General features: G+C 57.2%; 47 protein-coding genes and 1 other RNA gene. 14 read left to right on the forward strand and 34 right to left on the reverse strand.

Going from position 1 to position 57,671, the window contains the following annotated elements; genetic code table 11:
* Positions 1 to 91: 91 nt before the first annotated feature.
* On the reverse strand, positions 92 to 2,449 hold the full coding sequence (xdhB, locus tag KQP88_RS07730) for a xanthine dehydrogenase molybdopterin binding subunit (protein WP_216705295.1): 2,358 nt from the start codon (positions 2,447 to 2,449) through the stop codon (positions 92 to 94).
* Positions 2,442 to 3,896, reverse strand: coding sequence for a xanthine dehydrogenase small subunit (gene xdhA / locus KQP88_RS07735; protein WP_216705296.1), 1,455 nt, complete (start codon positions 3,894 to 3,896; stop codon positions 2,442 to 2,444). The genes xdhB and xdhA overlap by 8 nt, the downstream gene beginning before the upstream one ends.
* A gap of 274 nt (positions 3,897 to 4,170) precedes the next feature.
* Here xdhA and KQP88_RS07740 point away from each other — a divergent pair, with 274 nt between their 5' ends.
* From KQP88_RS07740 to KQP88_RS07760, 5 genes are all read left to right on the forward strand, one after another.
* Entirely contained in the window at positions 4,171 to 4,830 is a 660-nt protein-coding gene (locus tag KQP88_RS07740) for a GntR family transcriptional regulator (RefSeq protein ID WP_216705297.1), read from the forward strand.
* Positions 4,831 to 4,834: 4 nt separating this feature from the next.
* The gene (gene smc / locus KQP88_RS07745; RefSeq protein ID WP_216705298.1) at positions 4,835 to 8,323 is read left to right on the forward strand and encodes a chromosome segregation protein SMC; all 3,489 of its coding nucleotides are present in this window, start codon (positions 4,835 to 4,837) and stop codon (positions 8,321 to 8,323) included.
* A 251-nt stretch (positions 8,324 to 8,574) separates the two neighbouring features.
* Complete coding sequence (zipA, locus tag KQP88_RS07750) at positions 8,575 to 9,417, forward strand: cell division protein ZipA (protein ID WP_200994147.1); 843 nt, start codon at positions 8,575 to 8,577, stop codon at positions 9,415 to 9,417.
* A gap of 144 nt (positions 9,418 to 9,561) precedes the next feature.
* The gene (gene ligA / locus KQP88_RS07755; RefSeq protein WP_216705299.1) at positions 9,562 to 11,925 is read left to right on the forward strand and encodes an NAD-dependent DNA ligase LigA; all 2,364 of its coding nucleotides are present in this window, start codon (positions 9,562 to 9,564) and stop codon (positions 11,923 to 11,925) included.
* Between the two features lie 204 nt (positions 11,926 to 12,129).
* Entirely contained in the window at positions 12,130 to 13,272 is a 1,143-nt protein-coding gene (locus KQP88_RS07760; protein ID WP_216705300.1) for a zinc-binding metallopeptidase family protein, read from the forward strand.
* 159 nt (positions 13,273 to 13,431) lie between these two features.
* Here the strand turns inward: KQP88_RS07760 and KQP88_RS07765 are convergent, their stop codons facing one another.
* On the reverse strand, positions 13,432 to 13,704 hold the full coding sequence (locus KQP88_RS07765; protein ID WP_216705301.1) for a hypothetical protein: 273 nt from the start codon (positions 13,702 to 13,704) through the stop codon (positions 13,432 to 13,434).
* Between the two features lie 457 nt (positions 13,705 to 14,161).
* Here KQP88_RS07765 and ffs point away from each other — a divergent pair.
* Both ffs and KQP88_RS07775 read left to right on the forward strand, forming a co-directional pair.
* Positions 14,162 to 14,258: signal recognition particle sRNA small type (ffs, locus tag KQP88_RS07770), an RNA gene on the forward strand.
* 326 nt (positions 14,259 to 14,584) lie between these two features.
* Complete coding sequence (locus KQP88_RS07775) at positions 14,585 to 17,464, forward strand: SEFIR domain-containing protein (RefSeq protein ID WP_216705302.1); 2,880 nt, start codon at positions 14,585 to 14,587, stop codon at positions 17,462 to 17,464.
* 269 nt (positions 17,465 to 17,733) lie between these two features.
* On the opposite strand, the gene KQP88_RS07780 is transcribed toward KQP88_RS07775, so the two are convergent.
* The 4 genes from KQP88_RS07780 to KQP88_RS07795 are packed head-to-tail and all read right to left on the reverse strand — an operon-like array spanning position 17,734 to position 20,325.
* Positions 17,734 to 18,570 carry a hypothetical protein gene (locus tag KQP88_RS07780; RefSeq protein WP_216705303.1) on the reverse strand — a complete coding sequence of 279 codons (837 nt, stop codon included), beginning with the start codon at positions 18,568 to 18,570 and terminating at the stop codon, positions 17,734 to 17,736.
* Positions 18,567 to 19,082, reverse strand: coding sequence for a hypothetical protein (locus KQP88_RS07785; protein ID WP_216705304.1), 516 nt, complete (start codon positions 19,080 to 19,082; stop codon positions 18,567 to 18,569). Before KQP88_RS07785 ends, KQP88_RS07780 begins: the two co-directional genes overlap by 4 nt.
* On the reverse strand, positions 19,079 to 19,825 hold the full coding sequence (locus KQP88_RS07790; protein WP_216705305.1) for an alpha/beta hydrolase: 747 nt from the start codon (positions 19,823 to 19,825) through the stop codon (positions 19,079 to 19,081). The genes KQP88_RS07785 and KQP88_RS07790 overlap by 4 nt, the downstream gene beginning before the upstream one ends.
* A gap of 2 nt (positions 19,826 to 19,827) precedes the next feature.
* Positions 19,828 to 20,325: a PAAR domain-containing protein gene (locus tag KQP88_RS07795; protein WP_216705306.1), complete on the reverse strand. Its 498-nt coding sequence runs from the start codon at positions 20,323 to 20,325 to the stop codon at positions 19,828 to 19,830.
* A gap of 233 nt (positions 20,326 to 20,558) precedes the next feature.
* Between KQP88_RS07795 and KQP88_RS07800 the strand changes: the two genes are divergently transcribed.
* Entirely contained in the window at positions 20,559 to 21,041 is a 483-nt protein-coding gene (locus tag KQP88_RS07800; RefSeq protein WP_253950565.1) for a hypothetical protein, read from the forward strand.
* A 70-nt stretch (positions 21,042 to 21,111) separates the two neighbouring features.
* Here the strand turns inward: KQP88_RS07800 and KQP88_RS07805 are convergent, their stop codons facing one another.
* The 5 genes from KQP88_RS07805 to KQP88_RS07825 form a co-directional block, all read right to left on the reverse strand.
* Positions 21,112 to 21,609, reverse strand: coding sequence for an N-acetylmuramoyl-L-alanine amidase (locus KQP88_RS07805; RefSeq protein WP_216705307.1), 498 nt, complete (start codon positions 21,607 to 21,609; stop codon positions 21,112 to 21,114).
* Positions 21,610 to 21,714: 105 nt separating this feature from the next.
* Positions 21,715 to 23,397 carry an acid phosphatase gene (locus tag KQP88_RS07810; protein ID WP_216705308.1) on the reverse strand — a complete coding sequence of 561 codons (1,683 nt, stop codon included), beginning with the start codon at positions 23,395 to 23,397 and terminating at the stop codon, positions 21,715 to 21,717.
* 110 nt (positions 23,398 to 23,507) lie between these two features.
* Positions 23,508 to 24,260 (reverse strand): substrate-binding periplasmic protein, encoded by a 753-nt coding sequence (locus KQP88_RS07815; protein ID WP_200994128.1) that lies wholly within the window; start codon positions 24,258 to 24,260, stop codon positions 23,508 to 23,510.
* Between the two features lie 201 nt (positions 24,261 to 24,461).
* Entirely contained in the window at positions 24,462 to 25,619 is a 1,158-nt protein-coding gene (locus KQP88_RS07820; protein ID WP_216705309.1) for an MFS transporter, read from the reverse strand.
* Positions 25,620 to 25,658: 39 nt separating this feature from the next.
* Entirely contained in the window at positions 25,659 to 28,574 is a 2,916-nt protein-coding gene (locus KQP88_RS07825) for an aldehyde dehydrogenase family protein (protein WP_216705310.1), read from the reverse strand.
* 716 nt (positions 28,575 to 29,290) lie between these two features.
* On the opposite strand from KQP88_RS07825, the gene dnaX reads away from it, so the two are divergent.
* The 3 genes from dnaX (at position 29,291) to recR (ending at position 32,669) form a co-directional block, all read left to right on the forward strand.
* Positions 29,291 to 31,405, forward strand: a complete 2,115-nt coding sequence (gene dnaX, locus KQP88_RS07830; protein ID WP_216705311.1) for a DNA polymerase III subunit gamma/tau — start codon at positions 29,291 to 29,293, stop codon at positions 31,403 to 31,405.
* 61 nt (positions 31,406 to 31,466) lie between these two features.
* Positions 31,467 to 31,793: a YbaB/EbfC family nucleoid-associated protein gene (locus tag KQP88_RS07835; protein WP_117165369.1), complete on the forward strand. Its 327-nt coding sequence runs from the start codon at positions 31,467 to 31,469 to the stop codon at positions 31,791 to 31,793.
* A gap of 273 nt (positions 31,794 to 32,066) precedes the next feature.
* Complete coding sequence (recR, locus tag KQP88_RS07840) at positions 32,067 to 32,669, forward strand: recombination mediator RecR (RefSeq protein WP_216705312.1); 603 nt, start codon at positions 32,067 to 32,069, stop codon at positions 32,667 to 32,669.
* 63 nt (positions 32,670 to 32,732) lie between these two features.
* Here recR and KQP88_RS07845 read toward each other — a convergent pair whose 3' ends face one another.
* Entirely contained in the window at positions 32,733 to 33,281 is a 549-nt protein-coding gene (locus KQP88_RS07845; RefSeq protein WP_200994123.1) for an adenine phosphoribosyltransferase, read from the reverse strand.
* A 62-nt stretch (positions 33,282 to 33,343) separates the two neighbouring features.
* Complete coding sequence (gene fnr, locus KQP88_RS07850) at positions 33,344 to 34,078, reverse strand: fumarate/nitrate reduction transcriptional regulator Fnr (RefSeq protein ID WP_198724791.1); 735 nt, start codon at positions 34,076 to 34,078, stop codon at positions 33,344 to 33,346.
* Between the two features lie 151 nt (positions 34,079 to 34,229).
* On the opposite strand from fnr, the gene KQP88_RS07855 reads away from it, so the two are divergent.
* Positions 34,230 to 34,694 carry a chemotaxis protein gene (locus tag KQP88_RS07855; protein ID WP_216705313.1) on the forward strand — a complete coding sequence of 155 codons (465 nt, stop codon included), beginning with the start codon at positions 34,230 to 34,232 and terminating at the stop codon, positions 34,692 to 34,694.
* Between the two features lie 4 nt (positions 34,695 to 34,698).
* Here the strand turns inward: KQP88_RS07855 and hemN are convergent, their stop codons facing one another.
* From hemN to ccoN (KQP88_RS07935), 16 genes are all read right to left on the reverse strand, one after another.
* A complete protein-coding gene (gene hemN, locus KQP88_RS07860; RefSeq protein WP_216705314.1) occupies positions 34,699 to 36,081 on the reverse strand; it encodes an oxygen-independent coproporphyrinogen III oxidase in 1,383 nt (460 codons plus the stop codon).
* 106 nt (positions 36,082 to 36,187) lie between these two features.
* Complete coding sequence (locus KQP88_RS07865) at positions 36,188 to 36,871, reverse strand: sulfite exporter TauE/SafE family protein (RefSeq protein ID WP_216705315.1); 684 nt, start codon at positions 36,869 to 36,871, stop codon at positions 36,188 to 36,190.
* A complete protein-coding gene (gene ccoS / locus KQP88_RS07870) occupies positions 36,864 to 37,085 on the reverse strand; it encodes a cbb3-type cytochrome oxidase assembly protein CcoS (protein ID WP_216705316.1) in 222 nt (73 codons plus the stop codon). The genes KQP88_RS07865 and ccoS overlap by 8 nt, the downstream gene beginning before the upstream one ends.
* Positions 37,064 to 39,529: a heavy metal translocating P-type ATPase gene (locus KQP88_RS07875; protein ID WP_216705317.1), complete on the reverse strand. Its 2,466-nt coding sequence runs from the start codon at positions 39,527 to 39,529 to the stop codon at positions 37,064 to 37,066. The genes ccoS and KQP88_RS07875 overlap by 22 nt, the downstream gene beginning before the upstream one ends.
* A gap of 51 nt (positions 39,530 to 39,580) precedes the next feature.
* On the reverse strand, positions 39,581 to 40,108 hold the full coding sequence (locus KQP88_RS07880) for a FixH family protein (RefSeq protein ID WP_095068399.1): 528 nt from the start codon (positions 40,106 to 40,108) through the stop codon (positions 39,581 to 39,583).
* A 12-nt stretch (positions 40,109 to 40,120) separates the two neighbouring features.
* Entirely contained in the window at positions 40,121 to 41,536 is a 1,416-nt protein-coding gene (gene ccoG / locus KQP88_RS07885; RefSeq protein WP_216705318.1) for a cytochrome c oxidase accessory protein CcoG, read from the reverse strand.
* Between the two features lie 190 nt (positions 41,537 to 41,726).
* Positions 41,727 to 42,179 carry a type II toxin-antitoxin system VapC family toxin gene (locus KQP88_RS07890; RefSeq protein WP_216705319.1) on the reverse strand — a complete coding sequence of 151 codons (453 nt, stop codon included), beginning with the start codon at positions 42,177 to 42,179 and terminating at the stop codon, positions 41,727 to 41,729.
* Positions 42,179 to 42,430 (reverse strand): type II toxin-antitoxin system Phd/YefM family antitoxin, encoded by a 252-nt coding sequence (locus KQP88_RS07895; protein WP_216705320.1) that lies wholly within the window; start codon positions 42,428 to 42,430, stop codon positions 42,179 to 42,181. Before KQP88_RS07895 ends, KQP88_RS07890 begins: the two co-directional genes overlap by 1 nt.
* Before the next feature lie 146 nt (positions 42,431 to 42,576).
* Positions 42,577 to 43,554: a cytochrome-c oxidase, cbb3-type subunit III gene (ccoP, locus tag KQP88_RS07900; RefSeq protein WP_198724776.1), complete on the reverse strand. Its 978-nt coding sequence runs from the start codon at positions 43,552 to 43,554 to the stop codon at positions 42,577 to 42,579.
* A complete protein-coding gene (locus KQP88_RS07905) occupies positions 43,551 to 43,745 on the reverse strand; it encodes a cbb3-type cytochrome oxidase subunit 3 (protein WP_200994113.1) in 195 nt (64 codons plus the stop codon). The genes ccoP (KQP88_RS07900) and KQP88_RS07905 overlap by 4 nt, the downstream gene beginning before the upstream one ends.
* Positions 43,746 to 43,750: 5 nt before the next feature.
* Positions 43,751 to 44,359: a cytochrome-c oxidase, cbb3-type subunit II gene (ccoO, locus tag KQP88_RS07910; protein ID WP_025259323.1), complete on the reverse strand. Its 609-nt coding sequence runs from the start codon at positions 44,357 to 44,359 to the stop codon at positions 43,751 to 43,753.
* Entirely contained in the window at positions 44,359 to 45,801 is a 1,443-nt protein-coding gene (gene ccoN / locus KQP88_RS07915) for a cytochrome-c oxidase, cbb3-type subunit I (protein WP_216705321.1), read from the reverse strand. The genes ccoO (KQP88_RS07910) and ccoN (KQP88_RS07915) overlap by 1 nt, the downstream gene beginning before the upstream one ends.
* 358 nt (positions 45,802 to 46,159) lie before the next feature.
* Positions 46,160 to 47,110: a cytochrome-c oxidase, cbb3-type subunit III gene (gene ccoP / locus KQP88_RS07920; protein ID WP_216705322.1), complete on the reverse strand. Its 951-nt coding sequence runs from the start codon at positions 47,108 to 47,110 to the stop codon at positions 46,160 to 46,162.
* Complete coding sequence (locus KQP88_RS07925; protein WP_216705323.1) at positions 47,107 to 47,310, reverse strand: cbb3-type cytochrome oxidase subunit 3; 204 nt, start codon at positions 47,308 to 47,310, stop codon at positions 47,107 to 47,109. Before KQP88_RS07925 ends, ccoP (KQP88_RS07920) begins: the two co-directional genes overlap by 4 nt.
* A 3-nt stretch (positions 47,311 to 47,313) precedes the next feature.
* A complete protein-coding gene (gene ccoO, locus KQP88_RS07930) occupies positions 47,314 to 47,922 on the reverse strand; it encodes a cytochrome-c oxidase, cbb3-type subunit II (RefSeq protein WP_216705324.1) in 609 nt (202 codons plus the stop codon).
* Positions 47,923 to 47,932: 10 nt separating this feature from the next.
* Positions 47,933 to 49,357 (reverse strand): cytochrome-c oxidase, cbb3-type subunit I, encoded by a 1,425-nt coding sequence (ccoN, locus tag KQP88_RS07935; protein WP_200985742.1) that lies wholly within the window; start codon positions 49,355 to 49,357, stop codon positions 47,933 to 47,935.
* A 90-nt stretch (positions 49,358 to 49,447) separates the two neighbouring features.
* Between ccoN (KQP88_RS07935) and KQP88_RS07940 the strand changes: the two genes are divergently transcribed.
* Positions 49,448 to 50,134: an alpha/beta family hydrolase gene (locus KQP88_RS07940; protein WP_216705325.1), complete on the forward strand. Its 687-nt coding sequence runs from the start codon at positions 49,448 to 49,450 to the stop codon at positions 50,132 to 50,134.
* On the opposite strand, the gene KQP88_RS07945 is transcribed toward KQP88_RS07940, so the two are convergent.
* The 3 genes from KQP88_RS07945 to KQP88_RS07955 form a co-directional block, all read right to left on the reverse strand.
* Entirely contained in the window at positions 50,135 to 50,593 is a 459-nt protein-coding gene (locus KQP88_RS07945) for a hypothetical protein (RefSeq protein WP_200985740.1), read from the reverse strand. It lies immediately after the preceding gene.
* Positions 50,594 to 50,680: 87 nt separating this feature from the next.
* Positions 50,681 to 52,582, reverse strand: a complete 1,902-nt coding sequence (locus tag KQP88_RS07950; protein ID WP_407681818.1) for a hypothetical protein — start codon at positions 52,580 to 52,582, stop codon at positions 50,681 to 50,683.
* Positions 52,583 to 52,618: 36 nt separating this feature from the next.
* The gene (locus KQP88_RS07955; RefSeq protein ID WP_216705326.1) at positions 52,619 to 54,505 is read right to left on the reverse strand and encodes a hypothetical protein; all 1,887 of its coding nucleotides are present in this window, start codon (positions 54,503 to 54,505) and stop codon (positions 52,619 to 52,621) included.
* 697 nt (positions 54,506 to 55,202) lie between these two features.
* Between KQP88_RS07955 and KQP88_RS07960 the strand changes: the two genes are divergently transcribed.
* Entirely contained in the window at positions 55,203 to 57,107 is a 1,905-nt protein-coding gene (locus KQP88_RS07960) for an autotransporter outer membrane beta-barrel domain-containing protein (protein WP_407681828.1), read from the forward strand.
* 49 nt (positions 57,108 to 57,156) lie between these two features.
* Here KQP88_RS07960 and KQP88_RS07965 read toward each other — a convergent pair whose 3' ends face one another.
* Positions 57,157 to 57,624 carry a hypothetical protein gene (locus tag KQP88_RS07965; RefSeq protein ID WP_236249922.1) on the reverse strand — a complete coding sequence of 156 codons (468 nt, stop codon included), beginning with the start codon at positions 57,622 to 57,624 and terminating at the stop codon, positions 57,157 to 57,159.
* Positions 57,625 to 57,671: the final 47 nt, after the last annotated feature.

Here is a 57,671-nt window from a genome sequence, read left to right on the forward strand (position 1 = left end):
AATTAAAGGGCTCTATGGGGGTGCCCTGTGGGAGCGAATTTATTCGCGAAAGCTCAATTCGCGAATGAATTCGCTCCCACGGATCGTCAGTTCATCTGTGCAAACGCCGCATCTGTTCGCATCCCCACAACACCCGCTCCGGCGTCGCCGGTGCATCGATGTCGGGCTGATGCCGATAATCTCCCAGGCTCGCCACGGCATCCTTGATCGCGCACCACGCGGCAATCCCCAGCATGAAGGGCGGTTCGCCCACGGCCTTGGAATGGAACACGGTGTCTTCCGGGTTCTTGCGGTTCTCCACCAGTGTGACCCGCAAATCCAGTGGCAGATCCGCCACCGCCGGGATCTTGTAGGACGCCGGGCCGCTGGTCATCAGTTTGCCCTTGTCGTTCCACACCAGTTCTTCGGTGGTCAGCCAGCCCGCGCCCTGCACATAACCGCCTTCGACCTGACCGATATCGATGGCCGGGTTCAGGGATGCGCCCACGTCATGCAGGATGTCGGTGCGCAGCATTTTGTATTCGCCGGTCAGGGTGTCGACGATCACCTCCGCGCAGGCGGCGCCAAAGGCGAAATAGTAAAAAGGCCGACCCCGGGCCTGAGTGCGGTCATAGAAAATCTTCGGCGTCTTGTAATAGCCCGTGCTGGACAGCGACACCTGGCCCATCCACGCCTGTTGCGCCAGTTCAGCGAAAGACAGCACCTGCTCGCCGATACGCACATGGCCATTGCCAAACTGCACCTCGGCCTCGCTCACCTGATACTTCTGCGCCGCAAATTCCACCAGCCGCTGCTTGAGGATTTCAGCAGCGTTCTGCGCGGCCTTGCCGTTCAGGTCCGTGCCGCTGGAGGCGGCTGTCGGTGAAGTGTTCGGCACCTTGTCGGTGTTGGTCGCGGTGATCTGGATGCGTTCGATATCCACCTGGAACACCTCGGCCACGACCTGAGCCACCTTGACGTTCAGGCCTTGCCCCATTTCCGTGCCGCCGTGGTTCAGGTGGATGCTGCCGTCGGTGTAGATGTGGATCAGCGCACCGGCCTGATTGAGAAAGCTGGCGGTAAAGGAAATTCCGAACTTGACCGGCGTCAGCGCCAGGCCTTTTTTCAGGATCGGGCTGCTGGCGTTGAAAGCCTTGATGGCTTCGCGACGCTCGGCGTACTGGCTGCTCTGCTCCAGGTCGGCCGTCATTTCCTGAAGCAGGTTATGCTCGACGGTCTGGTAGTAATGGGTGACGTTGCGCTCGGTCTTGCCGTAGTAATTGGCCTTGCGCACCGCCAGCGGGTCCAGGCCCAGATGGCGGGCGATGCGGTCCATCACTTCCTCGATGGCCACCATGCCTTGGGGGCCGCCAAAACCGCGATAGGCGGTGTTGGACGCGGTGTTGGTCTTGCAGCGATGGCCGTTGATGGTGGCATCGCCCAGGTAATAGGCATTGTCGGCATGGAACATGGCCCGATCGACAATCGAGGCCGACAGATCCGGCGAATAACCGCAGTTGCCCGCGAGTTCCAGTTCGATGCCCTGCAAGCGTCCGCTCTCGTCAAACCCCACGTCGTATTCGATATAGAAGGGGTGGCGCTTGCCGGTCATCAGCATGTCTTCGACCCGTGGCAGTCGCATCTTGGTCGGTTGCCCGGTGAGGTGGGCAATCACTGCGCACAGGCACGCCGGGCTGGCGGCCTGGGTTTCCTTGCCGCCAAAACCGCCGCCCATCCGCCGCATGTCGACCACGACGCGGTTCATCGAAACGCCCAGCACCTCGGCCACCAGTTTCTGGATTTCCGTGGGGTTCTGGGTCGAGCAATAAACGATCATGCCGCCATCTTCGGTGGGCATCACCGACGACACCTGAGTCTCCAGGTAGAAATGCTCCTGCCCACCGATATGCAGGCTGCCCTGCAAACGATGGGTGGCGCCTTTCAGGGCGCTGGCCGAATCGCCACGCTTGTGGGTATGGCTGTCCACCACGAAATGCTTCTGGCGCAAGGCCTGAACCACATCCAGCACCGGCTCCAGGTCTTCATATTCGATGACCGCCGCCATGGCGGCCTTGCGTGCGGTGTCCAGATCCCGTGCGGCTACGGCCAGGACCGGCTGGCCGACGAACTCGACCTTGTCGATGGCCAGCAACGGGTCGCCGGGCAACAGCGGGCCAATGTCCTTCAGGCCGGGAATGTCTTCGTGGGTGATGACAATCCGCACCCCGTCGAAAGCCAGGCAGGGCGCGGTGTCGACGCTGACGATCCGCGCATGGGCGCGGTCCGAGAGGCGTGCATACACATGCAGTTGATTGGGGAATTCCAGGCGGTCATCGATGTAGATCGCCTCGCCGCTGACATGCTTGTCGGCGCTGTCATGCTTGACGCTGCGGCCTACGCCGGTGGTCAGGCCCTGCTGGAACAGCGCGACCCGTTCGGCTTGGGTCATGAGCGGGGGAAGGTTAGACATAGTCAATCACCCGCGTCACAAGTGTGGGTGTCTGCAGCTCGATAAAGTATTTGCGCAGCAGGTTCTGCGCACTGAGCAGGCGATATTCCTTGCTGGCGCGAAAGTCCGACAGCGGTGTGAAGTCTTCGGCCAGCGCGGCGCAGGCCAGTTCGACAGAAGCCGATGTCCAGGGCTGACCGATCAAGGCGTGCTCGCAGGCCGTTGCGCGTTTGGGAATGGCTGCCATGCCACCGAATGCAATGCGCGCATCGACAACCCGGTCGTCTTCGATATGCAGGCAAAACGCCGCGCAGACGGCGGAGATATCGTCATCCAGCCGCTTGGACACCTTGTAGGCACGAAACACATGGCCCGCCCTGGCGGTCGGCACGATGATCTTCTCGATGAACTCGCTTTCCTGACGCGCCGTCACCCGGTAATCGATGAAGTAATCCTCCAGCGCCAGGGTGCGCCGGGTTTGGCCCTTGCGCAGCACGATCTGTGCGCCCAGTGCGATCAGCAGCGGCGGGGCGTCGCCAATGGGCGAGGCATTGCCGATATTGCCGCCCAGCGTGCCCTGATTGCGGATCTGCAACGAGGCGAAGCGTTGCAGCAGCTCGCCGAAGTCCGGGTACTCGGCCTTGAGGGCTGCATGGCAGTCGGTCAGCGAGGTGGCAGCACCGATTTCCAGTCGATCATCGAAACGCTCGATACGCTTCATCTCGGTGATATGGCCCACATGAATCATCACCGGCAACGGCTTGTGCATCTGAGTGACTTCCAGCGCCAGATCGGTCCCGCCAGCCAGCAATCTGGCCTGAGGATGAGCGCTGTAAAGATCGGCCAGATCGGCCACGGTCAGCGGCACCAGCGAGCGCTTGTTGCCATCGTTGAGTTCGCCGGTTGTCTTGGGGGCGATGCTGCGCAGGCGGGCGATGGTCTGGGCCTGACGCTGATCGAACTGGTCAGGCTGAGGCTGGCCGCACGCCTGCGCGGCAGCGTCCAGAATCGGGCGATAACCGGTGCAGCGGCAGAGGTTGCCTGCCAGCGCTTCGTGGGTCTGGTGGGCGTCGGCTTGCGTGCTGTTCTTCTGCAAGGCAAACAGCGACATCACAAAGCCCGGTGTACAGAAACCACATTGCGAGCCGTGGCAATCGACCATTGCCTTCTGCACGCTGTGCAGTTGGCCCTGATGCTTGAGGTCTTCGACGCTGATCAATTGCTTGCCATGCAGCGAGGCCACGAAAGTCAGGCAGGCGTTGAGGCTGCGATAACGCAATTGCTCAGTGCCATGGCTGTCGGTTTCCAGCTCGCTGAGCACAACGGTACAAGCACCGCAGTCACCGCTGGCGCAGCCTTCCTTGGTGCCTGTCCTGTGCAGGTGTCCGCGCAGGTAATCGAGCACGGTGAGGTTCGGGTCCAGGGAGTGCTCGGTTTTGAGCTCCTGGTTCAAAAGGAACTGGATCACGGCACTGCACCCTCGATTTCTTGTAATCGGATATGTCGATGAATTTATCAGCTTTGCTTATCGGGTCAATTTTTTTCTGACTATTGAGTCAGGAAATTGCTTTTTCACTGGCCCGGACCTGTGGAATGCAGGCCTTGTTGTATAAGCCTGTTGCTGGTTATTACGGTCGTCTGCTTAATTCGTGCCAGTTTCATGACTATGGCCCTGCGCCATGCCCAAATGTTGCGATACACTCCCTCTCTTAATAATCAGAACTGCTTCTGAAAGGAAAGACATGACGTTCAAGGCATCGGACAGCCTCGCCGAGCAAGTCGCTCAGCATCTTGCCGAGCGGATCATCCGTGGTGAGCTGAAACCTGGAGAACGAATCCAGGAGCAAAAGGTTACGCAAGCGTTGAGTGTCAGTCGCGGGACCGTTCGCGAAGCGCTATTGATTCTGGAACGCAGACACCTGGTAGTGATCCTGCCGCGTCGTGGTGCGCAAGTGACCGTGATGGACGCCCACAACGTCGTCGGCCTGTGCTCGATGATGGCCGAGCTCTACATCCTGCTGGCCACCGCCGTTGCCGAACGCTGGCAGCGCGAGTCGGACCTGACCCCCTTCGTACAGATCCAGCAACGCCTCAAGGCCAGTTGCGAGCGCGAGGATGTCACGGTCTTCGTCGAGGAAAGCTTCAACGTCATGCGCTCGGCCTATCCGTTTGCCGACAACCCGTATCTGCAGGAAACCGTCGAAAATCTGCAACCTTCCATGAGTCGCAGTTATTATCTGGCCCTCGAGCAGCGCCAGGCCGAACTGGGCGATTACCTGTTGCTGTTTTCGCAACTGCTCGAAGCCGTTGTAGCCCGTGATCTGCCAAGGATTCGCGAGGTCCTGACCCAATATTGCCAACGCAGCTGCAGGCTGGTGCTGGCCGCTCTGTCCACAGGCTGAAAACATGCGTCTGAAGTGCATCAAGCTGGCGGGGTTCAAATCCTTCGTCGACCCCACCACGGTGAACTTCCCCAGTAACATGGCGGCCGTTGTCGGGCCCAACGGTTGTGGCAAGTCCAACATCATCGACGCCGTGCGCTGGGTGATGGGCGAAAGCTCGGCCAAGAACCTGCGCGGCGAGTCGATGACCGACGTCATCTTCAACGGCTCCACCAGCCGCAAGCCTGTCAGCCAGGCGAGCATCGAGCTGGTGTTCGACAACTCCGACGGCACGCTGGTGGGCGAGTACGCCAGCTACGCGGAAATCTCCATTCGCCGCAAAGTCACCCGCGACAGCCAGAACACCTATTACCTCAACGGCGCCAAATGCCGTCGACGCGACATCACCGACATTTTTCTGGGCACCGGCCTCGGGCCGCGCAGCTACTCGATCATCGAACAGGGCATGATCTCCAAGCTGATCGAAGCCAAGCCCGAAGACCTGCGCAACTTCATCGAAGAAGCGGCCGGCATCTCCAAATACAAGGAGCGCCGCCGTGAGACTGAAAACCGTATCCGCCGCACCCACGAAAACCTCGCGCGCCTGACCGACTTGCGCGAAGAGCTTGAGCGCCAGCTCGAACGCCTGCACCGTCAGGCCCAGGCTGCCGAGAAGTATCAGGAATACAAGACCGAAGAGCGTCAGCTCAAGGCCCAACTGTCTGCCTTGCGCTGGCAGGCCCTGAACGAGCAGGTCGGCCAGCGCGAGGCGGTGATCGGCAATCAGGAAATCGGCTTTGAAGCATTGGTGGCCGACCAGCGCAGCGCCGATGCCAGCATTGAGCGCCTGCGTGACGGGCACCACGACCTGTCCGAGCGTTTCAATCTGGTGCAAGGGCGTTTCTATTCCGTGGGCGGCGACATCGCCCGGGTCGAGCAGAGCATCCAGCACGGCCAGCAACGCCTGCGCCAGTTGCAGGACGACCTGCGCGAAGCCGAGCGCGCCCGCCAGGAAACCGAATCGCACCTGGGCCACGACACCACCTTGCTGGCGACCCTGAACGAAGAGCTGGAAATGCTCGAACCGGAACAGGAAATGACCAGCGCCGCCGCCGAAGAGTCGGCCATCGCCCTGGAAGACGCCGAAGCCACCATGCAGGGCTGGCAGGAAAAGTGGGACGCCTTCAACCAGCAATCGGCCGAACCGCAGCGTCAGGCTCAGGTGCAGCAGTCGCGCATTCAGCAACTGGAACAAACCATCGAGCGGCTGGCAGAGCGTCAGCGTCGCCTCAACGAAGAGCGTCAGTTGCTGGCGGCTGACCCGGAAGACGCGGCCATTCTAGAGTTGAGCGAAGACCTGGCCACCCGGGAAATGACCCTCGACGACTTGCACCTGAACGAAGGGCAAGTAATCGAGCAACTGGAACAACTGCGCGATCAATTGCAACAGGCCAATCAGGCGCAACAGCAGGCCCAAGGCGAGCTGCAACGCTTGAACGGTCGCCTGGCTTCGCTTGAGGCTTTGCAACAGGCAGCGCTGGACCCGGACACCGGCACTGCCGAGTGGCTGCGCGACCAGCAACTGGCCGAGCGCCCACGACTGGCCGAAGGCCTGAATGTCGAAGCAGGTTGGGAGCTGGCGGTGGAAACCGTGCTGGGTGCCGACCTGCAAGCGGTGCTGGTGGATGATTTCGACGGGCTCGACCTGGCCGGTTTCCAGCAAGGCGACCTGCGCCTGCTGAGCCCGAGTGCCGACACGAATCGCCTGCCGGGCAGCTTGCTGGACAAGGTCGAGAGCCCGGTGGACCTGTCGGCCTGGCTGGGGCAGGTCATGCCGGTGCAAACCCTCGACGAAGCCCTGGCGCGACGTGGGCAGTTGAGCGCCGGGCAAAGTTTTATCAGCCGCGACGGTTACTGGGTTGGTCGGCATTTCTTGCGCGTGCGCCGTGCCAGCGAAGCCCAGAGCGGCGTTCTGGCCCGTGGCCAGGAATTGCAACGCCTGGGGCTGGAGCGTGACGAACTCGAAGCGGCGCTGGCAGCCCGTGAAGAACAATTGCTGTCCCTGCGCGAGCAACAGACGCAACAGGAAGAAAACCGCGAGCAACTGCGCCGTCGCCTGCAGGACGAAACCCGTCAGCAGGGCGAACTCAAGGCCCAGCTGTCGGCAGCCAAGGCCAAGGTCGAGCAGTTGACCCTGCGCCGTACCCGGCTGGACGAAGAACTGACCGAAGTGGGCGAACAGCGCGCCATGGAGCATGAACACCTGGGCGAGTCCCGGGTGCAATTGCAGGACGCCCTGGACGCCATGGCTCAGGACACCGAGCAGCGCGAGATCCTGCAAGCCCAGCGCGACAGCCTGCGCGAGCGCCTGGACCGGGTGCGTCAGGAAGCCCGCCAGCACAAGGACCGCAGCCATCAACTGGCGGTGCGCCTGGGGTCGATCAAGGCTCAGCACGACTCCACGCGCCAGGCCCTTGAACGCCTGAAAATGCAGTCCGAGCGCCTGTCCGAAAAAAGCGAACAACTGGGCCTCAACCTGGAAGAAGGGCAGGCGCCGCTGGAAGAGCTGCGCCTCAAGCTCGAAGAATTGCTGGAAAAACGCATGGTCGTCGACGACGAAATGCGTATCGCCAAAATCGCCCTGGAAGACGCCGACCGCGAACTGCGCGACGCCGAGAAGCGCCGCACCCAGGCCGAACAGCAGTCGCAACTGCTGCGCGGCCAACTGGAACAGCAGCGCCTGGAATGGCAATCCCTGACCGTGCGGCGCAAGACCTTGCAGGACCAACTGCACGAAGACGGCTATGACCTTCACGGCGTCCTGGCCACCTTGAGCCCCGAAGCCAGCGAAGCGAGTGCCGAGCAGCAACTTGAAGGCATTGCGGCGCGGATTCAGCGCCTGGGCGCCATCAACCTCGCGGCCATCGACGAATACCAGCAACAGTCCGAGCGCAAACGTTACCTCGACGCCCAGAACGCCGATCTGGTGGAAGCACTGGAGACGCTGGAAAACGTCATCCGCAAGATCGACAAGGAAACCCGCAATCGTTTCAAGGAGACCTTCGATCAGATAAACAGCGGAATTCAGGCGCTATTCCCGAAAGTTTTCGGTGGCGGCTCCGCTTATTTGGAACTGACGGGCGAAGATTTACTCGATACAGGGGTGACCATCATGGCGCGTCCCCCTGGCAAGAAGAACAGCACGATCCATTTGCTGTCCGGTGGGGAAAAAGCCCTGACGGCATTGGCACTGGTTTTTGCGATTTTCAAACTCAACCCGGCGCCGTTCTGCATGCTCGACGAGGTCGATGCGCCACTGGATGACGCCAACGTAGGACGTTACGCCCGCTTGGTGAAAGAAATGTCACAAACGGTGCAGTTCATCTACATCACCCACAACAAGATCGCCATGGAAATGGCTGATCAGTTGATGGGTGTAACCATGCACGAGCCCGGCTGTTCGCGGCTGGTAGCGGTGGATGTCGAGGAGGCGATGGCCTTGGTGGATGCGTAATCTGTACGGGTATTCAGCCGGTAAATGGCCTTTTAATGGCCCAAATATGTGAAACGGTAGCGATAGATACCACCTTCAGCGCCATACAGGTGCAACAGACGGTGTAAAGTTACCTTTGGTCGTGCTAGTTTAGTGACCACTTTTTTATTTCGGCGTGGGCAAAATGCCAGTTAGAACATAGACTTGGCACCACGTATTAAAGGGGTTTAGGCCCTTATTTTGAAAATTCTTCATTAGAGGCACTGGAATACATGGAAATCGGTCTGCGCGAGTGGCTGATCGTCATCGGCATAATTGTGATTGCCGGTATTCTCTTCGACGGCTGGCGCCGTATGCGCGGCGGCAAGGGGAAACTGAAATTCAGGCTCGACCGAAGCTTTTCCAATCTGCCGGACGACGATGAAACCACGTCCGCCGAATTGCTCGGTCCATCCCGTGTGCTCGATACTCACAAGGAACCTCAGCTGGACGAGCAGGACCTGCCGTCGTTGAGCGCGACCCCGCGTGAGAGCAAGCGCAGCGAAAAGAAACGCAAGGACGAACCGCAGCAGGGCGACCTGAACCTGGACATGGACGGCCCGAGCCTGTTCACCGACCGTAACGACGACTTCCCGGACGACAAGCCTGCCCAGCGCATCACCGAAGACAAGGACCTGCCGCCTGTCGAAGAAGTGCTGGTCATCAGCGTGATCTGCCGTGACGAAAGCGGCTTCAAAGGGCCTGCGCTGCTGCAGAACATCCTGGAAAGCGGCCTGCGTTTCGGCGAAATGGACATCTTCCATCGTCACGAAAGCATGGCCGGCAATGGCGAAGTCCTGTTCTCCATGGCCAACGCCGTGAAGCCGGGCGTGTTCGATCTGGACGACATCGACCATTTCAGCACCCGCGCCGTCAGCTTCTTCCTGGGCCTGCCCGGCCCGCGTCATCCCAAGCAGGCGTTTGACGTCATGGTCGCCGCAGCCCGCAAGCTGGCCCATGAACTCAACGGCGAACTCAAGGACGACCAGCGCAGCGTCATGACCGCTCAAACCATTGAGCATTATCGCCAGCGCATTGTCGAATTCGAGCGCCGTGCGCTGACCCAGCGCCGCTGACAGGTAGGAGCGGATTCATCCGCGAGATGCCATCGAAGACGACAGGTCTTCTTCGGATATACGGCCCTCTCGCGAATGAATTCGCTCCTACCATGACAAATCAAGCAGCCCAGGCTGCTTTTTTGCTTTTTGAGAGAACCCTGTATGAAGGCCGTCGAAACCCGAATTCTGGAACTGCGCGCAGAACTGGACCAGCACAACTACCGCTACCACGTGCTGGACGAACCCAGCATCCCGGATGCCGAGTACGACCGCCTGTTTCACGAACTCAAGGCTCTGGAAGCTGAAAACCCGCATCTGGTCACCCCGGATTCCCCGACCCAGCGCGTGGGCAGCGCCGCGCTGTCGGCCTTCACCCAGGTTCGTCACGAAATCCCCATGCTCAGCCTGGGCAACGCCTTTGAAGAAACCGACATGCGCGAGTTCGACCGCCGCGTGAACGAAGGTCTCGACCTGCCAGCGGGCGACCTGTTCGGTGGTGGCGCCAAGGTGCAATACAGCTGCGAGCCCAAGCTGGACGGCCTGGCCGTAAGCCTGCTGTATCGCGACGGCGCGCTGGTGCGCGGTGCCACCCGTGGCGATGGCACCACCGGCGAAGACATCAGCGTCAACGTGCGCACCGTGCGCAACATCCCCCTCAAACTGCAAGGCACCGGCTGGCCCGAAGTGCTGGAAGTGCGGGGCGAAGTCTTCATGTCCAAGGCCGGTTTCGAGCGCCTCAACGCCAGCCAGATGGAAATCGGCGGCAAGACCTTCGCCAACCCGCGCAACGCCGCAGCAGGCAGCCTGCGCCAGCTGGACTCGAAAATCACCGCCAACCGCCCGCTGGAATTCTGCTGCTATGGCCTGGGTCAGGTGTCTGCCGAAATTTCCGACACCCACGTGGGCGTGCTGAACAAGCTCAAGGAATGGGGCATGCCGGTCAGCCGCGAGCTGAAACTGGCAGACGGCATTGAAGAGTGCCTGGCGTATTACCACGACATTGGCGAGCGACGCCTGTCGCTGACCTATGAAATCGACGGCGTGGTGTTCAAGGTCAACAACCTGGCTTCCCAGCGTGAACTGGGTTTCCGCGCCCGTGAGCCGCGCTGGGCCATCGCCCACAAATTCCCGGCCATGGAAGAGCTGACCGAACTGCTGGACGTCGAATTCCAAGTGGGCCGCACCGGTGCGGTCACCCCCGTGGCACGCCTCAAGCCGGTCAAGGTCGCGGGCGTGACCGTGGCCAACGCCACCTTGCACAACATGGACGAAGTGGCGCGTCTGGGCGTGATGATCGGCGACACCGTCATCATCCGCCGCGCCGGTGACGTCATCCCGCAAGTGGTGCAAGTGGTGGCCGAGCGCCGTCCGGAAAACGCCCGTGCCGTGGACGTCCCGAAAGAGTGCCCGGTGTGCGGCTCCCACGTGGAGCGCACGCAACTGATCAAGCGCAGCAAAGGCAAGGAAACCGTCAGCGAAGGCGCGGTGTACCGCTGCGTCGGTCGACTGGCCTGCGGGGCGCAGCTCAAACAGGCGATCATCCACTACGTCTCGCGTCGGGCCATGGACATCGAAGGCCTGGGCGACAAGACCATCGAGCAACTGGTGGACGAAAAACTCATCGGCTCGCCCGCTGACCTCTACAAGCTGCAATACGAACAGATCATCGACCTGGAAGGCTTTGCCGAAGTCTCCAGCAACAAACTGCTCAAGGCCATCGCCGACAGCCGTAAGCCGACCCTGGCGCGCTTCATCTACGCCCTGGGCATTCCCGATGTAGGCGAAGAAACCGGCAAAGTGCTGGCCCGCTCGCTGGCGTCTCTGGCGCGGGTTCGCAAGGCCTTGCCGGAAGTGCTCACCTACCTGCCGGACATCGGCCTGGAAGTCGCCCACGAGATTCACAGCTTCTTCGAAGACAGCCACAACCGTGACGTCATCGATGCCTTGCTGGGCGAAAGCGGCTTGCAGTTGCAGGACGAAGGCGAACTGGGCGCAGAGTTTGCGGCCAGCACCACCCTGGGCGGCCTGATCGATAAGCTGCACATCTTCTCGGTAGGGCCGGGCGGGGCGCAGAAGCTGGCCGACAAGTTCGGCACTCTGGAAAACGTTATCAACGCCGACTGGCTGGACATGCGTCAGGCGCTGCCCGAGAAGCAAGCCAAGGCCGTGCGCGACTTCTTTGACGATGCCACCAACGCCGAGCGTGCGCGTGCCATCGAAGCACAGCTCAAGGAATTCGGCATGCACTGGCGCAGCGAGAAGAAAACCGTCGAAGGCCTGCCGCTGGCTGGCCAGACGTGGGTCCTGACCGGCTCCCTGGAACGCATGAGCCGCGACGTCGCCAAGGAAAAGCTCGAAAGCCTCGGTGCCAAGGTCTCCGGCTCCGTCTCCGCCAAGACCCACACCGTCGTCGCCGGCCCCGGCGCAGGCTCCAAACTGACCAAAGCCAACGAACTGGGCCTGGAAGTGCTGGATGAAGAAGCCTTTGTGGCGTTTTTGACTGGGCATGGCATAGCGGTGGAGTGATGCCTTTTCGCGAATGAATTCGCTCCCACAGGGTTGTGAAGTGGGAGCGAATTCATTCGCGAACCCCAGGCACCCCAAAATCTCCCACAAGCTGAACCGCTGTAGGAGCGAATTCATTCGCGAACCCCCTGACACCCCAAAATCTCACGGAACCCCTGCCACCCCCGATGATCTAGTCTGTTCACGGACCCCAGGGAAAACACCATGTACCGCTTTTTCGAACAATTGAGTTCAAGGATCGCTGCCCCCTTCATCAGCGAAACAAAGCGCAACAGCAAGGTCTGGCAATGCCGCTGCGGCCAGTCGGTGTTCTTTCCCAACTCCCAGTGCCTGGCCTGCTCGGCGGCCTTGGGCTACCTGCCAGAGCAGGAGCGCATCGCGGCCCTCGAACCGGGTGGCGAACCCGACACCTGGCGCCTGAGCGAAGACCCCGGCGCAGGCCTCTACCGACGCTGCGCCAACCTGCACACGCCCGCTGCCTGCAACTGGTTGTTTCCGGCCGCCAACGCCGGTGAATTCTGCATCGCCTGCAGCCTGAACCGCACCATCCCCGACCTTTCCGTGCCGGAAAACCCCGAACGCTGGCGCAAGGTCGAAACCGCCAAACGGCGCTTGGTGGCGCAACTGATTTCCCTGGGGCTGGAAGTCATCCCCAAGACCAGCGACGAAGACACCGGGTTGGCCTTCGACTTTGTCGGCATCGACCTGGAAGGCAAACCGCCGACCACCGGCCACGCCAACGGCCTGATTACCCTCAACATCGAAGAAGCCGACGACGCCCACCGCGAAGCCGTGCGCGTACAGATGCACGAACCGTATCGAACCCTGCTGGGGCATTTTCGCCATGAAGTCGGCCACTATTACTGGGACCGCCTGATTGCCGACACCTATTGGCTGCACGGCTTTCGCAACCTGTTCGGCGACGAACGCGCCAGCTATGCCGACGCGCTGGAACACCACTACCAGAACGGCGCGCCGGAGGGCTGGCAACAACAGTTCGTCAGCGCCTACGCGACCATGCACCCGTGGGAAGACTGGGCAGAAACCTGGGCTCACTACCTGCACATGATGGATGCCGTCGACACCGCGCTGGGCCTTGGCATGAGCGCCCGGGAAATGGAGCTGGACTACCAGCCATTCCCGCTGGAGGCTCTTTACGACCCCCAACACCCCGACGGCCCGGCCTTCCTCTCGTTCGTCAACGCCTGGATAGAACTGGCCAGCATGCTCAACGAACTGTCACGCAGCATGGGCCAACCCGACTTCTACCCCTTCGTCCTGCCCGCACCGGCCATCGCGAAGCTGCACTTCATCCACCTCGTCATCCAGGGCAAAACCACCCCGTAGGAGCGAATTCATTCGCGAACAAACCGCTCCGATTTAGCAGGCCATGCCCCCGTAGGAGCGAATTTATTCGCGAACAACCCCCCCCCATTCACAGATCAGTCGAGATTCCCGTGGGAGGGAGCTTGCTCGCGACAAGCTCCCAAACCTACGCGACCTGGATCAGTGCCTGACTACAGCACCTGACAACCCTCGAAACACCTGCTTCTCCACCAGATCCAGCACATCACAGCCATCGCTCAACAACACCAGCGCCGCATTGGCCATATAACGCACATCAGCGTCATCGGCACCGTCCAGGCATTCCAGTAAGCGACAAGCCATCCGGATACGCCGATCGGCACTGGCAAACAGAAAATCCAGCGGCGCCTGACTGTCTATGTGCATCACAGGGTTGTTGGTGTTATTGCTTTTGAGAGGGACAAAGCGCGTCATGCTGCACCTCCGCAAGGCGTGAGGGCAGGGGGATTGGGTGTGATTTTGAACATGGCTAAACTTCCTTTGTTTCATTAAAAGGACTGCCAAGGCTCACTTCCACATGAGTTGGGTGGCAGCTGTGCGTGGGTGTGGAAGACCGGTCAAAGGAACCCGGTGCACCCGAAGGTGCCCCAGCACACAGCCGCCATAGCGCAGCTATCCGAAACATTTAGAGTCTCAGATTGCTGATATAGCTTCTGTGTCCTTCGAACAGCCGGGCTTCCACCCCCGATCACTGACATGCAGCGACGGCGCGACTATAAGCCCCGAACCCGCTCCCTGCAACCCGCCGAGCCCTTGTGACACAAGTGCTTGAGCAATCTCGAATTTTTATCCTGGATTACGGGTTGTAACTTCGCGCCAGACCGGTACAATGGCGCGGCTCGCCGACTGGCGAGTGTCGTTATGGTGACCCCATCGGTCCCCCCGCAACGATTACCCGTCAACCTGGTCAGGCCCGGAAGGGAGCAGCCATAGCGGGAACATTGTGTGCCGGGGTGTGGCTGGTGGGGTTGCCACCTTTCTTTGAATCCTTGTTGTTTCCAAGGTTTTTTCAGTCAAATAGAAGTATTCCCTATATTACATCGATATAGCGTTCATCAGGTGCTATCTCTCTGTGCCGTACTTCTTTACCTGTCAGTGAAAATTCGTGCTGTGGCAAGAAAATTTTATATTCTGCTGGGCTGATCACCTCCCTTCTTCAGCGGACAGCCACCTAGGCTTAGCTATTTACCCTGTGATCTTTTCTTGTGATGGCGTAGTGCTATTTTTCGAGCTATGCTGTTGAAAATGGTCTGCGTCTTTTCAGACCAAACTTGATTTCATACAGGGAAGTAATATGAACCCAATTAGAATATTTATCAGTTACAGCTGGGATGGTGAAGATCATCAATCTTGGGTTCAGCGTTTAGCTAATGATCTGGATGAGTATAAAGAGTTTCATGTTACTTTTGATATGTTCGATATGGACAGCTTTTCCGATAAAAACCAATTTATGGAAGAGGCAGTACGAGATTCAGATGTAATAATTGTTGTATGTACTGAGAAATATAGAATTAAGGCTGAAGCTCGAGATGGTGGCGTCGGAATAGAAACTTGTTTGACTGCTATTAGACATTGGGAAGAGTCGGAAAAAGGAAGTTCAAGTAATATCTTGGTTGTTTCACGAGAGAAATTTAGTACGCCATTTTATTTGAGGGGTAAATTTCGAGTTGATTTTTATGATGATGATCTTTATGCAAAAAGTCTAAGTTTTCTTGTTAAAAATTTGAGCCGAAGGTCTAAGCAAAGCCGGCCGGAGAAGCGGAAAAGCATAGAGGGTGGGGTTGCGCACTATGATTTTACACGTGTAGAAGATATTCTAAAGTTAAAGTATTCAAAGCGCACTGCTATTATTGATAGTGTTGCTGGAACTGACAGGTCTGGGAATAATAGAATAAAATTTGAATTATGGGAGGTTCGCACACCTTTCCCATCGTATTTTCTAATACTTTATCCTAATATCACGATAACCCAAACTATCAACAGGTTCTGTCAGCAGCTTGTTTTGAAAGGTTTGGATATCAGTAATTTAACAATATTAAGGCCTGCCAAGGGGGACGATGTTCTAATTCAGCGTATTCTTGCTGAAAATAAACTTAATATTGAGGTTGCTGATTTAACTTATTCAGAGTTTATTTGGGAATATTGTATTGATGAAGGTTTGCGTATTTCAACTGCCGTAAGAGAAAATAAGTTTTATACAGATCAGGCTTTGTCGCATCTTGGTCTTGAAGGAGGGAAATCTGAGTCTGCAAATAAATATCTTGCTGATAAGTTAAACTCTGATACTGCTTCATCAGGGCAGTTAATTACGGCCACCGGGGGGATGGGTAAAAGTACGCTGTGTCATGAGTTGGCAATTTCACTGCAGAAAAATTCTGCAGGGCAAAGTTCAGTTATTTTAATTAAAGCTGAGTCGCTCAGAAATAATTTTTCAAATGAGTTTTTGGGGAATGTTGAAATAAGGTCTGTGTATGATCTTTATGATTTGCATTCTCAGATTAATAAAATAGAATATGTTTATGATCGAAATCAGTTTGAGCTTTGTTTGTTGTGCGGAAGGGTTGTAGTTATAGTAGATGGATTGGACGAGTTTGTTTCTATTCTACAGGATAGATTCAATTTGCAATTATTTTTATCATCTATTAGCGAAGCGCACCAGCAAATGGGACGAAGTCAAGTAATTTTGACTTCTAGAAATATGTCGTTTTTAGAGAATACAGCCTTAGATGAGTTTGGGATCGAGTGTCATGAGCTTTTAGGCTTTGATGAGGCATCTCGTGCGAAGTATATAAGAAAACGATTTTCTAAATACAGTAAAAGCGAGGAGGTAAATGATCTTTTTGAAAAGTATTTGTCTCAATTAGAGCAGTTTGGTGATCACGCCAAGCGAATTATTCCATTCTTTATAGATATGGTTTCGACTATATTTGAAGAACAGATGGGGCGGTGTGAGCAAATTGCATTTGAAATATCTTCTGACGAATGTGATTATGCATGTAATTCGAATCTGACTGATTTAATAATTTACTCTGTGTTGCGAAGGGAAAAAACCCGTCATGATATTGAGCTTGATACGCGCTCTTTTATTGAGTTTTTTTCTGAGTTGGCTGTTGAGTGTGGAGAGGTTATAGCTGTTGAGGATTTGAAAGAAAGATTGTCTATCTATTATGGCAGTCAAGCTAACGAGCTCTATTCTAAAATTGAAATAAATCCTTTGCTTGTAAAAGAAGGTAGTTATCTTCGGTTTAGATATCAATTTCTAAATGACTATTTCAAGTCGTTGTTTGTGATCGATGGGGTTCTTCGTCGCTCGACGGGCAGTGAGCTATTGAAATGCTTAGCCAGTACACAAGTGGCTGATAAGCAGTCATTGTCTGATGTGGTTCTTTACTTTTCAAAACAAAGCCCGAACGTTTTGCATGATTCTGTAAGAGCAATGCTCAAAGATATAAGAACTTTACTCGGCAATGGAAAAGCCGATTTGCGAGAGTCGGAGACTATTAAAAAAGCTATAGGTGCACTATTGTCAATTTATTCAAAGTGCACTACTTACAGTCGAAATGAACTTTCTAGAAAGATTCGAGACTTATATCAGGTTGCACCTGATCTGGAAGTTGATTCTAAAATCGAATATATTTTTATTTATGGGGATTACCCATCGTTGGATTTTTCAAATCTTAAAATTTGGAATAGTGGGTTTTATAACTATGATAACTTTACAGCTTCGCGTTTTTTTGGGGCTAAATTTTATTATTCGGAGTTTTTAAATACGGGCGGTAATTATGCATCTGAAACCTTTGATTCCTCAATGTTTGATAGTACTTGCAAGCTTGGCGATTTGACAGATACATTGGCTTTGATTGAAAGCACTACCAAAAGTAATAGGATGTTGTGTGAGTCTGAGCTTAAAAAATTCTTTAGAAGTTTTTATAAGGGGGCTTCTTTTGTAGATCAAAAATTAATGTATGTTCAGTGTTCTGTGAAGTTGGAAAAACTTAGTGCAAGAAATTTCGACTCCTTTATAAAGATGGGGGTTTTAGATTTGGCCGTAGTAAAAAATGTTGATAAGTTTTACGTTGTTTCAGGTAAGTATCAAGGAAGTGTTTTTAAGTTTTTGAATGATAACTTTATGGATGAAAAGATACGTTCTATTATCAATTATATTATGGAGTGATTTTTGTGTTGCTGGCTTTAGGGCTTAAAAGCAATTTTTATTGTGAAGGGCTTAGTGTGCGCTTCTCAGAAGTCTAATATTATATTTGGTCTTCAAGCTAATGCGGCGAGGGTAGTAATTAATAGCCTTGGTATTAGTCGAGCTTGATGAGTAGAATGTCGTTAAGTTTTGCTAGTGCTGGAGGTTAAGTCGGCAGCATAAGGCCGTCAGGTTTTTTCAAAAGGATAAAAGACCAAGATAGGCTTCTGCTTGTTATTCAACAGCCGCCTTCAATCCTCCACAAACACTTTGACGCTTTCAGCCACATGCGATCTCACCCTATGTGTAAATCCCTGGGCATCGCTGACGCCTTGTTCGATGCTGCCGTCGGCACGCTGGATTGCGTAGGCGTGGTTAGCCATGGGGTCGCCGGTGGTTTCGTTGATGAGTTTGAACTTGGCGCTGAAGGGTGCCGAAAAGAAGGTATCGTCGATGATGGCGATAGGCGCAGGTAGAGGGATTCCCATCGCCGGGAATATTAAAGTGGGAGGCCAGCGATCTGCAATAAATGGGTGCGCGGTAGGTAGGGGGCTTTCAGTGATTGAGTTATTTTCCCTCACTTTTTCCAGTATCAGCGCTGATGGGATAAAGAACGTATTGGTGTAGTAATTTTTGTATCCCCATGAAGGAGCGATACGAACTTTGCAAGGGATCGATACTTGATCCTCAATCAATGTTCTTATTTCGTCGTACTCATCTAGGCTGCTTTCGCTACCGTTTGGATTGGAGTAGGAGAACGATACTTCTGAAATGAAGTCGCGGTTTAGTCTGCTTTGATCTTTGGCTTTTACTGAGCCTCTGGCTTTTATTTTAATAACATGATCCGCTGAAAAGTTTGTGTCGTGATCCAGAGAGCACATCAGTACCGGGTCTTGTTGGTTGCTATTTTCGTAATTGTTGAAGGAGCGCATCAGATCAATGCTTGAGGTAAAACTCACCGTGTAACGGCTATGGGGGCCTGTTTCAAAAGACAATAGCCTAAGTTCTGCGCGTGGGATGTTTGGCGTTTTTGCGCAGGCAGTACATAAGAGTGCGGCCAGGAAAATAAAATTTTGATATGTCTTCATTTTCTTTGTATTTGCATCATGGGCGCGGATGGAATAAATAAGGTGTTGGTGTAGTAAGTTTTAAATCCGTAATAGGCAATGCGAATTTTGCAGGGAATTTTTGCCTGTTGAGCAAGGTGAGGCTTGAAGGCATCGTAATCATTGATGCTATGTTGGGTGCCATCCGGGTTGTTGTAGTAGAAAATAAGCTCGGCAAAAAAGTCCTGGTTTGGTTTGTTTTGACTTTTTGCCTTGACCCGCCCTTCGGCTCTTATGTTTATAGAGTGGTCCGCCGAAAAGTTTTCGTCGCCGTCGAAGGAACAAGTCAATACGGGTGTTAGCTGATTACTGTTTTCGTAGTCCTTGAAAGCGGTTAATAATGCGACGTTTGAAGTGAAGTTGACAATGTAAAGATTATTTGGACCCTTTTCAAAAGACAAGAAGCCAAGGTCGGCTGGTGGGATGTTTGGTATTTTTGCACAGGCACTGCACAAGATGGCTATTAAAAATGCAAAGCTATGGTGCTTGTTCATTGGCCAAAAAATCCACGGATAGACTCGATAATGAGATCGCACGCAGACTTTTCTCCCTGTACGGGCTCTATAAACAGCCGGTCCGCTGAAGCATGGTGGATATCAGCGGTTTTGTTCGTCGTTGGTCCCTTGGTTATGATCCAGCGCTCTCCAAATTCGGCAACGCTATCAGATGAATCTGGATTGCTCGAATTGGCCAGAACGTTAATCCAGGTTTCGGCAACTGGCGACGGCGTAGAGTGATAGATATTTGAACCTAGCCATACCCAGAATCCTTCACCTACAGGGTCAAGTGTAACCAGGAATTTAACGGTGTAACATTCATCCGAAAGTATTTTTGAAAGATGTGCTCCATTCCATCCCCCCAAGCTATGCCCGACGATATAAACCGGACATGATTTATTGGGTATATTGTCAATGAAGTGCTTTTGAATATCGCCGGAACCCTTTGCGGTGTTATAACTTCTTGACTCGATGGTGCACTTGGGAATCAAGGTTCCATGTTTTTCAAGCCTACTAATGAATATGGCTTTGGCATCATCAACGTTACGATTCGCCCCCTGAAAATAATACGACTCCTGATCCGCAGCCCCCCCAATAAAAAACACCACCGCCTTCTTCTCTGCCACCGGCACTGTTTTAACCACGGCATCATTAACCGCCGTCAACGTATGCGTCGTCGCCACACACGCTCTCTTCCCGTTTGAAAGCACAATCTCTTCTGCTTGTTGTTCTGCGGCCATTCTCAATTTTCCACAAACAGTTTGATGCTTTCAGCCAGGTGCGAACTCACCACATGGGTAAAGCCCTGTGCATCGCTGACGCCTTCTTCGATGCTGCCATCGGCGCGCTGGATGGCGTAGCCGTGGTTGGCCATGGGTTCGCCGGTGGTTTCGTTGATGAGTTTGAGCTTGTCGCTGAAGTGCACGGGCATCGGCATCAGGCCGCTGAAGGGGGCCGGGACGAAGGTGTCGCCGATGATGACGGTGCCCGAGCCGCCAATGATGATGTTGCCGTGTGCGCCGGTGCTGTCGATGGTCGCAGCGTTGAGGCCGTTGATGAAGACGGTTGAGCTGACGCCTCCGGTGATGGGGCTGCCGCAGGCGGATTTGTCAGTCATGCGGGCGGCGGGCAGGCCGTCGAAGTTTACATCGGGGGAGCCGCTGGCGATCGGGTTGGTGCCGTGCCCTGGCAGTGGGCAACTGGTGGGGTCGCCAAGGCGGGCAGCAGGTTTGCCACTCATTTGAAGGTCCGTTTCAAAATGTCAGAGGGGAAAGGATTTGGCTGCCCGCGTGTACCTGCGGGTTGTGCCAAGGGTTGCGATACTAAAGGCACGACAGATGATCGGCAATCGCTCGAGGTTGTATCGGGCTTTGGTCCGAGCAGAAACATTTTGTTAAAGGGCCTCAAGCTCTGTGTACAACTGTCGATACAGACCTGATACAAATACAAACATTTTGTGTTCAAGGATTTGCAATGATCGCCATCGGTTCGCAGCCTCTCAACAATAACTCGTTGTCCATGCTGGACGTGACGTCGAAAAAAGCAGTTGATGAGGCGGTAGAAGCAGCGACAACCACGACCGAACCCACCAAGCCTGCTGAGGGTGTAACAGTGTCGTTGTCGGGTCTGGGCCTCCAGAAGGCCGCCCAGGAAAAAGCCAATCCTAATCAGGATATTGAATCCAGCGGTTTGCCTGACAGTGCGCAGCGTATTCTGAAGATGATTCGTGAGCTGAAGCAGAAGATCGCCGAGAAGCAGCAAGAGTTGCAGGCGCTGATGGCTGATCAGAGTATGGACCCGGAGACCAAGCAATCCCGTGTTGGCGTATTGCAGTCGACAATAGCTACTCTTACGGCCAGCCTGATGACTGCCAGCAACTCGCTGGACAAGCTTTCCAAGAACGGAACCCTGACTTCCGAGCAGGGGCAGCAAGCTGCTCAACTGGCCATGAAGTAACGGCTGTAAAACGCCGGGTGTCATTGCTTCAGACGATGATGCCCGGCGTGTATTGGCCGCTGTCTATGGCTTACAGCGCGCTGTTTCTTCCCGCCAGCCATGCTCTCACATCGAACGAAGGACACGCCTTGATGAACTCGTCTGGCGTGATCTTGCCGTCACCGTTGCGGTCCGGCGACAGGTCGCGGTGGCCGAGGATGCGCGCAGTCGGGTAGCGGCCCTTGAGTTGCTGTAACAGGGTTTCGAGGGTCGCGAACTGTGCGGCAGTGAAGTTGTTTTCCGGTTTGTTGCTGGCGTCTACGCCACCGGCCAGGCAGATGCCGATGGAGTTGAGGTTGTGGCCTTTTACATGGGCGCCGATGGTGCTTTCCGGGCGTCCTGTTTCCAGTTCGCCATTGCGGCGGATGACGTAGTGATAGCCCACGGTGTCGAAGCCGCGCTGGATATGCCATTGGGTGATTTCACGCACGCCGATGTCGGCCGTGGCGCGGGTGGCGGAGCAGTGGACGACGATGAGGTCGGTGCTGGTCCGATCCTTGAGTGTGTAGGGGGTTGAGGTCTGGTTCATGTACTGCATTCCTTGCAAGGTCATTGGAGCCTTGTAAGGAATACGAGAGCGGCATGTGTCTCAAGTCAGCCGCTGTGTACAGCGGCTGACAGGCTTTTCAGTCATTCAGGTAGGAAATTGCAGCGCATTGGTCAGGTCGCCCATGGGTGTCTGGCCGCGGGCACGCATGGCGTCGTCGCGACGCTTGAGGCCATCGAGTGTTTCCAGGCCATGAACCCGTGTAATCAGGCGCAGGATCGAGGCTGTGTCATAGACGGTATGGTCCACCGTGCCTTTGCGGGCGAAGGGTGAGACGACCAGTGCCGGAATGCGTGTGCCGGGGCCGAAGCGGTCGCCCTTGGGCGGCGCGACGTGGTCCCACCAGCCGCCGTTCTCGTCCACGGTGATGACGATCACCATGTTTTCCCATTGCGGGCTGTTGCGCAGCACTTTGATGACCCGGTCGATATGCCGGTCGCCCGATGCGACGTCGGCGTAACCGGCGTGCATGTTCAGGTTGCCCTGAGGCTTGTAGAAGGTTACGGCAGGCAGCTTGCCGGCTTCGGCGTCGGCCAGGAATCTGTTGGTGCTCGATTCGTCACCCAGGCCACCATCGCGCAGGCGTTTCTTGCGCTCGACCGGGTTGTCCGGGCCTTGCTGTTTGAAGTAGTTGAACGGCTGGTGGTGGTACTGGAAGTTGGGAATTTTCGGGATGCCGGTGGAGTCCTTGAACTCGTCCAGCGTCACTTGCCAGGCGCCTGCGTACCAGGCCCATTCGACGCCTTTCTTCGACAGCTTGTCGCCGATGTGTTCGTGTCTCTGGGGCACCAGCACGTTGGCCAGATCCGGTTTGGAGTAGTCCGGGTTCTGCGGGTCGCGCAGCCAGGTCGGCCAGTAGGGCGGGGCCAGGGTGTTGACGGCATAGCCGTCTGGCGTAATGGCGCTTGGGCCGAACTGTGGCGGACCTTCCATGGCGCTGGTCGGGGATTTGTCCAGTGGCTTGAGGCGCGGGTCCAGCGGGTCGTCGCTTTGCAGCGTGGCGATCTGGGCCTTGGCGGCAGAGTTGGCGGCGTCCGGGTAGAAGGGCGCGGTAGCGGAAATCAGGTACTGGTGGTTGAGGAACGATCCGCCGAAAGCGCCCTGGAAGAAGTTGTCACACAGCACGAACTCCCTGGCGACGTCCCACAGGCGCAACGAGTACTGACTTTGCGGGTAAGTGCCCATGGTCAGCCCGCCCGCATCGGCCCAGGCCACGAAGCGGTCGTTCTTGCCTTCGTTGATCTGCATCTGGTTTTGATAGAACACGTGCCACAGGTCCCGAGTGACCAGGCTCAGGGGCAGGTCTTCGCCATTGGGGCCTTTGAGCGGGAAGGGCGCGTTGGGCAGGTTTTCCTGATATTGCACGCCAGCGGGGTAGGTGACGCCATCCACCGTCTGCGGCCCGAGTTGCAGGACGCCGCCCCAGGCGGGCGGCAGGGTCTTGAGCAGGGTGCCGTCGCGGTCGCGCTGCTGGTAGTCGGCAGGCTTGAGGGCCGACAGCGGTTTTTCGACGCCGGGGAAGTCGCCGAACAGGTTATTGAAGCTGCGGTTCTCGGCGTAGATGACGACCACGGTCTTGATGTGGTGCTTGAGTGCCTTGTCCAGCTCGGCACCGGTCAGGTGTTTTTCAGCGCGGGCAGGTGGTTTTTCTTGGGTATGGGCGTTGGCGTATCCGCCGAGTGTGACGCCTGCGCCCAATGCCGCCATGCCTCCCAGAAAACGGCGACGGCCGGGGTTGGTGTGTGAGTCGTCGTCTGGTCTGTCGCTCATGCGGATTACCTGCTCGCTTTAATTGTTACCAAAGATTTCCGTGGAGCGTATCGAGGCTTTATGACGATATTGCTACAGAAATCAGTGGCGAGCGCAGGGACGACGATTTTTCATGGAGCGGGGGCAGTGGCGTAGCGATCGATGATCCGCTGGATCTCTCCCGAGGCCTTCATGCGCGCCAGAGTGCTGAGGATTTCCTGAGCGGGGATGTTGGGGTCATTGCGCACGATGCAGCCGGTTTCCTGCTCGCTGATCATTGAAACGGCTTCCAGGCGTTTGTGATCGGGCAGGCCGCTGTTGATCCAGTCCATGACCAGTTGGCTGGCGATTGCGTAGTGATAGCGGCCTGCGATGAGTTTGAGCAGCGCATGCTCCTGGCTGCGTGCGTCTTCGCGCACCAGTTTGTGGTTGGCGAACAGATGCTCCATGGTCGGGTAGTTGTAACCCAGCACAGTGCCAATGGTTTCGTGGTCGAACTGGTCGGGGTAAGGGCCGGCAGCGGTTTCGGCCGAGGCGATCAGCAGGTCACGCTGATACATGAACGGCAGGCTCCACAGGTAATCCCCCGACAGCTCCGGCACCCAGGCCTTGGCGGTGTAGCAGCGCACATCCACTTCGCCGTGCTCCAGTGCCGGCTGAACGCGCAGGCGCGGCAGCACGTGGTATTCGGCGGTTCGCCCTAACTGATGCGTCAGGCTCTGCATGATGTCGAACAGGATGCCGGCAGTGGGCTGGTGGTTCTCGATACGGATCAAAGGCATCGACCAGCTTTCGGCCACGGAAAAGCGCAGCGGCGGTTCGGCGGCGCTGATCAGGGGGCTGAACAGGAGTGAAATGCACAACAGAATCGGGTTTCGACGCATGGGGGCCTCAGCCACAAGCCGCACGATGCGGCTTTTGAAAGACCGCATACAGAGTACCCTTGCACTTCATTCGTTCAGCTCGTGGTTGTGCATCCGCTCGTGAAATCCATGGCTATCCTGACGGGCTCCGAGGAAATGTAGCCGCGTTTTGCGGATAACGCTGCCTATCCTTTCTCCATGTCCTGGAGCCCGGTCTGAACCTTAACCCAACGCCTTGACCCGCATCGTTCTCCTGAGCATCGGTAGAGTAAACAACACCAGCAGCACAGCCGCCGCCGACAGTGCCAGGGGCAGGCCGTGAGCGCTGGTGGTCATCGCCGCGCCACTGACCAGTGGCCCAAGCAGGCTGCCTACGCCCCACAGAAATCCGGCGCTGGCATTCGCCGTGACCAGATCCTGGCCTTTGAAACCTTCGCCGATCAGAATGATTGCCAAGGTGTAAACCCCGCCTGCAACGGCCCCCAGTACGATCAGGCTTGGCCAGAGTAGCAAGGGATGGTTCATCAGCCAGGGCAGGCACGCCCCGATGGTCAGAGACAGAACCCCGCAACCCAGATAGACCAGAGGCCGGGCGACTTTGTCCGATAGCCAGCCCAGTGGAAACTGCAGAGCGGCATCGCCGAGCAGGATTACCGTCACCATCAGTGCTGCGAGTTTGACGGTGTAGCCGTGTTCGGCGGCATAGACCGGAAACATCGACAGGATCACGCTATCGAAGAACGAGAAGAAGATGATGCCCATGCAGAGCGCCGGTGCAACCTGAATGAAGCCCAGCACAGAGAAGGTCTTGCTTTCTGCGTTTCCGTGCCAGATTACCTGCCGGGGCAAGGTGAAGCTGATCGTCCCCAGTGCCAGAAGATTCCCGAGCACCACCACACCGATCACCTGTAATCCTGCGGTGCCGAACATGGCCACCATGCCTGGCCCCATCACCTGGAAGATCGTGAAGCAGGTGGTGTAGATCGCAACGATCCTTCCTCGATGGGAGTCTTCGGCGATTTCATTGACCCAGGATTCTCCGAGAATGATGATGATCCCGGCGGCCACGCCCATCACCAGCCTGGCCAGAGCCAGGCCGTAGAGCGTCGATGCGAAGACCTCGATGGCTGCAACACTGAGGACCGATAGTGCGAAGCATCCCATATAGATGTGTCTTCGGCTCAAGCGCTGGCTGAGCCAGTCCACCATAAAGGCCGACACTATGATGCCGGCTGCTGGCAGTGCAGACATCACACCGATATGAACGCTCGAAGCCTGTGCCTGATAAAGGCGCAGTGCAACCACTGGCACGGTCGCACCGATAGTAAGGCCGACGATGGAGACTCCCAGTATCAGAGCCGCCAACAGTACTTTATTCATCGGTCATACCTCGGGTCTGCTCTCGTTCAGACAACCCATTCATGCTCCAGTCGCCACAAGATGTTCGTGGATGTCACGTTGCGGTAACGTCGGTTTGGCAATCCGGACACCATTTACGTAGAGGCAGGACGCCGCAACTCCGTGACCGCCGTACGGGTTATAGCCTTTCTCCACCACATGCAGGTCGGTGTTTTTGAGTACGGTTTGCATATCATGTTTTCCGCGCGCCACCAGTTCATCGATATAGGGGCTGCTGCCAAACAGCGACACGTACATGGAGTTGGGCGCATAAAGAGGGTGTTCGAAGTAGCTCGCCAGTTCGGCGTCTTCTTCATAAGGTTGCACGAAGAACACCGGGGCAAAGAACTCTTTGTAATTGCCCCCCAGAGACAACGGTCGTTCAAACACGGTGGGACGTATCAATCCACTGATCGGGTTGATTTCACCGCCGTATGTGCAGTGCTCCCGATACTCCTTGAACATCTTGACCACTTTCAGGGTGTGATCAGGATCGCTGTTAGGTCCTACGATATTCTCTTTGCAGGCATAGTCTCCGACATGCCCCTCGCATTTGGACAGTTCTTCGCGCAGGCGATGAATGAATTCGGCATGGACATCTCGGTGTACCAGAATGCTGTTGGGACCTGCGCAATCCTGCCCCTGATTGTAAAGCACCACTCGCAGGGCACTTTCGATGGCGGTGTCGATCGAGGCATCGGCAGCCACTACCAAGGGGTTATGGCCCGCTCCGTTGAGAATGAACAAGGTGCGCTTGAGGTAGGACTTGCGGACCTTGGTCGCGTTTTCCGGTGTGCCGGTAAAGATCACTGCATCTGAGATAGCGGCAGTCTGGCTGACGAATGTCTCTTTATCTGCGAATGAGATGTTCAGGTTCGGGAAAAAACGCGTCAACTGCAGGGATTCCAGCAGTTTTCTATAGTGCGAGTGCATGGCGGTAGGCGGTCGAAGCCAGGCTTCATCGGCCATCAATGAAGGAACGATACCAAAGCATGTCGTTGCATAGATGGGTTGGTTGAGTGGCAGATAACTTGTGACGCAATGCACCTTGCGCTCAAAGAACGGACTATTGAGTTCCAGGTTCTCCAGAAGCTCGACGCAACGTTCGATTTCATCCACCGCTACGTTGTAGCACTCGAACCCTGAAAGGCTCTCGGCAATCGCTTCTTTATTGTCTCGAAGATGCTGCGCAAAGGCTGCGGCACGTGCCTTGACTTCCAGAAAATCGATGGCCTCCAGAACTCGTCCGCTGCCTGATGCAGGCACAGCAGGGGTCGAGCGCTGGATGTCATGCGACTCGGTAATGGCTTGGTTGACTTGCGCGCTCATGGTTTCACTCTCCCTGTGATTGATTGCCTGTTCGATCCGTGATTCGAGTTCCATACAAAAAGCCTGCACGCCTATGCGAGTGATGTATTCCTCCAGCCGTGGTCCGCTTTCCTCACCGAACAGGCAGGCATACAGCATCCGGTAAGCCATGTTGTGACTGGGGGCGCCAACCTGATCAAAGAGGTGTGTAAGCGGTGTGTCCGCCATGGGTTTGTGATGCAGTGACAGTTGTTTGAATTGTTCTGACAGTCGATACAGGAGTGATTCGGCGTACTCATTGATCAGGCGTGGCTTGAAGCGTGGGGCAATCCGTTCCTGATAGTAGGTAAACGCTTTCTGTATGACGTGGGTGAAGGTTTCATCCGCGAGAATGTCCTGCCGGATTTTTTCGTGCTTGAGCAGGTAATGGTAAGCCGCATCAATATCACCGGGATGGCAGGCGGTCAGGATGTTCAGTATCCGCTGGTAGGTGGAGAGACGTTTGCGATGAGTCGGTTGGCGGTGGAAATAAGCAACCGGGTTGTCATCGTCTCCTGCTACCAGCCGTGCATGGTCGGCACAGTAATTGTCATACGCTTTGATCGACACCTGTGGGTGAAAACGAGTAGTGCGGTAAGGGTTGCTGAACATGAAATGCTGCAACGCTTCTTCAGGCATGTACTTGCTGACTTGCTCCAGCGAGAAACCGTTGCCTTTGCTTTTGGATATTTTCTTGCCGGCAATATCGGTAAAGAGCCCGTACTTCATCAGGATCGGAGCTTGTACTTCCAGAACTGCGCAGATATCACGCACGGTATTCGCGGAGTCAGTCAGGTCCTCACCATGCATTTCAAAAGAGATATTGCGGTGAATCAGGCGCATTGCCCAATCGGCTTTCCATTGTAATTTGCAGTATCCGTCCAATACCGACGTGGTGATATCCTCGCCAATTGGCTCATCGGTGTAGTATTCCTGAGAGGTAATACTGTACTCCTCGCCGGGTCTGTTGATCAGCAGATCCGGGGGAATCCGATACGTTATCTCTCCTCGCTGAAGATCCACGTTGCGGACGACCAGATGCTCAATGATCCGTCCGGAAAATCGCGACACGGGCATGAACATGCTGTAGCTCTTTCTGCGGGTGATCCCCAGACGTGATGCCACCACTTGGTTGATCGACTCCATTCGAGCGAGAAACTGCCGAATGGTCGAGTTGTAGTAGCCGGACCGATAAAGCGTACTGTTTTCTATCAGTTGATAATCCAGCCCATAGGGGGCCAGTGCATGATCAAGTCGGGCGTTGATACCGGCCGACAGACTTCTCGCTTTCTCGAACGGGTCGGGAATATCGCACAATGGCAATCCCAGGCAGCTCTGCAGAGCCTGTGACTGAGCAAAGGTCGCAGGCACTTTCCTCAGGGCGTCCATGTCGTCGGAAACAATAAGAAGCCGGGTATCCTTGCCAGATATTCGTTCAAAAGCTGTTCTGACGATGCTGACGCGCAACACCTCACACAAGGTTCCGATATGAGGCAGTCCGGAGGGACCAAAGCCCGCGCCGAAGGCAACCGTTTCTTTATTATCGGCAGTTCTTTCCTGAATTTGCCGAGCAAGACTTTTCCACCACATGCAATGAACTTCCTGTTTGATGCAATTAACCGTCCCCCGCAGGACGTGATGTAAAAAGCGATAACGTCATCGCTGATAGACACGGCAAAGCCCTGACTCGCTATCGGAAGGTTGTGAGGCCCGAATGGCGAGTGGGTGTTTTTTCAGAGGGGAGGCGAGAAGGTAAAGGCAAAAAGAATGCAGCGACGACTGTTCGTCACCTGGCCATCTAGCCAGGCCATGTCCTTGTGGGCATGCATCAGATATAACGACGGGTTCACTAGGGAAAGCGACATGGGAGATATCAATAGTCAGATAATTGCCCATACGTCTATGCCGTATGTGCAGTATTCAATTACAGGCAGATAACCGTAAACCTGAATAACCTGTTATCTGCCAACCCTTGTAAAATGCAGCGTCCTGATCTGGTATTGATGCTTATCGTGAGTGCTCTCTTCTTGAGGGCTGACGATAAGTTGTCCGAGCTTACGCCAGCCTTTTATTGAAATTCAATCCCTGCACGCCATGAAAAACTTTCAACCAGTGACTTATTCATCTTGCCCACCCTTGTGAGCGCGTTCTTTATTCGTCTCTGCATCATGGACAAGGCTGGTGCGCGTTTTCAGACCTGGGTGAGAAACGCCGTACGAGCCAGATAACCCATGAGACCAGATGCAATTTTGCTCTTGCTCCGCTAGCATTAGCGGTCTTCCGCTTCCCAGTTGCGACGGTTTTCAATGAGTTATCAGGTTCTTGCACGTAAATGGCGTCCGCGCTCGTTCCGCGAAATGGTCGGCCAGACTCATGTGCTGAAGGCCCTGATCAATGCGCTGGACAGCCAGCGGCTGCACCATGCCTATCTGTTCACCGGCACCCGTGGCGTCGGCAAGACGACCATTGCGCGGATCATCGCCAAGTGCCTGAACTGCGAAACCGGCATTACTTCAACGCCTTGCGGCACGTGTTCGGTCTGTCAGGAAATCGACGAGGGCCGTTTTGTCGACCTGATCGAGATCGACGCCGCGAGCCGGACCAAGGTCGAGGACACCCGCGAGTTGCTGGATAACGTCCAGTACGCACCGAGCCGCGGGCGCTTCAAGGTCTACCTGATCGACGAAGTGCACATGCTGTCCAGCCACTCGTTCAATGCGCTGCTCAAGACCCTTGAAGAGCCGCCGCCCTACGTCAAGTTCATCCTGGCGACCACCGACCCGCAAAAGCTGCCGGCCACGATTCTGTCGCGCTGCCTGCAGTTCTCGCTGAAAAACATGACCCCCGAGCGTGTGGTCGAGCACTTGAGCCATGTGCTGGGTGTCGAGAATGTGCCGTTCGAGGACGACGCGCTCTGGCTGTTGGGCCGTGCGGCCGATGGTTCGATGCGTGATGCCATGAGCCTGACCGATCAGGCGATTGCTTTCGGTGAAGGCAAGGTCATGGCGGCGGATGTGCGCGCCATGCTGGGCACGCTGGATCATGGTCAGGTGTTCGATGTGCTGACCGCCTTGCTTGAGGGCGATGCACGCGGGTTGCTGGAGGCCGTGCGTCATCTGGCCGAGCAGGGGCCTGACTGGAATGGCGTGCTGTCGGAGATTCTCAACGTCCTGCACCGCGTGGCCATTGCCCAGGCGCTGCCCGAGGGTGTCGACAACGGTCATGGTGACCGTGATCGCGTACTGGCGCTGGCCCAGGCGCTGCCCGCCGAAGATGTACAGTTCTATTACCAGATGGGCCTGATCGGACGTCGCGATCTTCCTCTGGCGCCGGACCCGCGTGGCGGCTTTGAAATGGTGCTGCTGCGCATGCTGGCCTTCCGGCCTGCCGAGAGCGCCGATGCGCCGAGACAGCCGCTAAAGCCAGTGGGGATCAACCAGGCCGCAGTTGATTCCCGGCCTCCGGTGGCAGTTGCCACTGCCGTTGCTCCCGTCACGCCTGTTGCTGCGCCGGCTCCGGTTGTCGCGCCTGCGCCTGTCGTTGAAAAACCTGCGCCCGAGCCCGTGCAGCCGCCTGTTCAAGACGCTGCGCCGGTCGAGGAAATCGATCTGCCATGGATCGAGTCCAAGGCGCCTGTTGCCGAGCCGGTGCCTGAGCCTGTCGCCGAGCCAGAGCCGGAGCCCGTGCTGGAAACCGTGGCCGAGCAGCCCGAGCTGACGCCGATGCCTGCGCCCGAGCCTGCCAGCCCGGTGCCGGATGCGCCGCAGGTCCAGCAGCCCGAGCCGGTGGCCGAGCAGCAGGTGACTCCGGGCATGCTTGAGGCGATTCCGGATTCGGCCTATATGTCCGCCCCGATGGATCGCGACGACGAGCCGCCTGCGGATGACGATTATGTAGAGCCGGATATCGACATCGATCCTGCTTCCTATAGCTATCTCGATGAGCTGGCCCACGAAAGTGTCACCGAAGCCGAGCCATCTGAGCCCGAGCCAGAACCGGCTGCAATGCCGGCCACGGGCCTTGCGCTGCAATGGCTGGAAATGTTCCCGCAGTTGCCGATTTCAGGCATGACAGGCAGCATCGCCGCCAACTGCACACTGATCAAGGCCGAAGGCGATAACTGGCTGCTGCACCTGGACCCGGCCCACAGCGCCTTGTTCAACTCGACTCAGCAGCGTCGCCTCAATGATGCGTTGAACCAGTTCCATGGCCGCACGATCAATTTGAGTATCGAGCTGATCAAGCCCGAGCAGGAAACCCCGGCTCAGGCGGCGTCCCGCTTGCGTGCCGAGCGTCAGCGTCAGGCCGAGGCTTCGATTCATGCCGATCCGTTCATCCAGCAGATGTTGCAACAGTTTGGCGCAGTGATCCGGGAGGATACGATCAAACCCGTGGACGCTCCCGTAGCGCAGACTCATTAACTGACGGCTCGACGCCTGTGGCGTTGCGCAAACGAACCATCCATTTTCGAGGAGATATCCCATGATGAAAGGTGGCATGGCTGGCCTGATGAAGCAGGCCCAGCAAATGCAGGAAAAAATGGCCAAGATGCAGGAAGAGCTGGCCAACGCGGAAGTGACCGGCCAATCGGGCGCAGGCCTGGTGAGCGTGGTGATGACCGGTCGTCATGACGTCAAGCGCATCACGCTGGATGACAGCCTGATGCAGGAAGACAAGGAAGTGCTGGAAGATCTGGTGGCTGCCGCCGTCAACGACGCCGTGCGCAAGGTCGAACAGGCCAGCCAGGAAAAGACCGCCAGCATGACCGCAGGCATGCAATTGCCGCCGGGCATGAAGCTGCCTTTCTAAGGCCGGTTCTCTGCACCGATCAATGCCAGGCCCAGTGCCTGGCATTTTTTTGTCCTGCCTTCAGGAGACCAGTTGTGGGAGGGGCCTTGGCCGCGACGACTTGTTTGAAGGCAACACATTTTCAGCGCCTTCACACTTGGTCGTCGCGGCCAAGGCCCCTCCCACGGATTGTGCCCCCAGTAGCACCGGCAACAAAGCACGCTGGGTTTGGTTGACGCTCACAGCAAGGCACGGGTATAAACCGCGTCTTGTGTTTTTGTCGGACCTTTCTCCATGAGCTTCAGCCCCCTGATTCGCCAACTGATCGATGCCTTTCGCGTGCTGCCGGGTGTCGGTCAGAAAACCGCTCAACGCATGGCGTTGCAGTTGCTGGAGCGGGACCGCAGCGGTGGCTCGCGCCTCGCACTGGCGTTGAGCCAGGCCATGGAAGGTGTCGGTCACTGCCGCTCCTGTCGCACCCTGACCGAAGAAGACCTGTGCCCGCAATGCGCCGATCCTCGTCGCGACGACACGCTGCTGTGCGTGGTCGAAGGGCCGACGGATGTCTATGCGGTGGAACAGACCGGCTATCGCGGCCGTTACTTCGTGCTCAAGGGCCACCTGTCGCCACTGGACGGTCTGGGTCCTGAAGCCATTGGCATCCCGCAATTGCTGGAGCGCATCAACGAGCAGGGCACCTTCACGGAAGTGATTCTGGCCACCAACCCGACAGTGGAAGGTGAAGCCACGGCGCATTACATCGCCCAGTTGCTCAATGAAAAAGGCCTGATCGCTTCACGCATCGCCCATGGTGTGCCATTGGGTGGCGAGCTGGATCTGGTGGATGGCGGGACACTGGCGCATTCGTTTGCAGGGCGCAAGCCGATAGCCTTGTGAGGTTTTTTCGCGACTGAATTCGCTCCCACTGTAGGAGCGAATTCATTCGCGAACAGAGGCAAATTACTGCTCGTTCAGCGCAAAGCTGGTCAGGCAGAAGGTCGGGATATTCATGTCGACCAGACGCTGAGAACCGCCCAGTTCCGGCAGGTCGATGATGGCTGCGGCTTCGTGAATATGCGCGCCCATGCGGCGGATCAGGTTGGCGGCGGCGATCAGGGTGCCGCCTGTGGCGATCAGGTCATCGAACATCACCACAGAGTCGCCATCGCACAGGCTGTCGGCATGCACTTCCAGGTAGGCTTCGCCGTATTCGGTCTGGTAGCCCTCGGACAGTACGTCTGCCGGTAGCTTGCCCTGTTTGCGGAACAGGATCAGCGGCTTGTTCAGCTCATAGGCCACGACCGAGCCGATCAGGAAGCCACGTGCATCCATGACGCCCACATGGCTGAAATCGGCGTCGATGTAACGCTGCACGAAGCTGTCGATCACCTGGCGGGTCGCCCTGGGTGACTGGAAGAGCGGGGTGATGTCGCGAAAGACCACGCCTGGCTTGGGGAAGTCCACGACTGGGCGAATCAGGGATTTGAAGCTTAATTCATCGAAAATCATTACATAGGATCCGGGGCAAGGTTGGCCGGTAGTTTAAGCCGACCCGCCCAGGATCGCACGTTTCAACTTTCCATTGCCCCGCCAGCCAGGGCACAGAGCTGGATCGGGTCCAGAATATGGATCTCCTTGCCTTCGGCCGCAATCAGCTGATTCTGCTGGAAGCGGGTGAATACGCGGGACACGGTTTCCACGGCCAGACCCAGGTGATTGCCGATTTCGTTGCGGGACATGCTCAGGCGGAACTGGTTGGCCGAGAAGCCGCGTGCCCGGAAGCGGGCCGACAGGTTGATCAGGAAGGTCGCAATACGCTCGTCGGCGGTCTTTTTCGACAGCAGCAGCATCATTTGCTGGTCATCGCGGATCTCGCGGCTCATGACGCGCATCAGTTGCCGACGCAGTTGCGGGAGTTGCACGGACAGCTCGTCGAGACGCTCGAAAGGGATTTCACAGACCGACGTGGTTTCCAGAGCCTGGGCTGAAACCGGGTAAGCCTCGGAGTCCATCCCGGACATGCCGACCAGTTCGCTGGGCAGGTGGAAACCGGTGAGCTGTTCTTCACCGCCGTCACTGATATTGAAGGTTTTCAGGGCACCTGAACGTACGGCATAGACAGAGGAGAAGGTATCGCCCTGGCGAAACAGGAATTCGCCTTTCTTCAGCGGGCGACCACGCTTGACGATTTCGTCGAGGGCATCCATGTCTTCCAGGTTCAACGACAGCGGCAGACAGAGCGGCGCGAGGCTACAGTCCCTGCAATGGGCCTGGGTATGAGCACGCACTTTGACCGGCTCGGACATCACTTAATTCCTTGTGGGAAATCACACATAGGTCGTAAGGGTAACTCACGCACTGTGGCTTAGACCAGTGCGCGAAGTGTTCTCGGGTATCAAGGTTGTGTCGAGTGTGTCGATAAACTTACACAGCTCTAACCTTCAGGCAGGTCTTCTCATGTCGTTGTCAGGTCCGATCATCGGCTCCATCAATATTCACACGCCTGCGGTTCCAACGCCGGTCGCTCCCGTTCAGTCCGACACTGTGGTGCCTGTAAAAGAAACGAAGGGCATTGAGGTGAATCTGTCGAGCGCGGGCAAGGCTGCGGCGTCTTCGTCGTCGAAAAACTCGGATATCGAACAGAGCGGTCTTCCGGAATCGGTCCAGAAAATTCTCAAGGCCATTCGCGAACTGCAAAAGAAAATCGCGGAGACCATGGAGAAGATCCAGGAAGTGCTCAACGACAAGACGCTGAGTTACGACGAACGTCAGACCCGTGCCACTGCACTGCAAACGGTGCTGGGCATGTTGCAGCGGCAGGTGAGCAATTCCACCGCTGACATGGCCACCCTCATGAACCAGCTGCAGGCCAGCGATGCCGACAAGGTCAAGGCCGGGATTCTGGTCATGGCCAAGATGTAAGCGTTCATATCACCCGCGAAAACCGCTGGCGGTTCTGCTGGTTCAGATAACCATCGAACACCATGCACACCGAACGCACCAGCAGACGACCGGCAGGCAGGACATTGATGCCGGTTGCGGTCAGCTCGATCAGCCCGTCCTGGGCCATTTCGGTCAGTTGCGGCCAAAGCCCCTCGAAATAACCTCTGAAATCGATGTTGAAGGCGTGTTCGATCTCGTTGAAGTCGAGGTCGAAATGGCAGATCAACTGCTGGATCACGGCGCGTCTGATCCGGTCGTCCTCTATGCAGACCAGCCCTCGCTTGGTTGCCAGTTGATCGCTGGCCAGCAGCCCTTGATAGTCGTTCAGGTCGCTGCTGTTCTGGCAGTACAGGTCGCCGATCTGACTGATCGCCGATACGCCCAGGCCAATCAGGTCGCAATGGCCGTGGGTGGTGTAGCCCTGGAAATTGCGCTGCAGGGTCAGTTCTTCCTGGGCAACGGCCAGTTCATCATCGGGCAGGGCGAAGTGGTCCATGCCGATGTAGCGATAACCGGCCTTGGTCAGTTGCTCGATGGTGCGCTCCAGCATCAGCAGTTTGGTTTCCGGGCTGGGCAGGTCGGCGTTGTCGATGCGCCGTTGGGGCATGAAACGTTCGGGCAAGTGGGCGTAGTTGAACACCGACAGGCGATCGGGTTGCAGGCTGATGATCTCGTTGACGGTATGGGTGAAGGCGTCGAGGGTCTGTTTGGGCAGCCCGTAGATCAGGTCGATGTTCACCGAGCGAAATTGCAGCGTGCGTGCGGCTTCGACGATGGCGCGGGTTTCTTCCAGGCTTTGCAGACGATTGACGGCGCGCTGGACGGCCGGGTCCAGGTCCTGCACTCCCAGGCTGACACGGTTGAAGCCCAGTTCGCGCAACAGGCCCATGGTGGACCAGTCGGCTTCCCGAGGGTCGATTTCAATGCCGTAGTCGCCTGAGTCGTCATCGAGCAGGTTGAAGTGGGTACGCAGTTTCGTCATCAACTGGCGCAGTTCGTCGTGGCTGAGGAAGGTCGGCGTACCGCCACCAAAATGCAGTTGCTCGACGACCTGGCCCGGCGCGAGATGGCTGGCCAGCATCTGGATTTCCTGTTCGAGCCGTTGCAAGTAGGCCTGGGCACGACCGCGATCCTTGGTGACCACTTTATTGCAGGCGCAGTAGTAACAAATGTTCGCGCAGAACGGGATATGAACGTACAGCGACAAGGGCCGCACGGCTTTGCGGCTGTCACGCAGGGCGTGAAGCAGGTCGAAGGCGCCGACTTGTGTGTGAAATTGCACTGCGGTCGGGTAGGACGTGTAGCGCGGTCCTGCCAGGTCGTAGCGGCGGATCAGATCTGAGTCCCAACGAATGGCGTCGAGCATGCGGGCATTCCCCCGGATAGGCTGGCAATGCGAGTGAGTCTACGGAGCTGTCTGTGAGCGGGTGTTGATGTGCGTCAAATACGCGCGCAGGGTCTTTGTGTGCAGCTCAGTGTCCCATGAGCCAGTGCTGATGCGGACCGGGCAGGGTCCACAGGCCGAACAGGATCACCAGCAGGCCACCAGCCATGCGGATGCCGCGTTTGCGCAATAAGGCTGTGGTGCGCTCGGCGGCCAGCCCGGTGGCGAGCAGCACGGGCCAGGTGCCCAGGCCGAAAGCGAGCATGAGCAAGGCGCTGTTCATTGCATTGCCCTGGCTGGCCGCCCACAGCAAGGTGCTATAGACCAGCCCGCACGGCAGCCAGCCCCAGAGCGCGCCCAGCAACAAGGCCCGCGGCAGGCTCGATACCGGCAAGAGGCGGTTTGCAACGGGCTGGATATGTCGCCAGAGGACGCGCCCCAGGCTTTCGATGCGGGTCAGGCCGCTCCACCAGCCTGCGAGATACAGGCCCATGGCAATCAGCAGCAGGGCGGCGATGACGCGCATCGCCATGGCCAGCGGGCTGTTGGCCACGGCCCAGCCTGCCAGCCCGAGCAACAGGCCGGCGCAGGCATAGCTGAAGATGCGTCCCAGGTTGTAGGCCAGCAGCAGGCGAAAGCGGCGGCTGCGTTGTTCCTTGGGAATAGCCAGGGTCAAGGCGCCCATCAGGCCACCACACATGCCCAGGCAATGACCGCCGCCCAACAGGCCGAGAATCAAAGCGGACAGCAACAGGGGAACGAGTTCAGGCATCAGGCTTTGTCTCGTCCTGCTTCAACGGCGTGCTCTTGCGCACGGCTTCATTCTGGGCGGCCTGGTGGTTGGGGTCCTGGTCGTCGAACAGAATGCTGTGGGCCGGACCTTCCATGTCGTCGTATTGCCCGCTGTCCACCGCCCAGAAAAACACATAGATCGCGATGGCGACCAGCAGCAGCGCGGCGGGGATCATGATGTAGAGCGCGGGCATAAAGCCTCCGGAACCGGCTGTCGAATGACGGACGCAGGCGCCTTGGTAGTGGGCAGACGGGTCAGGCGCAAGGCGTTGAGCACAACCGTCAGTGAACTGATGGACATGCCGACCGCCGCCCAGACAGGTGTGATCCAGCCCAGCGCCGCGAACGGCAGCATGAGGCCATTGTACAGCCCGGCCCACAGGAGGTTTTCGATAATCACCCGGCGAGTGCGCCGCGCCAGGCTGAAGGCTTGCACCAGTGCCTGCAAGCGATTGGACAGCAGCACCGCATCCGCGCTGGTTTTCGCCAGGTCCGTAGCTGAACCCATGGCGATGCTGATATCGGCCGCTGCCAGCACCGGCACGTCATTGACGCCATCGCCCAGCATCAGCACCTTGCGGCCCTGGGCATGCAGTTGTTGCAGCATCGCCAGTTTGTCGTCTGGGCGCAGGCCGCCATGGGCTTCGTCGATGCCCAGTTCGGCGGCAACGCTGGCGACCATGGGCGAGGTGTCGCCGGACAGCAGCAGGGTTTTCCAGCCCCGTGTCTTGCAGGCCTGCACAAGTTCGTTGGCATCCTCGCGCAGGCGGTCATCCAGAACCAGCCATGCCAGTGGCGAACGGGTATCGCCCAGCAGCAACCATTGGCCCGCTTCATCGGGCATGGCCGGAATCTCGCTGGCGCTCAGTTCGCAGACAAAACCTGGCTGACCGATGCGCAGGCGATGGCTGCCCACGATGCCTTCCAGGCCAAGGCCCGGTGTGCTGTGAACCTCTTCTGCAGCAAGCGGTGCGCGACCGAAGGCCCGGGCGATGGGGTGTTCCGAACGGTTTTCCAGGGCCGCGGCCAGACTCAGACAGGTGTCGGCATCCAGTTCGCCAAGGGGGTGGATGCTGCGCAGGGTGAGTCGGCCTTCGGTCAGGGTGCCGGTCTTGTCGAAAATCACCGTGTCGATCTGGTTCAGGCCTTCGAGCACATGACCGCGGGTCAGCAGCAGGCCGAGTTTGTGTAAGGTGCCGGTGGCGGCGGTCAGGGCGGTCGGGGTTGCCAGTGACAGGGCGCAGGGGCAGGTGGCGACCAGCATCGCCAGGACAATCCAGAAGGCGCGGGCCGAATCGATCTGCCACCAGCACAGGCCGATGACGGCAGCGGCGATCAGCGACCCCAGCAGGAACCATTGCGCTGCGCGGTCGGCGATTTCCGCCAGCCGGGGTTTTTCCGTCTGTGCGCGTTCCAGCAGGCGCACGATGGCCGAGAGGCGGGTTTCATGGCCCAGCGCCTGGACATGGATTGTGAGCGGGCCTTCGACATTGAGCGTACCGGCGGTCACGCTGTCGCCTGTGCGTCTCTGTTGCGGCAGGTATTCGCCGGTCAGCAGCGATTCATCGACGCTGGACTGGCCTTCCAGCACCTTGCCGTCGGCCGGGATGACGGCACCGGGATGCACCAGAATCCGGTCGTTCAGACGCAATTCGCTGAGCAGGATGCGTTGGGGCTGGCCGTCATCGTCCAGGCGCAGGCACGAGGCGGGTAGCAGGTTGACCAGTTGCGCGGTGGCAGCGGCGGTGCGTTCTCGTGCGCGACGCTCCAGATAACGACCCGCCAGCAGAAACAGCGCAAACATGCCCGCCGCATCGAAATACAGCTCGCCAGTGCCGGTGATGGCGGTCCAGATGCCGGCCAGATAAGCGCCGCCGATCGCCAGCGACACGGAAACATCCATGGTCAGGTGACGGGTGCGCAGGTCGCGCATGGCCCCCCGAAAGAAGGGCGCGCAACTGTAGAAAATGATGGGCGTGGTCAGGAACAGCGCGACCCAGCGCAGGATGGTATGCATCTCGGGGCTGAGGTCGATATTGAATTCCGGCCATGTGGCCATGGTCGCCATCATCGCCTGGAACCACAGCAGCCCCGCTACACCCAGTTGACGCAAGGCCAGACGGTTTTCCCTGGCCAGTTGCTCGGTGGCGCGATCAGGCTGGTAAGGGTGAGCGGCGTAGCCGATGTTGCGCAGTTCGTTCAGTAGCTGGCTCAGTGGCAACTGGCTGTCAGCCCAGCGCACATGCAGGCGATGGCTGGACAGATTGAGCTGTGCCTCGGCGACGGCCGGCAGGCTGCGCAGATGACGTTCGATCAACCAGCCACAGGCTGCGCAACTGATGCCTTCCATCAGCAGTGTGGTTTCGGACAGTTCGCCTTCATGGCGCACGAAGGGTGCCTGCACATCGGGGCGGTCATACAGTGCCAGTTCATCCGCCAGTTGCGCGGGAAGGCTCTCGGGGTTGACCGAGGTTTCGCTACGGTGGCTGTAGTAACTTTCCAGCCCGCCCGCGACGATGGCCTGGGCCACGGCCTGACAGCCCGGGCAGCACAGCTCGCGGGTTTCCCCGAGCACGACGGCGGTGAAGCGGCTGCCCGATGGAACGGGCAGGGCGCAGTGGTAGCAGGGGATGGTCATGTTGGAGCGAATTCATTCGCGAACAGGCGGATCACCGCTCTATCTGCCACCTCAATTCTTCCCTTGCAACGGTTCATCACCCAGGTTCAGCGATGCCGTATGGTTGACCTGTTCTTCTTCGAACAGACGCCAGGTCTGCCCGTTTTCGGTGCCCAGCAGTTCGACGAAGCGACGGCCTTCGATCCTGTCCTGCAACTGGCCGATGTATCGACCGGCTTCGGTGGGGCTGCGGGTCAGGAAGATACGGCGGTCCTTGTCCGGCTGGGTCGGGGAGATCAGGTTCAGTTCCAGGCGCTCGGGCTGGCTGTTGCCGCTCAGGTGCAGTTCGGCTTCGCCGGTCAGGTCGTCCAGATGGATGCTGGCGCGCACCTTGAGGGTCTGGGCCAGCAGTTCGCGGTTGAGCGAGCGATTGATGCCTTTGCCGGCTTCGTAATAATTGTCGTTGACCAGATTGTCCGGGTTATTCACGGCAATAGTCACCATGGACAGGCTCAGTGTCACCGAGCAGGCCAGGATGCCGATGATGATCCATGGCCAACGGTGCCTGTACCAAGGACTTGAAGCGAGTGCGACTGACATGGCGGGTGTCCCTTAGCGTATTTGTGGGCCGATGAACCGGCTCTTGGCTTCGACATGGGTGTCACTGTTGTCGATGTCCTTGAGGATGAATGTCACCTCGTTGGTGCTCGACGGCATTTTCTCGGGCGCGCTGGACAGCTCTATCGCAATGCTGAGGATATCGCCTGCCGCCACCTTGAGTTCACGTCGGCCCTGCAGTTTCAGGTCCGGCAGGCCGGTGGCGTCGAGGACGTAGGTGTGATCGACCTGATCCTTGTTCATCACCTTGAGGCTGTAGACGTTTTCGATGCGGCCTTCGGCGTTTTCGCGATACAGCACGCGGTCCTTGCTGACATCGAAACCCACCAGCGAGCGCATGAAGAAGGCGCTGACCAGGAAGCCGATCATCAGCAGCAGGACCAGGGCATAGCCAATCAGGCGCGGGCGCAGTTTATGGGTGACCTGGCCTGAGAGGTTGTGTTCGGTGGTGTAGCTGATCAGGCCGCGTGGGTAGTTCATCTTGTCCATGACGGTATCGCAGGCGTCGATGCAGGCCGCGCAGCCGATGCATTCGATCTGCAACCCTTCGCGAATGTCGATGCCGGTAGGGCAGACCTGAACGCACAGGGTGCAGTCGATGCAGTCGCCCAGGCCCTGTGCCTTGTGGTCCACGTCTTTCTTGCGCGGGCCACGGTTTTCACCACGGCGCGGGTCGTAGGAGACGATCAGGGTGTCCTTGTCGAACATGACGCTCTGGAACCGCGCATAGGGGCACATGTGCACGCACACCTGCTCGCGCAGCCAGCCGGCATTGCCATACGTGGCCAGGGTGAAGAAGCCGATCCAGAAATAGGCCCAGCCGTCGGCTTGCCCTGTGAACAGTTCGATGCTCAGGTCGCGTATGGGGGAGAAGTAGCCGACGAAGGTCAGGCCGGTGACGAAGCCGATCAGCAGCCAGAGGCTGTGCTTGGCGAATTTGCGCCCGAACTTGTTGGCGCTCATGGGGGCCTTGTCGAGCTTGATGCGCTGGTTGCGGTCGCCTTCGGTGACCTTTTCACACCACATGAAAATCCAGGTCCAGACGCTTTGCGGGCAGGTATAGCCGCACCAGATGCGTCCGGCATAAACCGTGATGAAGAACAGGCCGAAGGCGCTGACGATCAGGATGCCTGACAGGAGGATGAAGTCCTGAGGCCAGAAGGTGGCGCCAAAGATGTAGAACTTGCGCTCCGGCAGGTTCCACCACACCGCCTGATGCCCGCCCCAGTTCAGCCAGACCGTACCGAAATACACCATAAACAAGGCAAGCCCGCCCAGCATGCGCAGGTTGCGAAACCGGCCTTTGAAGGCGCGGGTGTAGATGTTTTCCCGCGCAGCGTAGAGGTCAACGGTATTACCGTCATTCTTGGGTGGCGGGGTGATGTTCTGTACGGGAATCCGGTTGTTCATTGGGGCGTCCCACGGCAGTGGAAAAATGCCACAGCCAGTACGTGCCGACTGAGGTCAAGAGCGGTTTTTTATGGCGTCCATGATACGCCTGCCCTTATACCCCAAGGCTGCGACCTTTGGCCGCGTTGGGTTCCTTCAGCGGTTCGTGTAGGTGATCTGGATCAATTGACAGGGTAATTAAAGTTGCCGGTCAGCGGGGTGCCGCTCGGTAAGGTGCCTGTTCTTCGTGCAACTGGCTGACCCAGGGGTTGAGCACCGGGACGCCACAATGCTGGAAATCGGCGGTGTTTCGGGTCACCACTTTCATGCCATGAACCAGGGCCGTGGCTGCGATCAGTGCATCGCATTCGCTGCGCGGATCGGGAATGTGCATCCGGGCACAGCGCTTGGCCACGACGGTGTCCACGGCCAGGATTCGTCCGGCGAACGCTTTCAATACGTGATGCTCCAGCCATGTACGCAGCGCCGCGCCCTGGATGGGGTCACGGCGTTCTATGCGCAATACGCCTGTTTCCAGCTCCATGATCGTGATGGCCGAGATAAACAGGCTGGCGGCCGGATGTTCGTGTGCCCATCGGACCACATTCGTGTCGGCGTTGCGCTTTCTGAGTTCGGATACCACATTGGTATCGAGCAGGAACATCAGGACAGGTCCACAGAGCGAGGTATGAGATCGGCCCGCTGAGGCTCGAAATCGATATCCATGTCTTCAGGCATGATCAGCATGTCGACGATGCTGGCAGAGCCGCCAGTCAGTTTTCGATAGTCTTCTATGGAGAGCAGGACATGGGCAGGGCGACCTCTGTCGGTGATGAAGACCGGCCCGTCGTTCGCGGCCTTCTTGGCCCCGCTGGTGTCCTGATTGAATTCGCGGCTGGAAAGCGTTGTCGTCATGAAGGTAACCTCCTGGAAGATGTAGACATGTTTCTATATTACTGACTCAAGCAGTCTAGCCGTGTAGAAACATGACTACAACAGAAATGTATTGTCCAAATGCAACAGCCCCGCTAGTTGAGGGCGGGGCTGTCTTGTCGAACCGGTCACTGAGGTTCGGCGGGTTTTTCCTGGCGTGACAGGCTGTAGATGTAAGCAGCCAGCAGATGGACCTTGTCATTCCCTTGTGTCGCTTCCTGGGCAGGCATCTGGCCCTGACGACCGTAGCGGATGGTCTGTTGCAGTTGCGCAAAGCTTGATCCGTAGATGAATGCGCTCGGGTGGGTCAGGTCTGGCGCGCCCAGCACTTGCATGCCTTTACCTTCCGGGCCATGGCAGGCCACGCAATTGGTCGCGAATATCTTCTGTCCTGCCACCGGGTCGGCTTTGGCGTCCTCGGGCAGTTTGCGGCCGTCGAGCCCCGTCAGGATGTAGGCCGAGACGTCACGCACGCCTTGCTCGCCCACCACTTCACCCCATGCTGGCATCACCGCATGACGGCCTTTGAGGATCGAGGTCTTGATGGTCTGCGGGTCGCCGCCCCAGCGCCAGTCGGCGTCGGTGAGGTTGGGGAAGCCGTAGGCGCCCTTGGCGTCCGAGCCGTGACAGACCGAGCAGTTGGAGGCGAAAAGACGACCGCCCATTTTCAGGGCCTGCGGATCCTTGGCGACGTCCTCGATGGGCATCGCTGCGTATTTGGCGAACAGCGGCCCGAAACGGTTCTCGGCGCGGGCGATTTCCTTTTCCCATTCATGGACGCCGGTCCAGCCTTGCTGGCCATCCGAAAACTGGCGCTGTTTTTCGTTGTCCGCATAGGTGTAACCGGGCAGCAGGCCTTTCCAGTTGCCCAGGCCCGGATACAGCGCCAGATAGCCCAGAGCGAACACGATGGTGCCCACGAACAGCATGAACCACCAGCGAGGCAGCGGGTTGTCGTATTCCTCGATGCCGTCGAAGGAGTGACCCACGGTTTCTTCGGTCGATTCCTCGCGCTGGCCCTTGCGGGTTGCCAGCAGCAGCCAGGTCAGGGCGAAAAGGGTACCCAGGGTCAGGACCGTGACATACAGGCTCCAGAACGTGGTCATTCTTTGTTGCTCCTGGAGTCGCTGGCTTGCTGCTTGAGCTGTTCGATGGCTTGCGGGTCGTCTGCGAAAGGCAGCAGGGTCGCGTCGTCGAATTCAGCCTTGCGCCTTGGGCTGAAGACCCACAGCGCCAGCCCGATGAAAGCCACCATCACCACCAGTGTGCCCAGGCCTCGAATCATTCCGATATCCATTGTGCTCACCGTTTGCTCTTGATGATTGTGCCAAGGCCTTGCAGGTAGGCCACCAGTGCGTCCATTTCGGTCTTGCCTTTGACGGCGGCTTCGGCACCCGCGATGTCTGCATCGGTATAGGGTGTGCCGAGGGCGCGCAGGACTTCCATCTTTTTGGCGGTTTCCTTGCCATCGAGCTTTTTCTCGACCAGGAAGGGGTAAGCCGGCATTTTCGATTCGGGCACCACATTGCGCGGGTTGTACAAGTGAGCGCGATGCCAGTCATCCGAGTAGCGTCCACCGACGCGGGCCAGGTCCGGACCGGTACGCTTGGAGCCCCACAGGAACGGGTGATCCCAGACGCTTTCGCCTGCTACCGAGTAATGACCATAGCGCTCGGTTTCGGCGCGGAACGGGCGGATCATCTGCGAATGGCAACCCACACAACCGTTGGCGATGTACACGTCGCGGCCTTCGAGCTCCAGGGCGGTGCGCGGTTTCATGCCTTCGACCGGTTTGTTGGTCACGTCCTGAAAGAACAGCGGCACGATCTGGGTCAGGCCGCCGATGCTCACGGCAATGACCATGAAGAAGGCCAGCAGGCCAATGTTCTTTTCGAGTACTTCATGTTTCATCAGTGAGCTCCCACGACAGCGATCCGGGCTGCGGCTTCGGCTTCTTTCGGATCTGAGGCCCTGACGGTACGCCATACGTTCCAGGCCATCAGCAGCATGCCGCTGGCGAAGATCGCACCGCCGATCATGCGCACGACATAGCCCGGATGGCTGGCCTGTAGCGCTTCGGCGAAGGAGTAAGTGAGTGTGCCGTCGTTATTGATCGCCCGCCACATCAGGCCCTGGGTAATGCCGTTGACCCACATGGATGCGATGTAAAGCACCGTGCCGATGGTGGCAAGCCAGAAGTGGGCGTTGATCAGGCCGATGCTGTGCATCTGCTGGCGACCGAAGACTTTCGGAATCATGTGATAGACAGCGCCGATGGAGATCATGGCAACCCAGCCCAATGCACCGGCGTGTACATGGCCGATGGTCCAGTCCGTGTAATGCGACAGCGAGTTCACGGTCTTGATGGCCATCATCGGACCTTCAAAGGTGGACATGCCGTAGAACGCCAGGGATACCACCAGGAAACGCAGGATCGGATCGGTACGCAATTTATGCCAGGCGCCGGAGAGGGTCATCATGCCGTTGATCATGCCGCCCCAGCTCGGGGCCAGCAGGATGATCGACATCACCATGCCCAGCGACTGTGCCCAGTCCGGCAGGGCGGTGTAATGCAGGTGGTGCGGACCGGCCCAGATGTACAGGGTGATCAGCGCCCAGAAATGCACGATGGACAGGCGATAGGAATAGATCGGCCGCTCCGCCTGCTTGGGCACGAAGTAATACATCATCCCCAGAAAGCCCGTGGTCAGAAAGAAGCCCACGGCGTTGTGCCCGTACCACCACTGGATCATGGCGTCGGTCGCACCCGCGTACGCCGAGTAGGATTTGAACAGGCTCACCGGCAACGAGATATGGTTGACGATGTGCAGCATGGCGGTCACCAGAATAAAGGCGCCGTAGAACCAGTTGCCGACATAGATGTGTCTGGTATTGCGTCGGGCGATAGTGCCGAAGAACACCACGGCGTAGGTGACCCAGACAATGGCCAGCAGAATCGCGATGGGCCATTCGAGTTCGGCGTATTCCTTGGTTGTGGTGTAACCCATGGGCAGGGTGATGATTGCGCTGACGATCACCGCTTGCCAGCCCCAGAAGGTGAAAGCGGCCAGGCCATCTGAAATCAGTCTTGTCTGGCAGGTTCGCTGCACCACGTAATACGAGGTGGAAAACAGTGCGCAGCCACCGAAAGCGAAGATCACCAGGTTGGTGTGCAGCGGTCGCAGGCGCCCGAACGTGGTCCATTCCAGATCAAGATTCAGGCTTGGCCAGACCAGCTGCGCGGCAATGAAAACGCCGAGCCCCATGCCGACGATCCCCCAGACTACCGTCATGATGGCGAACTGGCGGACCACCTTGTAGTTATAAGCGGTCGGGCTGATTGCTGTGCTCATTTGCAGAGTTCCACGGTGCAGTATTTATGGATATTCAGAAGGCCACGAACCTGCCCTCGGCAGATGCCGGGCAAGTATTTGCACTGAAACGAAGGCCCTTTGAGGCAGGTTCCAGGAACACCGGAACACAGCCGACGCGGACCGAAAAAGGCGGGATGGACAGGTCGATGACACATGCCGGTAAATGCGCGAAGCATTTACTTCCCATGACCTGTGGCCAGCTAATGCCAGTCCACTGCGGGCAAGCTTAGTCGTGAAAGGCGGGCATGGGAAGTCGAGAGAGAAGGGTGCAAGGAAGTGAGAGAATTCCGCACCCCGTTGCAGGGTGCGGAATTCAGTGGTGCTCCGGGAGGCGTTGTTACTGTGACTGCTTTTCCCTGCGCTCGAGTTGATCAGGACTCTGAGAAAGGCTGTACACATACGCGGCCAGCAATTGCACTTTGTCATTACCCAGCAAATCGGCCTGAGCAGGCATATGACCCTGTCGACCCAGTCTGATGGTCTGTTGCAGCTGTGCAAGGCTGGTCCCGTAAATGAAGCCGCCCGGTTGCGTAAGGTCTGGGGCGCCCATAGCTTCGACGCCTTTACCTGTCGCACCATGACACGCTACGCAAGTCGAGCTGAATATTTGCTGTCCGGCAGACAGATTGCTCGTGTCATCGGCAGGCAGCGGCAGACCGGCCAGGGAGTGGCGAACATAGGCCGCGACGTTCTTGACGCCTTCTTCACCGATGACCTGACCCCAGGCCGGCATGGCGGCGACCCGGCCCAGCATGATGCTGTTCTTGATGGTGTCGGCATTGCCTCCCCAGCGCCAGTTGGTGTCGGTGAGATTCGGAAAACCATAGGCACCCTTGGCGTCCGAGCCATGGCAGACCGAACAGTTGGAAGCGAACAGGCGGCCGCCCATTTTCAGGGCTTGTGGGTCCTTGGCGACTTCCTCTACCGGCATGGCGGCGAACTTTGCAAAGATGGGACCGAATCGGGCGTCGGCCCGGTCCATTTCCTTTTCCCATTCATGGGCGCCGGTCCAGCCGTTTTCGTAACCGGGCATGATGCCTTTCCAGTTGCCCAGGCCCGGGTAGAGGATCAGGTAGCCGACCGCGAACACCAGAGTGCCCGCGAAGAGCATGAACCACCATTGCGGCAACGGGTTGTCGTACTCCTCGATGCCGTCGAAGCTGTGGCCCATGGTCTGGTCGGTGCTGCCTTTGGTTTCGCCTTTGCGTGTGCCGATCAACAGCCAGGTCAGCCCGATCAGGCTGCCGAGGGTCAGCACGCAGATATAGGTGCTCCAGAAGGTGGTCATGGCTGGTTACTCCGCACGGCAGGTTGTTCCGTTTCAGGTTTCGCGTCAGTGCCTTGTGGCTGAGGCTCGTCGGCAAAGGGCGCCATGCGGGCCTCGGCGAAATCCGGGTTGCGTTTGCTGCTGGATACCCACAGGGACATCCCGATGAAGGCGATCGCCACGATCAAGGTGCCGAGGCCGCGCAGGTCTTGAATATCCATGGCTCACCTCTTGCTCTTGATGGAAGTGCCGAGCACTTGCAGGTAGGCCACCAGTGCGTCCATTTCGGTCTTGCCCTTGAGGCTGGCAACGGCGCCGGCGATATCGGCATCGGTGTAAGGCACGCCCAGGGTGCGCATGGCGCGGATCTTGGCTTCGGTATGGCTGCTGTCCACTGGCTGGGTGACCAGCCACGGGTAAGCAGGCATTTTCGATTCCGGTACGACGTTGCGCGGGTTGTACAGGTGGGCGCGGTGCCAGTCGTCCGAGTAGCGTGCACCCACTCGTGCCAGGTCCGGGCCGGTGCGCTTGGAGCCCCACAGGAACGGGTGATCCCAGACGCTTTCGCCCGCCACCGAGTAGTGACCATAGCGTTCGGTCTCGGCACGGAACGGACGGATCATCTGCGAGTGGCAGCCGACGCAACCTTCGCGAATATAGATGTCGCGGCCTTCGAGTTGCAGCGCGGTGTAGGGCTTCATGCCTTCGACCGGCTTGTTGGTCACGTCCTGGAAGAACAGCGGCACGATCTGGGTCAGGCCACCGACGCTGACGGCCAGTACCATCAGGATCATCAACAGCGTGACGTTCTTTTCGATCACTTCATGTTTCATGGTCAGCTCCTCAGGCCATCTGCGCGGCAGCGGTGGCTTCGACCGGGCTATAGGCCCGCACGGTGCGCCAGGTGTTCCAGGCCATCAGCAGCATGCCGATGAAGAAGATGGCGCCTCCGGCCAGACGGACGATGAAGCCTGGATGGCTGGCCTGCAGTGCTTCGACGAAGGAGTAGGTGAGGGTGCCGTCCTCGTTCACGGCGCGCCACATCAGGCCTTGAGTGATGCCGTTGACCCACATCGAGGCGATGTACAGCACTGTGCCGATGGTGGCGAGCCAGAAGTGCGCGTTGATCAGGCCCATGCTGTGCATCTGCTGGCGACCGAAGACTTTGGGAATCATGTGATACAGCGCGCCAATGGAAATCATCGCCACCCAGCCCAGGGCGCCGGCGTGGACGTGGCCGATGGTCCAGTCGGTGTAGTGGGACAGGGCGTTGACGGTCTTGATGGCCATCATCGGACCCTCAAAGGTCGACATGCCGTAGAACGCCAGGGACACCACCAGAAAGCGCAGGATCGGATCGCTGCGCAACTTATGCCAGGCGCCCGAGAGGGTCATCATGCCGTTGATCATCCCGCCCCAGCTCGGAGCCAGAAGAATCAGCGACATCACCATGCCCAGCGACTGCGCCCAGTCCGGCAGGGCGGTGTAATGCAGATGGTGGGGACCTGCCCAGATGTACAGGGTGATCAGCGCCCAGAAGTGCACGATGGACAGGCGATACGAATACACCGGCCGCTCGGCCTGCTTGGGCACGAAGTAGTACATCATCCCCAGAAAGCCCGCGGTCAGGAAAAAACCTACCGCGTTGTGCCCGTACCACCACTGGACCATCGCATCGGTTGCACCGGCGTACAGCGAGTAGGACTTGGTCAGGCTGACCGGGATTTCCAGGTTGTTGACGATGTGCAGAATCGCCACGGTCAGGATGAAACCGCCGAAAAACCAGTTGCCGACGTAGATGTGTCTCGTGGTGCGCTTGGCCACGGTGCCGAAGAACACGATTGCATAGGCGACCCAGACCACGGCGATCAGGATGTCGATCGGCCATTCCAGTTCGGCGTACTCTTTTGAGGTGGTAAAGCCCAGGGGCAGGCTGATGGCTGCCAGCACGATCACCAGTTGCCATCCCCAGAACGTGAAGGCAGCCAGTTTCGGCAGAAACAGCCGGGTCTGGCAGGTACGCTGCACGGAATAGTAAGAGCTGGCGAACAGCGCGCAGCCACCAAAGGCGAAGATGACCGCGTTGGTATGAAGTGGACGCAAGCGACCAAAGCTTGTCCACGGCAGGTTGAAGTTGAGCTCTGGCCAAACCAGTTGGGCGGCCAGAAAAACGCCGAGGCCCATCCCGACAATTCCCCAGATCACCGTCATAATGGCGAACTGGCGAACCACCTGATAGTTATAGGCGGTACTGTTAGTTGTGTTCATTTAGGTGTGTATCCCATCCAGCTTGGTCGGGGCCATTACGCACGGTTATAGCTCCGGGTTATTGGCAGACTCATCAGAAGCGAGGCAAGCATGGGCATTGGGCAAGAGGCCGGTATTGACAGGGATCAATGCGTACAACTGGCACAGGACAACGGCTGGATCTGGACCGCGGCGCAGCCGGGAGTGGGGGATGGCAAGGCTACGCTGATTCTGGCTCATGGTGCCGGTGCGCCCATGGACAGCGATTTCATGAATGACATGGCTGCACACCTTGCTGCACAGGGCGTCAGCGTCATGCGCTTCGAATTTCCCTATATGGCGCAGCGACGACTCACGGGGGGGAAACGTCCGCCCAATCCACAGGCACAGTTACTCGATTGCTGGCGTCAGGTGCATGAGCGTGTGCGACCTCATGTCGCTGGGCGTCTGGCCATAGGCGGCAAGTCCATGGGCGGCAGAATGGCCAGCCTGATCGCCGATGAACTGCAGGTCGATGCGCTGGTGTGCCTGGGTTATCCGTTCTATGCCGTGGGCAAGCCCGAAAAGCCTCGGGTGGCGCATCTGGCCGATCTGCAGACGCGTGCCCTGATCATTCAGGGTGAGCGCGATGCGCTGGGTGATCGTGAAGCGGTGCAGGGTTATGAATTGTCGGCTTCGATCACTGTGCATTGGTTGCCGACCGCCAACCATGATCTCAAGCCCTTGAAAGTGTCGGGGCTGACCCACGAGCAATGTCTGGTGGAATCGGCGCAGCGGATTGCAGGGTTTCTGGCCTGATCACTTGCAGTACACATCGAAACAGCCCTCCGTGACCTCGAAATCAACCGCCGAGATACTGAAACTGAACACTCCTTGAAGACGCTGGTTTTGCCGGTCGACCTCGATCAGGGTGAAAGTACCGTCCTGAAAATGCGCAGAGTGATAAATGACGCTCTGCCAGTGCGGGCTCTCGTTGTAGACCACTTTGATGCGCTCATTGCCTGGCAGGTTGTAAGTACCGGGTTCCAGGTCCTTGTCGAAGAACAGGCCGATGCTGGTCCGCTTGTGGCCGACCTTGCCGTCGGCGATGATTTTCCAGATCCAGTGGCTGGGTGCCTGTGAAAGCTCCGGGCGCAGGGTCAACCTGCCCAGCAGGGAGGAAACCAGCAGCGGTTGCCTGTTGACACAGACCTTGAAGCTGCCTTCGCAGGAGGGCGGGCGCACGAAGCGTCTGGAGGGAATGACGGGGTGGCGCATGGTCTGGCTCTTGGAACGTGACGCGCATAGATGGAAAAAGGGCGTTACGCAGTTCAGGTAACGCCCCAAAAACGTTTCAGCTAAGCCTTAGCGGATAGCGACGCCAAGACTGGCATTGTGATGCAGCAATTTGAAGTCTGCGCCTGTGACCAGATTTTTCACGTAGTACCATTTCCAGCCCACAAGGTTGGTCATGGCCACTGTGCTGGACCAGTAGTTTCCATTGCCCATCGGCCAGCTTCTGCCGTAGGCGTTATGGATTTCATTGAGTTCATAGATGGAGGGGATACGCGCGCCTTGTGCCTCGGCGGCAGCCGCCATCTTTGTGAATGAACCTGCGCCAATCCCCAGGCAATGAATCACGCCGGTAACGGTGACCTGATAGCTTTTGATGGCTCCCAGACTGTCAGTGACCGAAATGATTGCCGTGCCTTTACCCCGTGCCGAAGTCAGGCCATTGCCGTCCACCTTGGCTACCAGCGGATCGCTTGAGCGATAGGTATAAGGCGCCTGCCCGCCGCTGGCCGTGCGCTGCACGGTCGTGTCCGACGGCATGGCCGGCAGCAGATCGGGGTAGGCCGGCAATAGATAGACCTTGCCCTTCAGGACCACCGGTGAGGTATCGAACTCCAGCTCCTTGCTGATCTTCAGCCACAGTGTCGAAGACACTGCTGCCGTGCCTGCACGGGTGACCGTGTAGGTGACGGTGGCTGCACTGCTGGCCACGATCAAGGCCTTGGCGATGGTGAATTGCAGCTCGGTATTGGCTCCCACTATCTGTGACGGTGTGTCGTAAGCCGTTGCGCCTCTCCAGTTGACCACCACGCTGTCACCGGTACTCATGCCTTTGTAGGCCACACGGACGGTTGCGCCCGACTCCGGGATTCTGGAAGGAATCACGACGCCATCGGCACCGACGGAATCCATGGTGGGAGCAGGCAGTTCTATGCTTGTATCCAGAACCTTCAGGGCCAGGGTCGGGGATTGTTGGACTGTCCCGTTGAGGCGGTTGACCGTATAGGACACCGCGACTGTCTGACCGGCATTTGCATTGACCAGTGCTGCTGCGAACACCAGTTCCTGAACCTTGCCCACATCGGCGGAGGTGATGATCTTGTCTCGGCTATCACTGCCTTTGGGGCCTTGCCACTGGACCGTGATTAGCTCGCCTGCCGCAAGGTTGGCGCTGATGCCGACCTGTACGGTTGCACCATTGATTGCATTGGCCGGATCGAGGGTATCGCCATCGGCTTCCTTTACTGTCGGGGCGGGCAGCTGCGGCAGTACCGAGAGTTGCAGTTTGACGAGTCTGGGCTCCGAGTTCATGGACAGGTTGCCCGCCTGGTCAGTCACCGTGTAGTGAACGGGTGCCTCGATATCGCCAATGGTTTCCAGATATGACCTGACGAAATCCACATTCACCCGCTGCAATCCCATGTCGTCTTTATTGACCATGGTGATGGGACCGGGAACCTGATTCCAGTAGGTGCGAATGACATCGCCTTCTTTCATGCCGTTGTAACTGGCAATGCTGCCCCTGAGTACGTTGTGCACGCTTTCCAGTTCATCGGACGTCAGTCCGTCATCCACGAAGGCAGGAAACAGGATGGGGCCCAGTTGCGGGTTGCCGGGGGCGGTGCGGTCGATTTCGAGGCGTACGGCCCTGGATGTGTTCGTGATTTGGCTTTCCGGGTTGAATGTCTCGTAGGCAACCTGGTGTACGCCCTCGGTCAGCAGGGCAACAGGAATCTCGAGTGTCAGTTCATCCCCCGGCAACTGGTTGTCCAGAATCGGCTTCTTCAAGCCGGCCGTCATGCCATTCCATAGCAGTTGGTAGGTGTAGCCGGGCATGGCACCTTCCCATACCTTGAGTTGTACAAGAACGGGCTTGTCGAGAAACTCGATGGGCAACACTCCGTTTTCGAGTGCGGCAGGAATTTCCGGTGCATCAAGTTCTCCTTCTTTACGAGGAGATATAGACGTATTCATATTTATTTCCCTTGTTTTTATAGAGTACTGATCGCATCACGATGCCTGTCTGTATGGAGGAATCGGGCAGGTCGGCTGAACCGAATCGAGCATGTTCACCGGCGCGCGGGTAACTTTTGAAGTCACAGCACTCTGGTTACTGCCGGCAGGTGGTTCAACGCGGAAACTGGCTTCGGCAAAACCGGTGCAGAGAATACGAAGGTTGCGGTCGGGAACCGTAAAGGTATAACCGTTCGCGACATCGTTCTTGTCCAGTGTCCGGTCGGTGGTGTAGTTGGAGGCATCAATCGGGTTGTTGTTTTTATCGAAACCCTTGAAGGTCAATACAAGTGTCTGGCCTTCAGCAATATTGAGATAAGGCGCAATATGCAGATCGGCACCATTCGGGTTGAGAATCGGTGCGATGAAGCCCACATCATTCAGTTTGAAAGGTGGGCCATCAAGACCATCAGGACCACCAGGAAGTTCTTCTTTTGATCTGACGGTTACAAGTTGTACAGGACATTTGACAGCGTTAGGGTTTCCGGCACGGGTTACCGTGTAATGGACAGGAATTTCCGCACCTGTACCCTGGGCTTTCATGATTGCATTGTCGATAGGAACAAGCAGATCTCGTGCAGCAGCAATATCACTGGCTTTGATCTGATACCACTGTGGCTTTTTTTGATCACCCCAGAACAGATTGAGATTGTCGCTGATGACAAACTCCGGACTCCACTTGACGACCCCCAGTGCATTGAGTTCATAGTCGTCTTCATCAATGAAGTTATCGGTTGTATTGGGGTTTTCCACACTGGTGCCTTGAACGATAAAGGTATCCAGTGGGTTGGTAATGGGCAGTGTCAGAAATACATCAATGGTGCTGCTCAGCGAACTGCCTGCCAGATCCTGTTGACGGGTCACTTCATAGAAGACTTGTACAGTGCCAACAGGGTTCCTGTTGAGTGTTTCATAGGGAATGCGCAGCGAAACGACAATGTCTTCGTTCTCGTTACCGGGTGGCAATGCAACCGGCACCAGAGGATTACCGGCTCCCCAGAACAGGCGGATCATATCAAGCGGGCTGGCACCCGGGTATTTGGGAATATCAACCTGAACGCCTGCCTGGGCTTCTGCATAATCGATCAGCGTCCCTAAAGCCGGATCAATGATCGGCGCCGGGAAATTTACCGGAATGTCCTGCAACTTGAGTGTGATGGGGACAGGGTTGGAATCGATGGATTTATTGCCGGCCCGGTCGAAAACATTATATTTGACCAGTTGTTCCGTCTCTCCCAGGCTTTCCAGAAATGCGCGTGTGAAGGTGATCGCCACTCTGTCCAGGCCCATGTCATCTTCAGTGACGGTGGCTTTTGGACCCAGGGTTGTCCCCCAGTAAGTCTGGACTTCATCATGCTTTGCCATGCCGGTGTAGCCGGCAATCTGAACGTCCAGTTTCCCGCCCAGTTGTGCAAGTTCCGCAGCGGTCAATCCATTCTGTACTTCCGGCGGAAACAGGATTGCACTGAGTTCCGGATCACCGGGAGGCGTCAGGTCAATCACCAGGTTGAATATATTGGATTCGTTCTTGACCTGGCTCTCTGGGTTAGTTGTCTGGTACTGCAGGGTATGCTTCCCTTCGGTCAGTAGATCGACGGGAATTTCCAGTGTCAGTGGATCGCCAGGACGGTGAGTATCCAGAATCGTTTTCTGGGGGCCTACTACCTCTCCGTTCCAATAGAGTGTATAGGTGTAACCCGGTTGAGCGCCTGCCCATACTTCCAGGTCTACAGTGACCGGTTTATTCAATTCGGATATCGGCAAAAGTCCAGGCGTGTCTTCATCATGAAAAGCGGCGGCTACATCCGGAGCCTTCAGGTTTTCATCCTGTTCGCGTGGATGTTTTTCAGAAATGATAATGGGTAGCTGCGGTTGATAGTGCATGTTTCTATTCCTTGAATAAGTACTGATTGATGCGGCCACGGGGCCGGATAGGTTGGCTAGCTAGAGAGATGATATTGGCCAATAGATTCTTGAGCTGCGTGGCTGACGTAATCGGTTTTCGTTAAGGTCGTCAATAGGTGGTGGTAAATATTTTTATGTGTGTGAAAAAAACTGTATGGGGGGTGATGTGGTGATTGTAGGAATCTCCGTAAGACGATGGGCTGATCAATTTAGGAAGATTCCTACTTTTTGATTTTGAACCTGCCACCTATTGAAATGAAACGATAAAGCAATATTCCTGCCTCCATATACGGGAGTATGAAAGGTGCTTTATAGAAAATATGCTGCAAAAGGAAAAAGCGTTTCTTCTATCGTCATCTCATTGGGCGTACTGATTGCTCTGGAAGCCGGAGCTAATGGCAGTGGTGTTCTGGAATATGAGCCAGTTCAGGGTGATCTGGCTACTATTCCTGTAGATGGCGTAGAGGTAACGGTAGACTCATCCACGCCGGTCAACTCTTATTCTTTGAGCAATGGTGCAACGTTGAATATTGTGCAGGGCGGTATGACAAACCATGTTACTAGCGCGCATTCAACGTTGTTCATCAATAACGGGACTGTGAATAACGAGACTCCGAATGCTGGCATTGATGTCTATGACAGCCGGGTCATTCTGGAGCATGCGACGGTAAGGAGTATGGGTAATGGCATATTGCTTGGAATCTCGACGGGTACTGCCAAACCCGGAACATGGGCCTCGATGAGTGACAGTGATATATCCGGTTTCGGCTTTGGCATAGGTCTAAGCCAGTTAAGTCGACTTGAAATGAGTAATACCAAGGTCTATGGCGCGCTTTCGGCCGATGGCAGGTATGGGGAAGGACTGCTCTTGTCAGGAGGCGATGCGGTCATTACGGGAGCAAGCCATATCCGCGGTGATAGAAATGGCATCAGGATCATTGAGGGGGTGTTTATCCCCGGTAATGACAATGCCGGTGTCACCAGCACTGCCGTGATTGATCACTCGATCATTGAAGGCATCAATGGCGCAGCGATCAGGATCGACAAGTCGGATCAGTTTGGTGCGATCGTCGATATAGCTGTCCAGAATGGCTCAACCCTGCTTTCCGGCAACGGTAACCTGCTGGAGGTAGCAGACCGCAGTACGGCAAATTTCAAGGTCGACAACAGCAACCTTGCCGGCAATCTGATTGCCGATGACACCAGCACCCTGAACGTCACCTTGCAAAATTACGCCCAGCTCACCGGCGACATCATCAATGGCAATAGCCTGGCTGTTGATTCTGGCGCTCATTGGCAAATGGTTGGCGACAACTCGATCCAGTCGCTGAGCATGGACGGTGGTCATGTGAGTTTTGGTGAGGACGGGTTTCATACCTTGTCGCTGGGCGAGCTGTCGGGGAAGGGCTCTTTTGGCATGCGAGTCGATCTGGACAACGGTGTTGGGGATCTGCTCAATGTGAACGGACAGGCCAATGGCGAGTTCGGGTTGCGGGTTCAGAATACCGGAGTCGAGGTGGTATCTCCCGATATGGAGCCCTTGAAGGTCGTGCATACCGAAGGTGGCAATGCGCAGTTCAGCCTGATCGGCGGTCGGGTCGACCTTGGGACCTACTCCTATCTGCTGGAGCAGCAGGGCAATGACTGGTTTATTGTCGGCAATGACAAAACCATCAGCCCATCAACCAGTGCCGCTCTGGCGCTGTTCAATGCTGCGCCGGTCATCTGGATGAGCGAGCTGTCGACCTTGCGCAGCCGCATGGGCGAAGTGCGTGCCAGCGGTCAGGGAGGCGGATGGATGCGGGCCTATGGCAATCGCTTCAATGCTACCACCAGTGATGGTGTCGAGTACCGGCACAAGCATCAGGGGCTGTCGCTGGGGGCGGATGCGCCGATCGAGGTCGGCCATGGTCAGTTATTGCTGGGTGTCATGGGCGGTTACAGCACCTCCGACCTGGATCTTGATCGTGGCACCACGGGCAAGGTCAGTAGCTACTATGTCGGCGCTTATGGCACCTGGCTGCTGGATGACGGGTACTACCTGGACGGTGTACTCAAGTTCAACAGCTTCCGTAACAAGTCCGATGTCGCCATGAGTGATGCCAGCAAGGCCAAGGGGGATTACACCAATACGGGAGTCGGTGCATCGGTGGAGTTCGGGCGGCATATCGCGCTGGCCGATGATTACTTCCTGGAGCCTTTTGCCCAACTGGCCAGTGTTGTCATTCAGGGCGATCGGTACCGCATGGACAACGGCTTGCAAGCGAAGAACAGCGATACTCAGTCGATTCTGGGCAAGGTCGGCAGTTCTGTGGGGCGTAACATCGCGCTCAAGGATGGCGGCGTGCTGCAGCCTTACTTGCGTGTTGCGGTGGCTCAGGAGTTTTCCCGCAGCAATGACGTCAAGGTCAACGACTCGCGCTTCGATAACAACCTGTTCGGCTCACGAGCCGAGCTGGGGGCGGGTGTTTCCGTTTCGTTGTCAGAGCGGCTGCAACTGCACGCTGATTTCGATTACATGAAGGGCAAGCGTGTCGAGCAGCCGTGGGGAGCCAATGTAGGTTTGCGCCTCGCGTTTTGAGGTTTTCCCGTCAATCGAGCCCCCGGTGAGCGATCACCGGGGGCTTTTTTCATTTGCCCGGGTGACGACGTTTCATGCTGCGTTTGCGGCGGCGCTGTCTGGACGTGAGCGGCGCATGCTTGTTGACCATCACGCGCAGGACAGGCGAGGTGCCGATCAAATGGCCAGCGCGGTGTATTTCATAATAAATATCCACGGGGCCGTATTGGGGGTGGGGAATCAGGTTGTAGGTAATGCACAGGATACGCACGACCGTGCTGCTACCCAAAGGATGAAGCAGTGGCGTTGAGGATTGATGCAGGCCCCAGTGGAAGACGATGAGGTCTTCACGCTGCATCAGGGGCGAGTAGGGGATGTGAACGGATATGCCTGCATGAATCTGTTCACAGGTAATCGCATCGGGATTGATGCCGGGCACTATCGGTGCCTCAAGGCTTGGCGATATATCGGGTTGCCCCGCGAGTGATGTTGTTTTATTGGCAGGCGGCAGTGGGCCGTCCTGGATTGTTTTGTCCATTTCAAGTGCCTGTATTAATAGTTGGATGTTTTGGGGTGCGTTATAGC

This window comes from Pseudomonas lijiangensis (assembly GCF_018968705.1).
Taxonomy (GTDB): Bacteria; Pseudomonadota; Gammaproteobacteria; order Pseudomonadales; family Pseudomonadaceae; genus Aquipseudomonas; species Aquipseudomonas lijiangensis.

What these genes read in the sequence shown, in the direction of transcription:
- KQP88_RS07875 (WP_216705317.1), bottom strand. Translation starts at nt 39,529, where the DNA reads ATGACCATCCCCTGCTACCACTGCGCCCTGCCCGTTCCATCGGGCAGC.
- fnr (WP_198724791.1), bottom strand. Translation starts at nt 34,078, where the DNA reads ATGTCCGAGCCGGTCAAAGTGCGTGCTCATACCCAGGCCCATTGCAGG.
- KQP88_RS07960 (WP_407681828.1), top strand. Translation starts at nt 55,203, where the DNA reads ATGGGTAATGGCATATTGCTTGGAATCTCGACGGGTACTGCCAAACCC.
- hemN (WP_216705314.1), bottom strand. Translation starts at nt 36,081, where the DNA reads ATGCTCGACGCCATTCGTTGGGACTCAGATCTGATCCGCCGCTACGAC.
- KQP88_RS07865 (WP_216705315.1), bottom strand. Translation starts at nt 36,871, where the DNA reads ATGCCTGAACTCGTTCCCCTGTTGCTGTCCGCTTTGATTCTCGGCCTG.
- KQP88_RS07895 (WP_216705320.1), bottom strand. Translation starts at nt 42,430, where the DNA reads ATGACGACAACGCTTTCCAGCCGCGAATTCAATCAGGACACCAGCGGG.
- KQP88_RS07965 (WP_236249922.1), bottom strand. Translation starts at nt 57,624, where the DNA reads ATGGACAAAACAATCCAGGACGGCCCACTGCCGCCTGCCAATAAAACA.
- KQP88_RS07800 (WP_253950565.1), top strand. Translation starts at nt 20,559, where the DNA reads ATGATCGCCATCGGTTCGCAGCCTCTCAACAATAACTCGTTGTCCATG.
- KQP88_RS07775 (WP_216705302.1), top strand. Translation starts at nt 14,585, where the DNA reads ATGAACCCAATTAGAATATTTATCAGTTACAGCTGGGATGGTGAAGAT.
- KQP88_RS07950 (WP_407681818.1), bottom strand. Translation starts at nt 52,582, where the DNA reads ATGAATACGTCTATATCTCCTCGTAAAGAAGGAGAACTTGATGCACCG.
- smc (WP_216705298.1), top strand. Translation starts at nt 4,835, where the DNA reads ATGCGTCTGAAGTGCATCAAGCTGGCGGGGTTCAAATCCTTCGTCGAC.
- KQP88_RS07925 (WP_216705323.1), bottom strand. Translation starts at nt 47,310, where the DNA reads ATGGATATTCAAGACCTGCGCGGCCTCGGCACCTTGATCGTGGCGATC.
- KQP88_RS07785 (WP_216705304.1), bottom strand. Translation starts at nt 19,082, where the DNA reads ATGAACAAGCACCATAGCTTTGCATTTTTAATAGCCATCTTGTGCAGT.
- KQP88_RS07855 (WP_216705313.1), top strand. Translation starts at nt 34,230, where the DNA reads ATGTCGTTGTCAGGTCCGATCATCGGCTCCATCAATATTCACACGCCT.
- KQP88_RS07955 (WP_216705326.1), bottom strand. Translation starts at nt 54,505, where the DNA reads ATGCACTATCAACCGCAGCTACCCATTATCATTTCTGAAAAACATCCA.
- KQP88_RS07765 (WP_216705301.1), bottom strand. Translation starts at nt 13,704, where the DNA reads ATGACGCGCTTTGTCCCTCTCAAAAGCAATAACACCAACAACCCTGTG.
- KQP88_RS07845 (WP_200994123.1), bottom strand. Translation starts at nt 33,281, where the DNA reads ATGATTTTCGATGAATTAAGCTTCAAATCCCTGATTCGCCCAGTCGTG.
- dnaX (WP_216705311.1), top strand. Translation starts at nt 29,291, where the DNA reads ATGAGTTATCAGGTTCTTGCACGTAAATGGCGTCCGCGCTCGTTCCGC.
- KQP88_RS07945 (WP_200985740.1), bottom strand. Translation starts at nt 50,593, where the DNA reads ATGCGCCACCCCGTCATTCCCTCCAGACGCTTCGTGCGCCCGCCCTCC.
- KQP88_RS07760 (WP_216705300.1), top strand. Translation starts at nt 12,130, where the DNA reads ATGTACCGCTTTTTCGAACAATTGAGTTCAAGGATCGCTGCCCCCTTC.
- ligA (WP_216705299.1), top strand. Translation starts at nt 9,562, where the DNA reads ATGAAGGCCGTCGAAACCCGAATTCTGGAACTGCGCGCAGAACTGGAC.
- ccoO (WP_216705324.1), bottom strand. Translation starts at nt 47,922, where the DNA reads ATGAAACATGAAGTGATCGAAAAGAACGTCACGCTGTTGATGATCCTG.
- KQP88_RS07880 (WP_095068399.1), bottom strand. Translation starts at nt 40,108, where the DNA reads ATGTCAGTCGCACTCGCTTCAAGTCCTTGGTACAGGCACCGTTGGCCA.
- KQP88_RS07790 (WP_216705305.1), bottom strand. Translation starts at nt 19,825, where the DNA reads ATGGCCGCAGAACAACAAGCAGAAGAGATTGTGCTTTCAAACGGGAAG.
- ccoG (WP_216705318.1), bottom strand. Translation starts at nt 41,536, where the DNA reads ATGAACAACCGGATTCCCGTACAGAACATCACCCCGCCACCCAAGAAT.
- KQP88_RS07780 (WP_216705303.1), bottom strand. Translation starts at nt 18,570, where the DNA reads ATGAAGACATATCAAAATTTTATTTTCCTGGCCGCACTCTTATGTACT.
- ccoN (WP_200985742.1), bottom strand. Translation starts at nt 49,357, where the DNA reads ATGAACACAACTAACAGTACCGCCTATAACTATCAGGTGGTTCGCCAG.
- ccoP (WP_198724776.1), bottom strand. Translation starts at nt 43,554, where the DNA reads ATGACCACGTTCTGGAGCCTGTATGTCACGGTCCTGACCCTGGGTACC.
- recR (WP_216705312.1), top strand. Translation starts at nt 32,067, where the DNA reads ATGAGCTTCAGCCCCCTGATTCGCCAACTGATCGATGCCTTTCGCGTG.
- KQP88_RS07835 (WP_117165369.1), top strand. Translation starts at nt 31,467, where the DNA reads ATGATGAAAGGTGGCATGGCTGGCCTGATGAAGCAGGCCCAGCAAATG.
- KQP88_RS07815 (WP_200994128.1), bottom strand. Translation starts at nt 24,260, where the DNA reads ATGCGTCGAAACCCGATTCTGTTGTGCATTTCACTCCTGTTCAGCCCC.
- KQP88_RS07820 (WP_216705309.1), bottom strand. Translation starts at nt 25,619, where the DNA reads ATGAATAAAGTACTGTTGGCGGCTCTGATACTGGGAGTCTCCATCGTC.
- KQP88_RS07940 (WP_216705325.1), top strand. Translation starts at nt 49,448, where the DNA reads ATGGGCATTGGGCAAGAGGCCGGTATTGACAGGGATCAATGCGTACAA.
- ccoN (WP_216705321.1), bottom strand. Translation starts at nt 45,801, where the DNA reads ATGAGCACAGCAATCAGCCCGACCGCTTATAACTACAAGGTGGTCCGC.
- KQP88_RS07890 (WP_216705319.1), bottom strand. Translation starts at nt 42,179, where the DNA reads ATGTTCCTGCTCGATACCAATGTGGTATCCGAACTCAGAAAGCGCAAC.
- ccoO (WP_025259323.1), bottom strand. Translation starts at nt 44,359, where the DNA reads ATGAAACATGAAGTACTCGAAAAGAACATTGGCCTGCTGGCCTTCTTC.
- ccoS (WP_216705316.1), bottom strand. Translation starts at nt 37,085, where the DNA reads ATGCCCGCGCTCTACATCATGATCCCCGCCGCGCTGCTGCTGGTCGCC.
- KQP88_RS07795 (WP_216705306.1), bottom strand. Translation starts at nt 20,325, where the DNA reads ATGAGTGGCAAACCTGCTGCCCGCCTTGGCGACCCCACCAGTTGCCCA.
- ccoP (WP_216705322.1), bottom strand. Translation starts at nt 47,110, where the DNA reads ATGACCACCTTCTGGAGCACCTATATCTGCGTGCTGACCCTCGGCAGC.
- KQP88_RS07825 (WP_216705310.1), bottom strand. Translation starts at nt 28,574, where the DNA reads ATGTGGTGGAAAAGTCTTGCTCGGCAAATTCAGGAAAGAACTGCCGAT.
- KQP88_RS07805 (WP_216705307.1), bottom strand. Translation starts at nt 21,609, where the DNA reads ATGAACCAGACCTCAACCCCCTACACACTCAAGGATCGGACCAGCACC.
- KQP88_RS07740 (WP_216705297.1), top strand. Translation starts at nt 4,171, where the DNA reads ATGACGTTCAAGGCATCGGACAGCCTCGCCGAGCAAGTCGCTCAGCAT.
- zipA (WP_200994147.1), top strand. Translation starts at nt 8,575, where the DNA reads ATGGAAATCGGTCTGCGCGAGTGGCTGATCGTCATCGGCATAATTGTG.
- KQP88_RS07905 (WP_200994113.1), bottom strand. Translation starts at nt 43,745, where the DNA reads ATGGATATCGGAATGATTCGAGGCCTGGGCACACTGGTGGTGATGGTG.
- KQP88_RS07810 (WP_216705308.1), bottom strand. Translation starts at nt 23,397, where the DNA reads ATGAGCGACAGACCAGACGACGACTCACACACCAACCCCGGCCGTCGC.
- xdhB (WP_216705295.1), bottom strand. Translation starts at nt 2,449, where the DNA reads ATGTCTAACCTTCCCCCGCTCATGACCCAAGCCGAACGGGTCGCGCTG.